This window comes from Galbibacter mesophilus, assembly GCF_023721415.1.
Classification (GTDB): Bacteria; Bacteroidota; Bacteroidia; order Flavobacteriales; family Flavobacteriaceae; genus Galbibacter; species Galbibacter mesophilus.
This window is the reverse complement of record NZ_JAMQVC010000003.1, coordinates 230,687-288,357: the sequence shown is the minus strand read 5'-3', so window position 1 is coordinate 288,357 and position 57,671 is coordinate 230,687. Positions and strand designations below refer to the sequence as shown.

Annotated in this window: 26 protein-coding genes (2 of these 26 running past the window's edge); 8 read left to right on the top strand and 18 right to left on the bottom strand. The window is 38.2% G+C overall.

The window, feature by feature from the left end:
• From NDQ75_RS12955 to NDQ75_RS12915, 9 genes are all read right to left on the bottom strand, one after another.
• Positions 1–3,814, bottom strand: partial view of a LamG-like jellyroll fold domain-containing protein gene (locus NDQ75_RS12955; protein ID WP_202029435.1) — the 5' portion only. 1,352 nt of this gene lie to the left of the window's left edge; the window shows 3,814 of its 5,166 coding nt (coding positions 1–3,814); its start codon is at positions 3,812–3,814; its stop codon lies off the left edge, out of view.
• A gap of 13 nt (positions 3,815–3,827) precedes the next feature.
• On the bottom strand, positions 3,828–5,552 hold the full coding sequence (locus NDQ75_RS12950; protein WP_202029436.1) for a T9SS type A sorting domain-containing protein: 1,725 nt from the start codon (positions 5,550–5,552) through the stop codon (positions 3,828–3,830).
• A 21-nt stretch (positions 5,553–5,573) separates the two neighbouring features.
• Complete coding sequence (locus NDQ75_RS12945) at positions 5,574–7,598, bottom strand: T9SS type A sorting domain-containing protein (RefSeq protein WP_202029437.1); 2,025 nt, start codon at positions 7,596–7,598, stop codon at positions 5,574–5,576.
• A 26-nt stretch (positions 7,599–7,624) separates the two neighbouring features.
• Positions 7,625–10,051 carry a T9SS type A sorting domain-containing protein gene (locus NDQ75_RS12940; protein WP_202029438.1) on the bottom strand — a complete coding sequence of 809 codons (2,427 nt, stop codon included), beginning with the start codon at positions 10,049–10,051 and terminating at the stop codon, positions 7,625–7,627.
• Positions 10,052–10,072: 21 nt separating this feature from the next.
• Positions 10,073–15,922: a LamG-like jellyroll fold domain-containing protein gene (locus NDQ75_RS12935; protein ID WP_202029439.1), complete on the bottom strand. Its 5,850-nt coding sequence runs from the start codon at positions 15,920–15,922 to the stop codon at positions 10,073–10,075.
• Between the two features lie 258 nt (positions 15,923–16,180).
• Positions 16,181–17,761: a RagB/SusD family nutrient uptake outer membrane protein gene (locus tag NDQ75_RS12930; RefSeq protein WP_202029440.1), complete on the bottom strand. Its 1,581-nt coding sequence runs from the start codon at positions 17,759–17,761 to the stop codon at positions 16,181–16,183.
• A 12-nt stretch (positions 17,762–17,773) separates the two neighbouring features.
• Positions 17,774–21,265, bottom strand: a complete 3,492-nt coding sequence (locus NDQ75_RS12925) for a SusC/RagA family TonB-linked outer membrane protein (protein WP_202029441.1) — start codon at positions 21,263–21,265, stop codon at positions 17,774–17,776.
• Positions 21,266–21,374: 109 nt separating this feature from the next.
• A complete protein-coding gene (locus tag NDQ75_RS12920; protein ID WP_202029442.1) occupies positions 21,375–22,376 on the bottom strand; it encodes a FecR family protein in 1,002 nt (333 codons plus the stop codon).
• 140 nt (positions 22,377–22,516) lie between these two features.
• Positions 22,517–23,161: an RNA polymerase sigma-70 factor gene (locus NDQ75_RS12915; RefSeq protein ID WP_202029443.1), complete on the bottom strand. Its 645-nt coding sequence runs from the start codon at positions 23,159–23,161 to the stop codon at positions 22,517–22,519.
• Positions 23,162–23,507: 346 nt separating this feature from the next.
• Here NDQ75_RS12915 and NDQ75_RS12910 point away from each other — a divergent pair, with 346 nt between their 5' ends.
• Genes NDQ75_RS12910 through NDQ75_RS12900 form a run of 3 tightly spaced genes read left to right on the top strand, consistent with a single transcriptional unit; the run spans position 23,508 to position 27,741 of the window.
• On the top strand, positions 23,508–24,944 hold the full coding sequence (locus NDQ75_RS12910; RefSeq protein ID WP_202029444.1) for a sulfatase: 1,437 nt from the start codon (positions 23,508–23,510) through the stop codon (positions 24,942–24,944).
• 29 nt (positions 24,945–24,973) lie between these two features.
• Positions 24,974–25,942, top strand: coding sequence for a nucleoside hydrolase (locus NDQ75_RS12905; RefSeq protein WP_202029445.1), 969 nt, complete (start codon positions 24,974–24,976; stop codon positions 25,940–25,942).
• Positions 25,942–27,741 carry an arylsulfatase gene (locus NDQ75_RS12900; RefSeq protein WP_202029446.1) on the top strand — a complete coding sequence of 600 codons (1,800 nt, stop codon included), beginning with the start codon at positions 25,942–25,944 and terminating at the stop codon, positions 27,739–27,741. Before NDQ75_RS12905 ends, NDQ75_RS12900 begins: the two co-directional genes overlap by 1 nt.
• A 395-nt stretch (positions 27,742–28,136) precedes the next feature.
• Here NDQ75_RS12900 and NDQ75_RS12895 read toward each other — a convergent pair whose 3' ends face one another.
• The 5 genes from NDQ75_RS12895 to NDQ75_RS12875 form a co-directional block, all read right to left on the bottom strand.
• Positions 28,137–29,579, bottom strand: coding sequence for an alpha-amylase family glycosyl hydrolase (locus NDQ75_RS12895; RefSeq protein WP_202029447.1), 1,443 nt, complete (start codon positions 29,577–29,579; stop codon positions 28,137–28,139).
• 44 nt (positions 29,580–29,623) lie between these two features.
• Positions 29,624–32,257: an outer membrane protein assembly factor BamB family protein gene (locus NDQ75_RS12890; RefSeq protein ID WP_202029448.1), complete on the bottom strand. Its 2,634-nt coding sequence runs from the start codon at positions 32,255–32,257 to the stop codon at positions 29,624–29,626.
• A 15-nt stretch (positions 32,258–32,272) separates the two neighbouring features.
• The gene (locus NDQ75_RS12885) at positions 32,273–33,781 is read right to left on the bottom strand and encodes a sulfatase family protein (RefSeq protein WP_202029449.1); all 1,509 of its coding nucleotides are present in this window, start codon (positions 33,779–33,781) and stop codon (positions 32,273–32,275) included.
• A gap of 5 nt (positions 33,782–33,786) precedes the next feature.
• Entirely contained in the window at positions 33,787–35,361 is a 1,575-nt protein-coding gene (locus NDQ75_RS12880; RefSeq protein ID WP_202029450.1) for a sulfatase family protein, read from the bottom strand.
• A 358-nt stretch (positions 35,362–35,719) separates the two neighbouring features.
• Positions 35,720–37,963 (bottom strand): GH92 family glycosyl hydrolase, encoded by a 2,244-nt coding sequence (locus NDQ75_RS12875; protein ID WP_202029451.1) that lies wholly within the window; start codon positions 37,961–37,963, stop codon positions 35,720–35,722.
• A 288-nt stretch (positions 37,964–38,251) separates the two neighbouring features.
• Between NDQ75_RS12875 and NDQ75_RS12870 the strand changes: the two genes are divergently transcribed.
• A complete protein-coding gene (locus NDQ75_RS12870) occupies positions 38,252–39,598 on the top strand; it encodes a family 43 glycosylhydrolase (protein WP_202029452.1) in 1,347 nt (448 codons plus the stop codon).
• A gap of 284 nt (positions 39,599–39,882) precedes the next feature.
• Here the strand turns inward: NDQ75_RS12870 and NDQ75_RS12865 are convergent, their stop codons facing one another.
• From NDQ75_RS12865 to NDQ75_RS12855, 3 genes are read right to left on the bottom strand one after another with little or no spacing between them, the layout of a single operon-like run.
• The gene (locus NDQ75_RS12865; RefSeq protein ID WP_202029453.1) at positions 39,883–41,322 is read right to left on the bottom strand and encodes a sulfatase; all 1,440 of its coding nucleotides are present in this window, start codon (positions 41,320–41,322) and stop codon (positions 39,883–39,885) included.
• A gap of 5 nt (positions 41,323–41,327) precedes the next feature.
• Positions 41,328–43,628: an alpha-L-rhamnosidase-related protein gene (locus NDQ75_RS12860; RefSeq protein WP_202029454.1), complete on the bottom strand. Its 2,301-nt coding sequence runs from the start codon at positions 43,626–43,628 to the stop codon at positions 41,328–41,330.
• Positions 43,621–46,788 (bottom strand): glycoside hydrolase family 2 TIM barrel-domain containing protein, encoded by a 3,168-nt coding sequence (locus NDQ75_RS12855; protein ID WP_202029455.1) that lies wholly within the window; start codon positions 46,786–46,788, stop codon positions 43,621–43,623. The genes NDQ75_RS12860 and NDQ75_RS12855 overlap by 8 nt, the downstream gene beginning before the upstream one ends.
• Before the next feature lie 222 nt (positions 46,789–47,010).
• On the opposite strand from NDQ75_RS12855, the gene NDQ75_RS12850 reads away from it, so the two are divergent.
• From NDQ75_RS12850 to NDQ75_RS12835, 4 genes are all read left to right on the top strand, one after another.
• Positions 47,011–50,319: a SusC/RagA family TonB-linked outer membrane protein gene (locus NDQ75_RS12850; protein ID WP_202029456.1), complete on the top strand. Its 3,309-nt coding sequence runs from the start codon at positions 47,011–47,013 to the stop codon at positions 50,317–50,319.
• A gap of 10 nt (positions 50,320–50,329) precedes the next feature.
• Positions 50,330–51,799, top strand: a complete 1,470-nt coding sequence (locus NDQ75_RS12845) for a RagB/SusD family nutrient uptake outer membrane protein (protein WP_202029457.1) — start codon at positions 50,330–50,332, stop codon at positions 51,797–51,799.
• 98 nt (positions 51,800–51,897) lie between these two features.
• The gene (locus NDQ75_RS12840) at positions 51,898–53,313 is read left to right on the top strand and encodes a sulfatase family protein (protein WP_202029458.1); all 1,416 of its coding nucleotides are present in this window, start codon (positions 51,898–51,900) and stop codon (positions 53,311–53,313) included.
• Positions 53,310–56,156, top strand: coding sequence for an alpha-L-rhamnosidase (locus NDQ75_RS12835; protein ID WP_202029459.1), 2,847 nt, complete (start codon positions 53,310–53,312; stop codon positions 56,154–56,156). Before NDQ75_RS12840 ends, NDQ75_RS12835 begins: the two co-directional genes overlap by 4 nt.
• On the opposite strand, the gene NDQ75_RS12830 is transcribed toward NDQ75_RS12835, so the two are convergent.
• Positions 56,131–57,671: the 3' portion of an OmpA family protein gene (locus NDQ75_RS12830; protein WP_202029460.1), read on the bottom strand. It continues 379 nt past the right edge of the window; only the last 1,541 of its 1,920 coding nucleotides appear in the window; its start codon lies beyond the right edge, outside the window; its stop codon occupies positions 56,131–56,133. The two genes, NDQ75_RS12835 and NDQ75_RS12830, sit on opposite strands and share 26 nt — an antisense overlap.

The window sequence follows — 57,671 nt, the reverse complement described above, 5'->3', positions numbered from 1 at the left end:
ATAGCAGTGTTAATCCATTTTCAGCAAGCTCAAAACTTACACCGCCTTGATCGCCACCTTCTTCAAAAATAACCTGTGAAGATTGGGTATCGTTGGCCTTTATCCAAATTGAATACGAACGAAATTCGAAGCTGCTATTTAACAGACTTCCATTTGCGATAGACACAGCAGGACCATCTGCGAGTACACCATTACCCGTAAATTCAATAGCTGCAGAACCAAATGGCGTATCTGCGGAGAAAGCAGCGAAATTCTCTAAAGAACTGTTTACACCTGCTATTTGATCTTCGGTGGTATCGTCCCATGGAAAATATAAGCTTAATTCAGATGGAGGCAATCTTACTTCCCGAACGGCCAATTCAGCAACCTGTTCTGCGGTAAGAACTCCATTGAACACTTTAAATTCATCTAAGAATCCGTCCAAGTAAAGAGAGCTTCCAGTCGTAGCCGATTGATCATCGCGAATCCCTCCTAAGGAAGGCGGATTGTTATGCTGCGGAATCGTTTCGAAAGATGCAACTCCAGAATTCGCTAGGTTTCCGTTAAGGTAAACACCAATAATTCCATTTTCGAAAGTAACTGCTAAATGGTTCCAATCGATTTCTTCATCATTGGTAAACGGAACTTTTATAGTTTTTACGCCATCTACTGCCGCTGTATTTCTAAAGGACACCGCCAAACTATCATTTTCTATTTCCAAACCTACGCCGGCACCTTCGCCACCTTCTTCAAATAAAATTTGTTTGGCACTTGTATTTCTCGCTTTAAACCAAATAGAATACGATCGTAACCCAAAACTTTGATTCAACAAGCTTCCGTTTGGTATGGCAATAGCCGCATTGGAAGCAACCGTACCATCGGGATTAGAAACCTCAACGCCATTACTGCCTTTAACGGCATCATTAGAGAAAGAAGCGATTTCGCTAAAATTACTTTCCAAATCCCTAATTAAATCGGTTGTTATTCCGTCCCAAGTATAGTGTAATGCTAATGTTGCCTCTGTATCTACATCTCCTTGTAAAATAATATCTCCGTAAGCCTGAGTATTGTTGAAATTAGCTGAACTCCCAGACCAAACTTGTTGACCTTCACGATCATCCCCTCCATTATCATCGTCATCGTTTCCAATATCAAAACCAATGTTTATTCCACTTCCGGGTACTACACCCAATCCGCTCCATGGAATAGCCATTTCTACTACATATCCACCATCCACATTGGTTGTAGCGTGCAGTATTTCACCATTGAAAGTATTTTTCACAAACAATGTTTCATCATTATACCCTTTAATAATTTGATTATCTGGGGCATTTAACGAGCCATCACTGTTATCACCATCGATAAAAATTTCAACGGCATCGTCTTGAAATACCTTATCGGAATCATTAAAAAGGTTATCATCCAAAACTTTAGCAGCTACATATAAATATTGTGCATCCCACTGCAAATCGAAATTCATAGTATTATTGATTTCTCCAGTGGAACGTTTGCTTGCCTCAAAAGTCAACCCCCAGCTTTCTTCATCTAAAATACCATTAACATTGATAGCCGAAGTACGTTTTTTCACTGTTATATCGGTCGTGAAAGTAGCGACAGGAGACCATTCAGAAAACTCATCACCACAGTTGGTACGCACTTCCCACTCGTAATTGGTCGCTTTTTCCAAACTTTCAATTGTAGTAGTTGTGTCTGTAATCTCTGTGATTGTTTCCCAGATATCAATCCCTAATTTTCGGTATCTTACTTCATAGCCATCGGCTGATGGATTTCTAGTTTCCCAGTTAATTGTAGCTGAATTAAGCCTGGTTTGCGCATCTTTGGTAGTTGGCACCAAACAACGTGGTACAGTTGCTCCTACTTTACCAATATATAAAGGTACAACAACAGATCTTCCCCCTCTTGAAGGCAATTCAGACTTTAATAAATCTTGTTTAAGTCCGTCTTGAATTTCAGTAATAATTGGATCTCCCTCTCCGCCTAAAAAATTGTATCCCATAAAAGAAACATTTGAATTTTCATTCAATACAAAAGGATATTCTATAGGTTTATTGGTTTCGTTTCTTAAACCTCCAAAAATCTCTGCATTTCCCCCTTGAGCCACATCAAAGCTACTTTGTTCCCCTTCGGTTTTATAGCCCATTACCCATAAGGATCCTCCACGAACTTTAAAACATGAAGTTAACTTTATCTCATTATTAATACTTCTTCCCCACACTTTCATGGAAGGAGGGCAAAAATCTTCGGTATCACCAAAACTACCTGAACTTTCCAAGAAAAGTTGGGACGGTGCGCTAGATGTATAGCTATATGAATCAAAACTTGCATTTCGAATTAATGTAGGTCTCGGCTGAGTTTGCAATAAAGTAGATCGGTTGATATTGGTATGCTCGAGGTATAACATATCATCAGAAGCTTCGTCAATAACAAATTCTACATTACTTGAAATTCTAGAATACAGAAAATCGATATGCTTTACAGTTGCTGGAATTGTTATTTGACCACTTCCTTTGTATTCAGCTTTGGGAAAATATACAGTTGGAAGACCAGAGTTCAATGCATTCTGAATACGTTCTACATCATTTTCTCCTGGAAATTCGTCCACATTGGCCCATTTGGTAAGATCTTGTTCCCATGGAATAATTGGTGAATCGGCCACTTCCAAATTCAATGTTTTTTTCTCAAACCCTTCAAAGAGTGTATATGCTTTATCTGAAACATATTCATCTATATTTCCCGTGAGCACTGGCTCTCCTTCCTTTAAAACGCTGGCTTGATAACCTGAAACCTGTGTATTTCTTACAAATAATTGAGAAGTTGACGTTTGAAGTTCGATAGCAGAAGTCCCAGAATTACCACCTTCCAGTGTACTTTCTAAAACAATAACATGTGCTTCATCTTGACTGATAATGGCAAAGGGAACCGAATTGATACTATGGGCTTTTCTTATAATTACACTTGCATCGTTTGCCAATATTCCAGCTATATTCTGATTTTTGAGTGTTACATACTCAAAAGTTGGGTTTACTTCCCCGCGTAGAGATCGAATACCATAATCAAATCCTTCTATTACAATATCCCTGTAATATCCTTGTACTGAAAAAAAAGGAAGACTCAGTCCAACTGTACCTTGACCATCTTCAGAAATTATTTTGATATTACTTATTTGTCCGGTATTTGCACTAATATAAGAAGCACCTATGGCTCCAGGGTTTCCACTTCCTATATTAATTGTTAAATTACTCAACTGACTAGCAGCGGGAATATTATTTCCTTCTCTATCGCCTACATTTTCCTTTTGAAAAGAAATTACTTCTTTATCAGCTCCTGCTTCAAAGCCAGGAGAGTTATCTTTCAACTTTATAATCGTATTTTCCCTGTTCTGGCCAACAAAACGAACCCAAGTAATCCCTTCTGTATCTTCCCTACCGTTGCCTGGGTAAAAAATTTGATCCAATCTGTGAAGAATGGTATTGCTCACCAAGTAGGTACCTTCTGGAAAATAAATAATATAAGATGAAGAATTGCCATCCCGCCAACTCGTTTCCTGTAATGTTTCTGCTAAAAAAGTATATGCATCGTTAAGGGCTTCGGTATCATCTGTAATACCATCCCCCGTTGCATTAAAAGGTGGCCGAGTTACATCAATAACCCGCCCACTTCCTTCTATACGATTGCCATCAGCATCAAAAGATGCAAAAGCGGCTTCTGGGTAAATAGTATTTATTCCAGGGTTCCTATCTTGGGAAAATGCCATAAAAGACGTTCCCAAGAGTAGTATCCATAACAAAAAATTGGTGGTTTTGTAAATTTTCATGTTTTGGTTCGTTTTATTTTTTAACAAGTTTGGTTTGTGCAATTTCTTCGCCATTCTGATAGATTTTCACCAAATAAACACCCGGTATTAACCGACTTGCATTGATTGCATCTCCCATTTTAGTTTCTTCGGAAAGCAATAAGTTTCCTGACAAATTGAATACCTCTACAGTTAGCTTAGTACCCGCTTTTGGTCCAGATACAGTAAAACTACTCCCTACTGGATTTGGCGAAATTGAATAAGTACTTTCTGAACTAGTTATTTGTTGGTTGTCTACTGAAAAAGAATTTATTGACTGATTATTAGCAGCTAATTCACCATGAGTCCCAATAATATTTGGGTCATGGGAGCTTAATTTACGCACTTGAAGAACAATTAAATTATCTTTCACATTCAAGTAAACACTGCTCGTATTGTGCTGCGTTTTCATATGATAACTTCCGCCATCAGGATCAGCTTCATTAAAGGGTTGAAGCGCTTTTATTTCATAAATATTCTGACCAAAATCGAAAGTAACACCTGTATTTGAAGGCGTTATTGGTTGATTTGCACTAAAGTCCCAACTGGCTTCATCTTTCCAAACTAAAATATAGTACACTTGAGAAGCTTTCTGCAAAGTAACATATTGAATGTTGGATTTATCTACCGTGAAAGAAAGTGGCGACGGAGTAAAAGAAGGTTTGCTCCAGTTACTGCCGGTTCTTGTAGATTCATTTAGCAGAGAAAACAAGTTTTTAACCGCGTAAAACACGGGCTTCTTTCCTCCATTACCCCACATATACCCTAAATGTTGGAATTTACCATCACTGTTGGAAGTTTGACAAGGTCCGTCTATTTTATCCATAAACACCGATCTGCTAATTACAGGGCGTTCTCCTTTAAACTGCTCCGCCAAAAAGCGCAATTCGTATTTGGCTTGTGTTTCCTTATCTACGTTAAAAGTACCAGGATAGCAATCGAAGCGGTTTCCATAAGCGGCTTCTGTAAATATCCATTCCTTGGAGCCAATTCCTGCTTGATTCAAGTGATCAACAGCTCGATCATAATTACCTTCCGGAGTATATCCATTGGGATAATCATGAACATTCACCCAGTCGCACGCCCATTTGTAACGGTCATCATCCGAGCTTACAAATCGCCATGAAGCTACCGTAGAAAAACCAACAATCTTTTTGTTGGCAATAGCGGAGTTTGGATGATTACGAATCGCATCCCGCCATGCTATTTGGTAGTTAACCGCATTATCTCTGTCGGTTTTTTCTGGAGTTCCGTTACCTCCCGGTTTCCAATGGACTTCGTTTCTACCTTCAAATCTTGCAATCGCATCTTCTGGAAAGTGTGTGGTATAAAATTCTAGGGAAGACGCTGCGTTGGCTGTATTGGTAATATCCCCTACCACTGCAAATTGATACCTAATACCTGCATTTTGATAAAGGTCAAGATGACGATTTATAACCGTTTCATCCCAACTTCCTGGAGCTGGGTTTAAACCAACGTTAAAACCCCTTCGTAATTGACGCACCCCTAATTCAATTAAACCGTTTTTAGCCTCTGTAAATTTTGTATTATATGGGGTGTTTTCGTGATGTATATGCAGCATGGTTTGGAATCTAGCTACAAAATCATCTGCTCTGTATACTGTTTGTGCATTAGTAGTTGCGGATGTAAAAAAGATTGCAACCAGGCCAAACAGCCCGGATGCAATTCTTAGAAACATGGATTTATATGGTTTTTTCATTTTTCTAAAGATTTGGTATTATTATTTTTTAACAAGTTTGGTTTGAACAATCTCTTCGCCATCTTGATAAACTTTAACCAAGTAAACTCCAGGAATCAATCTAGAGACGTCTATCGATTGGCTCGTGTTTGCTATTGTAGACATCACTAAATTTCCGGAAAGATCAAAAAGCTTCAAATTTAAATCTGATGCCTCCGAAGCTCCTTTCAAACTAAAACTGTTATTTACTGGATTTGGAAACACCTGATAAACAGGCTCCTCTTGAGTTTGTAGACTTTGTGTCTGCATAGTGCTGGTGCTGGCAGTTGCACTGGAAACATCAAAAACTTCTGTAAACTTCCATTGTGCACACTCACCATCGGTATTTATAAACTCCACAACGTCTGGTGCTGTGCTGCCGGGATTGTTACACCTATTATTCCTTAAGTACAATCCACTGGCATTGTGCTGAATATTGTAAAAACCTTGAACAGGTGATGGAACTACCAGAAATCTTGTTCTGTCTCCATTCCCCGCCGTCGTTTCAGCCACGGTTACGTCACTAGTTATTTGGGAAATATCACCATCATTTCGCAAGTTTTGCCCACTTCTTCGGTTGGTAATAACCCATGTACCATTGATATTTGTAAAGCGCCACTGACTGCAATGCCCTGTCCCGGAATGTAGATCTACTGGGGTATCTTCAGTTTCACCGCAATCAACCGTATGCATATAAAGTTCGCTATCTCTATTATGAATTGTGTACCACTTATTCGGATCAGGAAAAGACCCAGGTGCCGTGTTTGGAGTAATTTCCACTACAAGAATGTGATCATTAACCTTTACATCAATAGTATTCGTATTCGATTCGCTTTTCAGCACATTGGTTCCATTATTTAAATTGGAAGGGTCACTAGGCTTAAAGGTTCTAATCTGTGCCACTTGCTGATTGAGATTAACAGTAATATTCTTTAGTCCTGGATTTGTTAGATTCCCCGTAGCGTCATCAAAACTATCTACGGGTTGCCAAAGAATTAAAAAGTATCTTCCATCGCTATGTTGCATAACCATTTGTTCCAAATCACTTGCCCCATTTCCACTTAAGGTATAGTTAAGGTTTTGTACCTGGAAGTTACTACTGTTGTCGTCTATAAGTTCAAGAAGATTCTTTAATGATGTAAACTGCGGGGTTTCATTAAGATTTTCATCAATCATTCCCCATGTACGTCCACCTTCAAAATTAGGATCGTCATCCGCAAAACGAAAATTAGCAATGTACCTAAACCCTAATTTGTACAAATACAAATAGCTACGGGTAATGTAAATGGCATCTGCTTCGGGAGAAACGCCACCTTCACTAATTTTATTAGGTGTCCCCATCTCGGTCGCCATCTTGATTTGATTAGGATGCGCCTGTTCAGAATAACTTAACCATTCGTTTAGTCTTGGCTGAAGTTCTGATTGTGGCCAAGTGTAAGGGTGACAATTAGCATAATCCGACCATTGGTCTAGCGTTCCTAACTTTGTAAAACCAAAAGCATGCGCCATCGCTGGTCCAGAAACTTTAACACCGTTTAATGAAGCATCTGCTTTAACGTTGTTCCACAAAGCCTCTTGCCATGCTCGAATTTCATCCTTGTCTGTATTTGGATCTGGTTCGTTAGGCCCTTCAATAACCGCCAAAGAATTACCGTACTGTTTTGCCTTATTCACGCTAGATTGCAGCGTAGTTAAATCTCTAAAGGTTTTGTCTTTCCCCGAAGAAAAAGTAACCTTGAGTCCGTACGGCGCTGGATCCACTCCTAACCATTCACCCGTTCTAAAGAATCGGGCGCCCATATCCCTAGCTTTTCCATAAAAGAAGGCAACATCTGCATTACTGAAATTATTCCAGTTATTGGCTCCGCTAACTCCAACGTTATTCAAGAAATCGTTACACTTTATAACCTCTTGTGCCTGTGTTGCATTTGCAACCAAGCACATACAAAGAACAGCACCTGCCTTTGCAAGAAACCTTGCAAAAGACAGATCTGTTTTTCCATTTTTATGTTGAACTACTTTTTTCATTATAATTATATCTATGTTAAAAGCAATTACTTCTTAACTAATTTTGTTTGCACAATCTCTTCGCCATCCTGATAGATTTTCACCAAGTAAACTCCAGGAATTAATCTAGAGACGTCTATCGCTTGGCTTGTGTTTGCTATTGTGGACATAACTAAATTTCCGGAAAGATCAAAAATCTGCAAATTTAAATCTGATGCCTCTGAAGCTCCTTTCAAGCTGAAACTGTTGTTCACAGGATTCGGGTACACTTGATAAAGCGTTTCGTTGCTGCTTGCGCTCTGCGTGCTGAATGTTTCGCTACCATCGTTGCAACCGGTAACAAAATAGTTGCCCGCAAAAGTCTCCACATTCAGGTCGTCGCAAAGTATTTCGCTGCTGATGCCAAAGATCCTTCCGTAGAAAGCACCGCCCAATTGGAAACGAACTTCCACTTCCGTGCCGGCTTCTACCGTCCATCCGCGTTTGTGGGTAAACCCGTTCTGGTTGATGGCCGTTGCGTAGATAAACTGTCCGTCCTCACTGATGGATGTCGGAACATAGTTCCATCCACGGTATTTTTCAACACCTTTTACATCCGGCAATAAAGTTGTGTTATCGCCCTGTCCAGTTCTTCTGATCGTTTTTACGCTACAGTCGCTGTGGATTTCCCAAGCGCCCGCCTGTCCGTCGGTACGAATTCCAGCCGCTATCCCGATAACGTAAGTACCTTTGTTTCTTTCAAAACTTCTGTAGGTCACCTCGTTGATGGCAACGATTTCCGTAGCTCCCACAAAATCACTGATTTCGAATTCGCAATCGCCAAGGCTCAATCCGCCTTCAACAGTTACCTCAACGGTACTTACCGCTTCTGGGTTAAACTGGGAAGCCACTTCAATAATGGCCGTTCCGCTGGAGATTCCCGTAACCAGACCGTTTTCATCTACCGTTGCTATTTCTGGGTTGTTGGAAGTGAATATTACATTTTCTTTAGAATAAAATGGAATATAAATTGATGTTGGTATTTCAACCATTCCATCTACTTCCACAGAAAGCGTATCAACAGTTCCAACCGACTGAGGCTCATGCGAACTTAATTTACGCACCTGAAGTACAATGAGGTTATCTTTTACGTTTAGGTAAACGCTTCTGGTATTATGCTGTGTTTTCATAAGGTGACTCCCTGCCGTAGGATCAGTTTCGTTAAACGGCTGAAAAGCTTTTACTTCATACATGTCCTCATCAAAATCAAAGGTTACACCCGTGGAAGAGGGGGCAATAGGCTGATTATTGTTAAAATCCCAACTTGCTTCTTCTTTCCATACTAAGATGTAATATACTTGCGAAGCTTTCTGTAAAGTGACATGGCGAATATCTGGCTTATCCACTGTAAATGGTAATGGTGTTGGATTAAAAGCAGGCCTGCTCCAATTGCTTCCACTACGAATAGACTCATTGAGCATGGAAAAAAGATTCTTTACTGCATAAAAAACTGGTTTTTTCTCTCCATCACCCCACATATAACCCAGATGCTGAAATTTCCCGTCGTTACTATCCGTACAGTCACCGACTACTTTGTCCATGAATACCGACCTACTGATTACAGGACGCCCCCCCTTAAATTGCTCTGCTAGAAAACGCAACTCATACTTGGCCTGTGTAGTTTTATCGACATTGAATGAATTAGGATAACAATCGTAACGACTGCCATACGCTGCTTCGGTAAATATCCATTCTTTATCACCTATATCAGCTCGGTTCAAGTGATTGGCCGCACGGGCATATTGCCCCTCTGGGGTATACCCTTTTGGATAATCATGGACATTAACCCAATCGCAGGCCAATTTATAACGATCATCGTTAGAGCTAACAAACAGCCAGGAAGCGACCGTAGAAAAACCCACAATTTTTTTATTAGCTATGTCAGGATTCGGATGGTTACGTATGGCATCTCTCCAAGCAATTTGGTAGTTAACCGCATTATCCCTGTCGGCTTTTTCTGGAGTTCCATCACCTCCCGGTTTCCAATGGACTTCGTTTCTACCTTCAAATCTTGCAATCGCATCTTCTGGAAAGTGTGTGGTATAAAACTCAAGGGAAGCAGCTGCGTTGGCTGTATTGGTAATATCTCCTAGCACTGCAAATTGATACCTAATCCCTGCATTTTGGTAAAGGTCAAGATGCCTGTTTATAACCGTTTCTCCCCAACTTCCTGGAGCCGGATTTAAACCAACGTTAAAGCCTCTTCGTAATTGACGTACCCCTAATTCTATTAGTCCGTTTTTGGCAGCTGTGAATTTAGCATTGTAAGGAGTGTTTTTGTGGTGTATATGTAGCATGGTTTGGAATTTTGCTACAAAATCATCTGCTCTATGTACTGTTTGGGCATAAGTTGTGGCAGTTAAAAAAAAGAATGCAACTAGACCAAAAGGCCTAGATGCAATTCTTAGAAACATGGATTTATATGGTTTTTTCATTTTTTTGAAGATTTGGCATTATTATTTTTTAACAAGCTTCGTTTGAACAATCTCTTCGCTATCCTGATAGATTTTCACCAAGTAAACACCTGGATTTAATCTGGTAGCGTCGATGGACTGGCTTGTGCCCACCAATGTAGAAAGCACCAAGTTTCCGGTAAGGTCGAATACCTGTAAGTTCAGGTTGTTTGCTTCGGAAGTTCCTTTCAGACTAAAACTGTTATTTACTGGATTTGGGTACACTTGATAAAGTGTTTCGTTGCTGCTCGCACTCTGCGTGCTGAACATTTCGCTGCCATCGTTGCAACCGGTAACAAAATAGTTGCCCGCAAAGGTCTCCACATTCAGGTCGTCACAAAGAATTTCACTGCTGATGCCAAAAATCCTTCCGTAGAAAGCACCGCCCAATTGGAAACGAACTTCCACTTCCGTTCCGGCCTCTACCGTCCATCCGCGCTTGTGGGTAAACCCGTTCTGGTTGATGGCCGTTGCGTAGATAAACTGTCCGTCCTCACTGATGGAAGTCGGAACGTAGTTCCAGCCACGGTATTTTTCAACACCTTTTACATCCGGCAATAAAGTTGTGTTATCGCCCTGTCCAGTTCTTCTGATCGTTTTCACGCTACAGTCGCTGTGGATTTCCCAAGCGCCCGCCTGTCCGTCGGTACGGATTCCAGCCGCTATCCCGATAACGTAGGTACCTTTATTTCTTTCAAAACTTCTGTAGGTCACTTCGTTGATGGCAACGATTTCCGTAGCTCCCACAAAATCACTGATTTCGAATTCGCAATCGCCAAGGCTCAATCCGCCTTCAACCGTTACCTCAACGGTACTTTTCGCCTCTGGGTTAAACTGCGAAGCCACTTCAATAATGGCCGTTCCGCTGGAAATTCCGGTAACCAAACCGTTTTCATCTACCGTTGCGATTTCTGGGTTGTTGGAAGTAAACGTAACCGCTGTTTTTGAAAAGTTAGGCACAAAAATCGGCGTAGGAATTGCATTTTGAGCATTCACTTCCACAGAAAGTGTATCTACTGTAGCAATACTTAAAGGCGCCACACGTTCCGCTTCAATTTCAGCTTCCGTTAAGGTAGTGTTGAATAATTTAAATTCATCTACTTTTCCTTTGTAACGATTTCCGTTGAAAGAACCACGAATACTGGCACCAACAGTTAATCGCTGATTTTGGAAAGTAATATTATCTGCTTCAGCTGTATCTGAAGCTACCACTTTACCGTCTACATATAACCTTCTTGAAGTCGCACTTTCCAGCACTAGCGTTATAAAATGCCATCCTCCAGCTATGTTTTCTTCAGAATTTACACGCTTTGGTTTTCCATCGTTATCATCTACTAGGATAAAAGGACGTAAACCTTTGCTGCCATCATCCAAAGTAAGATCTGTAATTCCTATACTTATATGATTTCTATTTGTGGTACTATCTGAAAGCGTCATCACTTGGGAAAATTGCGAATTGGAAGCATTTACCCACATAGAAGCAGACATTGGATAATTGTTGATAAGCTGCTTTTCCAAAACAACTACTTCTCCTTCCGAAGGCGATACAGGATCGAACAAAAATGAAGTCCCAACAATTCCTTCCGAAGTAATATTTTCGGCCGTTCCACCTTGAATAGTACCATCATTCCCTGGTCCCGATACGTTATCTACGACTGTTCCGGTAGTTTCATTGAATGTCCAATGAAGATTAATTCCTGCTTCTTGGAAAAGTTCATCAAATAAAACTTGAATCTCTTCTTCAGTAAGAATACCGTCGTAAACTTTAAATTCATCTAAGAAACCATCATAATAAAAAGTGTTATCATTTGTAGGGGCTTCCACATTTTTGTTTCCTCCCAAAGAAGCGGCATTTCGATGCGCAGGAATACTTCCTACCACAGAAATAGTTTTTCCAGCTTCTTGACCATTGATATAGGCTGTAATTGTTCCGGCAGCATACGTAACTGCTAGATGAGTCCATTCTGCTCCATTTGAATAACTTGGAAGTGGCACTTCAAAAGAAGTAAAATTATTTCCTCCACCGTGACGGAACATCAACATTACATTACCTTCTTGAATTTGAAAAACGGCTCCCCCTTGATCTCCGCCTTCTTCAAAAAGAAGTTGCTGAGCAGTTGTATTTCGAGGTTTAAACCATAGTGAATAGGAACGGAAGGAAAAACTATCATTCAACATGCTACCACCCAAAACTCCCACTGCCGGTGTATCCGCTAAAATATCATTTCCTGTAAATTCCAATCCGGCACTTCCAAATGGACTTTCAGCAGAAAAGGAAACCAGTCCGTCTTGCAATCCGCTTTCTAAGCTAGCTATTTCATCTGCAGTTTTATTATCCCACGTAAAATGAAGACCTAACGTTGCCGATGGAAGTATAACAGGACGATCTGCTAATTCTACAATTTCTTCCGAAGTAAGCACTCCATTGAATACTTTAAACTCATCCAAAGAACCGTTAAAATAGAAGTTATCTCCGTTGGAAGAAGACTCCAATTCGTCAACTCCACCAAGAGAAGTAGCATTATTATGGTTTGGAATTGTAGCAACCGATCCCACTCCGGAGCCTGCCAATTCACCGTTAAGGTAAACACCTATTAAACCTGCTTCAAATGTAACAGCCAAATGGTTCCAATCTATTTCATCGCCGTTTGAAAATGGCACCGAAACGGTAGAAAAATTATCTCCGGTTCCATGTCTAAACAACACGGTAATCATATCATTTTCCAATTCAAAAGCAACACCTGCACCTTCTCCACCTTCTTCCAGTAAAACTTGCTTAGGTTGCGTATCTTTTGCTTTAAACCATAAGGAGTAAGAACGTGCTGTAAAACTTTCATTCAACAAACTTCCTTTCGCTATGGCAACAGCAGGATCTATGGCTACTTGACCTGCTTCATCTAAAATGGAAATACTTCCTGAACCGATAGCAGCATCTGCAGTGAAACTAGCAAATTCGCTTAGCGTACTATTCAAGCCAACTACTTCATCTGTAGTGATTCCATCCCAAGTGAAATGCAGTCCTAAACTTGTTTCTGTGGCTACTCCATTTTTTAAAATCACATCGCCAAACTCGGATGTGTCTCTAAAGTTAGTTCCAATTCCAGACCACAATGCTTGCGCATCTCTATTGTCGCCATCATCGTCGTCGTCGAACCCAACATCGAGTCCGATTGTTTTGTTATTTCCAGGCAAAGTTCCCAGTCCAGACCAAGGAATGGCCATTTCCACTACATAACCTCCATCGATGTTGGTGGTTTTGTGTAAAATTTCACCGTTAAAAGGTTTCAAACTGAATAAGCCTTCGTCATTGTAACCTTTAATTAACTGAAAATCGAATGGACCGTAACTACCACCGTCGTTTTCAGGATCAATGTAAATTTCGACTGCATCATCTTGAAAAACGTCATCAGAGTCGTTTACTAAATTATCATCTAAAACCCTTACTCCAACATATAAATAGTTATTATCCCAAAGCACTCCAAAAACACCCGTGTTATTTCCTTCTCCACTGATTACTTTAGCGATATCCGTGTTTAAATTCCAAACACTTTCATCTAAAATACCATCTATTGTTATAGGAGCATCGATTGCGTTAACCGTTAGGTCGGTTGTAAATAATTCTGGCGCAGAGTATTCGGAGAAATCTTCTCCACATTTTGCTCTTACCTGCCACTCATAATTTACACCTTCTATTAAATTCGTTAAAGTTGCCGTAGTATCATTAGCAACCTCGAATACTTCAAAATCTGTAGCATTAATTGTCTTATATCGTACTTCAAAAGTATCTACCGTTGGGTTCGGACTCGACCAAAAGATAGTCGCACTATCCGTTGAAGTTTCAGAACCTTCACCCAATGGAGGTAAACACGCTGGCGCTTCAGCATCGGTAGTTCCTACATATAAAGGAACCATAACAGCCCCTGAACCACGTGCAGGCAATTGAGTACGTAAAATAGTTTGTTCAATTCCGTCTTGAATTTCAGTAATAATCGGATCTCCTGAACCACTTAAATGATTGTACCCGATAAAGGAAACATTAGAATTATCATTTAACACGAAGGGCTCTTCTGCTTTTTTACCAACTTCATTTCTAAATCCGCCTAAAACTTCGGCGAAACCACCGTCTCTAACTTCAAAAGCAACGGTTTCACTTTCCGTTTTAAAGCCCATTGTCCAAAGTGTTCCTCCAAAAACTTTAAAATTGGAAGTTCCTTTGTTTTCATCGTTTATGGACCTTCCGTAAATGGTAAGTGGCGTTGGACAAAAATCTACCGTAGAACCAAAGCCAGCGGTACTTTCCAAGTACATTGTGCTTGTTCCAGTTCCGGTGTATTTAAAATTATTCCAAGTAACATTTCTCATCACAACTGGACGCGCTGCAGATTGAATTAATTCTGCGGAACCTCTGTTTATGTGATAGATATACAACATATCTGATGAGCTTTCGAAAATATCGAAGTCGGTATTATTACTTGGACGACTATACATAAAATCGATAAATTTTACGGAAGCTGGAATCGTTATTCTCGTATTAATATTGTACTCGTGTTTTGGGAAATAAACCACAGGTTTTCCAGAATTCATCGCATTCTGTACTCTTTCTGCATCGGTTTCCCCTGGATATTCGTCCACATTTGCCCATTGTGAAAGATCGCTCTCCCATTCCATAATGGGTGATTCTGCAATTGGCAGATTGAGTGACTTTTTCTCAAATCCTTCAAATAATGTATAAACATCCGACCAAACATATTCTTCAACGTTTCCTGAAACTACATTTTCGCCTTCTTTTCTTACAGAAGCGCTATAACCAGAAAAGGTTGTATTTCTAATAAAAAGTTGCGATTTTTCATTTTGAAGATCGATAGCAGGAACAGAAGAATTAGTTCCTTCAATTTGGCTATCTATGATAATAATTTGCGACTCATCCTGACTGATGATTACAAATGGAACATCGTTGGTACTTGCCGCTTTACGAAAAATAGGACTTCCATCTTCCGCTAAAACGGCAGCTATATTTTGATTTCTAAAAGTAATGTATTCGTAAGTAGGGTTACTCTCTCCACGCGTGGTAGATGCGATTCCATAATCAAAACCATCGATGGTAATATCACGGTAATGACCTTGAACCGTAAACACAGGCATATCGATACCTGCATATCCTTGACCATCTCCCGATTTAATAAGCACATTGTCCATCTCACCGGTATTGGCGCTCATCCAATAAACACCTATAGCGCCTGGATTTCCACTTCCCGTGTCAATGGTGATATCACTTATTTGGTTGGCCGCAGGAATGTTGTTTCCTTCACGATCCCCTACCCCTTTTTTCTGAAGGGATATTAATTCTTTTTGTGCTCCAGCTCCAAAGCCTGGCGCATTGTCTTGTAGTTTTATAATGGTATTATCGCGGTTTTGTCCGACGAATCGTACCCATGCAACTCCTTCTGGATCGGTTTCTTTACCAGTATAGGTTATGTTTCCTAAATTATGAATAATGGTATTGCTTACTAAATATGTCCCATTTGGAAAATACATTTGGTAAGAACCATTGTTGGAATCGGCAGATTGCCAACCGAATTCCTCCATGCGCTCTGCTACAAAGGTGTAAGCAGCGTTTATAGCTTCGGTATCATCGGTAATACCATCTCCGGCTGCATTAAATGGTGGCCGGGTAACATCGATAATTCTTCCACTAGTTGCCAGACGGTTGGTGTCTGCATCAAAAACTGCGAAAGCAGCTTCAGGGTAAATTACGTTTCTTATTGGTTTTCTGTCTTGAGAAAAAATTACGGAAACGTTTGCGAAAATTAATAATAGTAACAAGATTTTTTGGTGTAGTAGTCTTGTTTTCATTTAATTAGATTTAAAGTGTACAGTTGATTGTAATGCATGAACTAGCTCATCTAGAAATAATTTTATTCTAGACTTACACTAATTTTTAAAAACATTTTATGGGAATGAAGTGTTAGAAGTAAAGGTCATTCCATAAATAAAGGTCCTTTTTTAGTAAGGTATTAGGGGTTAAAAAAAGATTATAAAACCGGTTCCTAACTAAATAGGAACCAGTTTTATTGCTAACTAACTACAATGATTAAAAATAACTGTATGTTTTTAGTATCCTGTGCTTTGCTCTAAAGCGGTGTTTGCATCTAATTCTCTTTGAGGAATTGGCAAATAAGTATCTTTTGCATCGAAAATTATAGGTCCGTTTTGAGTAGTACCATATTTGGCTAATTCTTGTTGAACTATACCCCATCGTTGTAAATCAAACCAACGATGTCCTTCTGCAAAAAGTTCTCGAAATCTTTCTTCCCGAATAGAATCCCTTAACTGTGTACCACCAATTCCCGCAAAATCGACACTTGGGTTTGGCGTATTAGGATTCCCTCCATAAGCCCTTCTTCTTACCTTATTGGCATATTCTGCAGCTACTGCATCATTTCCTTGGGCATTCATAACTTCAGCATATAATAGATAAATATCTGCTAAACGGATCAGGTTAAAATTAGAACCATAATTTCTTCTATTAGGTCCTAAAATTGTTAAATCCAAAGGCACATACTTTCTGAAGGCCCAACCTTTAATTTCTGGATTGTCTGGCCAAAATTTCTCTACTGGCTTATAGCTTCCATTTTTGGCTACAACACTATCAACCCCTGGTTCCAGCATATTTATTCTTAACCTTGGATCGCTGCCGAACCTTTCTATGTTCTTGTCATGTGGATAGTTATTATTCCAACCAGCTCCCTTAGAACCAACGATTAATGCCAAACTTTGTCCAGTACCTCCTTTCCATGTTTCAAAATCTTGATCCATTGAAAAGTTTAATTCAAATAAAGATTCAGAGCTAAATTCATTTTTACCATGAAAAAGATCATCATAATTATCAAAATTGACCAATGAAAAAGGCCCATTAATTACTTCTTCTAAACTTGATTTTGCATTGTCCCATTTTTCTTGGTACACATAAACTTTACCTAGAAGAGCTTTGGCTGCATAAGAATCCACTCGAGCTAAATTTGCTCCTGACCAACTTGGAGGCAAAAGATCTGCTGCTTCCATTAAATCCATTTCCAACTGAGCATAAACTTCCCCTACCGTGGACTTATCTTTATTCATTTCCTCCCTACTTTTCGGTACATTTAAAAATAATGGTACCCCAGGAGCATTAGGATCTACGGCAGGATTTTTCTCGCCCCATAATCTTATTAAATCAAAATAATTAAAGGCTCTATAAAACAATGCCTCTCCACGCATTTGCATAACACGATTTCTATCATCTGTACTGATATCAGGATTTTCAGCAAGAAACCTGTCAGCATTTTCTAAGAAATCATTCGCACGAGATATACCACGATAGTAACCTTTCCAATAACCCTCTGTCAAGGCATTTCTTGGGGTTACTTCATTTAAATATATTTCATTACGATGTATGTCTGATATCCACTCTTGGTCCCCTGTTTTGGGCAGCCCATACATTAAAAAAGGCATCAATTGATAACCATATAGTTCACTCGCTCCTAAAGCTTCGTAAACACCGGTCAATGATAATTCTAGATCACCTACCGTATTAAAGAATGCCTCTCCGTCAATAGCATTTGGATTTGACACATTCAAGTCATCATCCGAGCAGCGCACAAAAAGTAGTGCACACAATGCTACAAAAACTGTTTTATTAAATATTTTTCTCATCTTCCTTTATTTTTAAAATCCTAATTGTAACCCTGTAGAAATTAATCGTGTTTGTGGGTATTTAGATAATCCATCTACATTTTGCAATGTATTTCCGCCATCTCCATTACTAACTTCAGGATCCAAACCATCATAGTTGGTTATTGTCAGAATGTTTTGTGCATTTATAAAAACCCTTGCTTTAGTAAAGCCAAATTTACTTAATACATCTGTAGGTATAGAGTACCCTAACTGTATATTACGAAGCTTTAGGTAAGAACCGTCTTCTACAAAATAAGATGAAGGTTGACTTAAATTACCATTTGGGTCACCTGTCGCTAATCTTGGATGACTGGATGAGGGGTTAGACGGGGTCCATCTATCAAATGCTTGCGTAGAGGAATTATAATCTCCATAAAAACCACGAGCGTATGATCTAGTAAGATTGAAAACATCTACCCCTGAAACACCTTGAAAGAACATGGTTAAGTCTAAACCTTTGTATGCAATTGTTGCATTTAAACCATATGTTAGTTCTGGCCAAGGGTTTCCTAAAACGGTTCTATCTTCTTCTGTTATCTCTCCATCTCCATCAAGATCTTTGTAATAAAAATCACCTGGAGACGTTCCGTTTGACTGATAAACTCCATCTGGAGCCCCCGCATTTAAAGCATCTATAGTGGGTTGATCTTGAAAAACCCCTTCAACTACGTACCCATAAAAAGAACTTATAGGGTTGTTCTCTTCTGTTACAGATATTGTCGCTCCTTGAGGTCCAAAAGCGGGGTTACCACCAGTTCTAAATATTTCTTCATTTGCACCTTCTAAGCTTAATAATAAATTCCTATTCCAAGCTGCATTAGCTAAAATATTGAAATCCCAATTCCCAACAGATTTTGAGAAATCCACAGTAAACTCAATCCCTTCATTTTCCATTTCTCCTAAATTCACTGGAACACTATTTACTCCAGTATTTCCAGCAGAGGCTGAAACACCATAAGAAAGAGGCAGTTGTACAGGTATTAACATATCAGTAGTTTTCTTGATATAATAATCCGCCGTAATATTTAATTGATTTCTAAAGAAACCTATATCCAATCCGAAATCTAATTGTGAAATTTCTTCCCATTTAACAGCTTGGTTCGCAAAACGATCTAAATAATACCCAGTAGACACATTTCCATCATCAACACCGGTAGCATTAAAGATATAGAATGAACTATCGTTAACATATACAGAAGAAAATAAATAGTCATTTATCGCATCAGATCCAAGGGTACCGTAACTAGCTCTTAACTTTAAGTTGGAAATGGCACTAACATCTTGCATAAAGGACTCTTTACTAATATTCCAACCTGCAGAAAATGAAGGGAAGGTACCATATTGATTTGCTGATCCAAAACGAGAAGAACCATCATGACGAATATTTGCCGTTAATAAATATTTTCCAGCAAAACTATAATTTAACCTACCGAAATAAGAATTCAAACGATACTGCTGGTTAATAGAATTCCTACTTGTAACAGTTAATTCTCCAGTTGCTAACCCTAAACTTTCTGAATATGGTACAGGAAAATCCACTCCGTTTGCACCAAAATCAACACCATCATTAGTGAATTTTTCATATCCAGCTAAAGCTTTTACATTATGCTTCCCAAAAGTTCTGTCGAAGGTTAATGTAACATTGGTGTTAAAAGCCTCTGAATTGGCATTATAATAGGAAAGCTCTGATGTTAAATTCGATTGATTTCCATAATCGAAAGCTTCTCTGAAGTTTCTATTTAAATTATCTGATAAATTAAACCCAAAACTTCCTCTTAAGGTCAGTCCTTTTACAGGCTCTAATTCTCCATAAATATTACCATTGATTCGCGTAGTTTTATTCAATGCGTGGTTTTGGTACTGTAACCCTACTGGATTTGGACCTGCATTGTAGCCCGGAGACTGACCCCATCCACCATAAGGGTTTGTTTCATCATATAAAGGATGTGTAGGTACTGCTCGATATAAATACAATAAATCCCTACCGTCATCAGAAGTAGGATTTAACTCCGTTCTGGATACCATTAATGACTCTCCTAATTTTAAAATTTTACCTATTTTAAAATCAGAATTTGCTCTTAAATTGTATTTATCAAATTCATTATTCACCATAATACCTTGCTCACTCTGGTTACCCACCGACACAAAGAAATTGGCATTTTCACCACCTCCGGAAAGAGATAAGTTATTGGTTTGCACAATTCCTGTTCTAAACAAAGCATCTTCCCAATCTGTATCTGGCAATTCCGATGGATTACTCCAAGATGGGTCTGGATTGGTATTTCCATTCTCTCTGGCTTCAGTACTCAACAAAATATATTGATCTCTGTTAAGCATATCCGGAAGCCTAACTGCATCTCTAAATCCAACAGTAGTATCAAAATTCACTTGAACCTTTCCTTCTTTACCTCTCTTCGTTGTAACCAGAATAACCCCGTGAGCTGCACGAGCTCCATAAATAGCAGATGCAGATGCGTCTTTTAGAATCTCAACAGACTCAATATCATTGGGATTGAAATAATTCCCTGGATCCTGAGGCACACCATCAACTACCCATAACGGCCCAGTATTCCCTATGGAACCTGCTCCACGAATGGAAATCTTTGATGAACTCCCTGGTGACCCTTCTCCTCTTTGAATGTTTACACCGGCAGCCCGACCTTGTAAAGCAGCTTCCACAGTAACCTCAGTAACTTTGCTGATTTCTTCAGAGCCTACTGATGAAATTGAACCTGTTAAATCAGATTTTTTCTGCGTACCATATCCTACTACCACTACTTCATCTAATGCACTAACATCTGATTCTAAAGAAACATTTACTACGCTTCTTCCGTTTAGCGGAACTTCAATTTCTTTGAAGCCGATATAGGTAAATACCAAAGTAGCATTTTCATCTGCAACATTGATACTGTAATTACCATCAAAATCAGAAGAGGCACCGTTAGAAGTACCTTTAACCATAATATTAACCCCTGGCAATGGCACTCCATCTTCGGAATTTGTCACCTTACCAGTAACTACATTTTGCATTACACTTGCTGAAGCACCATTAATTGTATTTAATCCTGAATTAGACGAATTCAACTGACTTAAAGCTTTCGCTTTCAACCTTGTTGCTTCAGACCTCTTGTTAGTAGGATAAATTACATAATAATTATTTTCTAAAACCTCATAGGTTAATCCCAGTGGTTTTAGAATTTCTGTTAACGACTTGTTTAGATCATCTCCTAAAGAAGGAAAGCTTGAAACCACTTTCTTACTGATCACTTCATCATTAAAAGCAAATCGTACATTGTACTTTTTTTGAATTTCCACAAGTACATCCTCTAAAGAACTTTGTTTTAGAGATGCACTCTTATGGTAGCTACCCCGAGCAGAGAAATTATTTACAGACGCATAACTTTGCGCGAAAATTTCTGCCGAAGGACTACACAAGATCACTGCCAGCCATGCTTGACTAGCTTTTCTTAGTAATTTTTTCATTGGCTTGATTAAATTAACAGTTAGCTTTTATTAAATAATGATTGATTAAATTAGTGTGTACGTACACACAGTTTTAGAAATAAAATTTCTTTCTTTTTTCATATTGTTGTCACTTGTTGTTTTTAAAAATTATTGTGTCTTCTTGTCTTTTCACTTCTATCCCGAATGATTTTGAAATAGCTTTAAGAAGCACCTCCAAATTGTCGGCTGGCAAGACAGCGGTAAATACTCTATTCTTTAGGTTTTCGCTTTCGAACTCAACTTCGAGTCCGTAATTATCTTCTAATAATTCCCCAACTTTGCTAAGCTCTACTTTTTCAAAGTTAAATTCGCTGTATCGCCAAGAAGTGTACATTTTTGTATCCACTTCCTTTTTTATAATTTTTTTGCTTTGTCTTTCAAATTTTACCGACTCCCCTGGCTTCATTACAATTTCCTCGGGAAGTTCACCCCGTGTCAAGTTTAATTTTACCTTTCCAGAATTTAGCACTACCCTCGTTTCATCCCTTCGGCCATTAACATTAAATTCGGTTCCTAAAACCTCCACTTTTACATCATTGTTAAAAACCAAAAACTTTTGATGAGATTTTGTGTGCTGCACCGAAAAAAACGCTTCTCCATCTAACCAAACCTGGCGAGTATTTTTCTCTCCCCAATGCTTTGGCACCTTCAAATTGGAATTAGCATTTAAAATTACTTTTGAATTATCTGGCAACAGTACAGTCTGCATTTCACCATAACCTGTTTCGTAAATAGTGAAGCCATAAAAATTATCATAATAATAGTACGATGCTCCACCAATTAGTAATAACAACACGACTGCAGCTATGCGCTGGATTGACTTTATAAAATTTCTACGTGATGTACGAACTTTCGGTTCAACGTATATTTTTTCGTAAAGCTCGATTCTCTCTTTTAAAGTCTGAAAGTCTTTTGTCCCTTCAAATTCTAAATCGGCATTTTCAATTTCCCATTCCTCAAGCTTCTTATAGAAATATTCAATATTCCTTTTGTCGCTATTAAGCCATAGCTCAACCTTCCTTTTCTGGCTCGCCGTAGCTTCCCCAGAAAAATAATCGGACAATAATTGATTGCTAATATTATGCTTCATTCTTACGTTGTTATCTATAAGACACAAAAATTTAATCTTACCCTACATCAAAATGCGAGAAAAATATTTTTTTTATGAATAAAATGTGGATTTGCAACGGAAAAGCCTTTAAAAATAAGACTTTCGCAATGTTAAGTTTCTTAACAAAAAAATAATATTAATAAGGACAAGTAATATTTTAGAGAAAATTTCAAGGATTTTAATGCACGGCTCATGTTTGCCTCAACTGCTTTATTGGAGATATTTAGCCTGTCAGCAATTTCCCTGTATTTAAGTCCTTCGTTACGGCTAAGCAAAAATACTTTTTTGCATTGCGGACTTAGCTCGTTGATGGCTGCTTTTATTTTTTCTGAAAGCTCATCATAAATAATACCACCCTCTGGACTCACTTGATTGGAATTTAAGGCAATTACTGGAGAATCTTCCAAACTAGTATATTTACGGTATTCCCTACTTAAATAGTTATAGGCAGTGTTTTTTGCTGAAGTAAAAAAATAGGCCCTTACTGAGCTGTTTATTTTTATCTTCTTACGATTTTTCCAAAATTTAAAAAACAAATCTGAAATCAAATCTTGTGCAATTTCTTTTGATGCTACAAATCTTACCACATAATTGCATAAGATGGGAAAGTAATGATTGTACAGCTCCTCGAAACTTTTTAAGTCATCTTCTTTTACTATCTTTTCAAAAAGAGCGTCCGCATCAACCTCAGAACAAGCAACCTGAACAGGCTCCATATTCTTTGGTTTTTCATTAAGCACAATATTTTCAGTATCTAGCTTCACTTTCGGGAACTTAAGTTAAACAGTACAAAAACAGCTTTTTAACACATAATTAATATGCAAAATTTGGAAATTAGCAATTTTTCACTCGTGTAAAAATAGAAATATTTTTTCAAGAAAAACAAACTAAATCAAGAAAAACGTAAAAATACTGCTCCCGAAGTGTCAAATTAATAAATTTTTGTGTCAAAAATTATCATGCTTGTTTTTGATTTCAAAAAAACATACTTTCGCCTTGCTTTTCTTACTGTTGTCAGCTTGCGACACGTTTTATAAAACCCTCGCACATTATACGTATCTATTAATATAATTTCCTTTAAAAGAGGAAATTCGTTAATTGTCAAAAATCATGAAAAGCACTTACTTTATAACTGTTTCAGCAATAATTGTACTACTTTTTTCTTGCAAAAAGGAAACAAATGAAACTCCGTTAAAAATACAACAAAAACCCAATATTTTGTTTATTATGGTAGACGATCTTCGACCAGACCTGGGCTGTTATGGAGATACACTCGTCCAATCACCTCACCTATATCAATTGGCTTCAGAAGGGGTTTTGTTCAAAAATGCATATTGTAACTTTCCAGTGTGCGGTGCCTCAAGAGCCAGTATTTTAACAGGATTGAGGCCTACGCCAGAACGATTTTTAAAATACAATACTTTCGCGCAGGAAGATGCTCCCGATGCAAAAGTATTGCCAGCGTATTTTAAGGAAAATGGATACACCACCATTTCCAACGGAAAAATTTTTCACAATAAAAACGATCATGAAGATGCTTGGGATGAACTGTGGCGTCCGGACCCAAAGAACTTCAGTAATTTTGATTACCACACAGAGGAAAATTTAAAAATGATTGCTGAAGGAACCCGAGGAAAAGCGTATGAACGTGGCGACGTTCCAGACAGCGCCTACTTTGATGGAAGAATTGCAGCAAAAACAATAGCCGATTTAAAAAAACTGAAGAATTCCAACCAACCTTTCTTCTTAGCCGCTGGTTTTTTAAAACCTCACCTCCCATTCAATGCTCCAGAAAAGTATTGGAAACTATACGACGGTAAAATAAAGCAACCGAATAATAATTTTGTCCCAAAAAATGCTCCCGAAATTTCCATCCATAATTCTGGGGAGTTAAAGCAATACAGGGAAATTCCGAAGAAAACACCTGTGGCAGATTCTACCGCCATTAAATTGATTCACGGTTATTACGCCTGTATTTCTTACGTCGATGCGCAAATCGGACAAGTATTACAAACCTTAAAAGAGTTAGAACTGGATAAGAATACCATTGTGGTATTAATGAGCGACCATGGTTACAACCTGCAGGAACACACCATGTGGTGTAAACATTGTAACTACAAAACCTCTTTGCAATCAACGCTTATGGTTAAAAATCCGTTTACCAATAAAACAGGTGTTGCCGAAACTTTAGTGGAATTTGTAGATGTCTACCCTACTTTATTAGAAGCGGCTGGACTTCCTATGCTAGAACAATTGCAAGGGAAAAGCTTTATGAAAGTTCTTGAAAATCCGAATGCCGAATTTAAAGATTTCATCATCGCAAAATACAATAACGGAATGACCATTAAAACCCATACCGAGGCTTATACTGAATGGATTGGAAAAGATGCTGCACCAAACAATAAAATGTTTTACAACCACATCACAGATCCCAAAGAAAACACCAACACGGTAGCCCATCCAGAAAACAAAAAACTAACAGACTCCTTGAGCAAATTGTTAAAAGAAAACTGGGGAGCCGATTTTAAACTTCCCGACGAGGAATAAAATAAAAAACACTAATGAAATCCGAACACTTGAAAACATTCCTAACGATACTTTTATGTTGCCTTTTAGGCGCTTGCAGTGCGCCTACCCGTGTAATTTTTGATACCGATTTAGACTCCGATGTGGACGATGTGCAGGCATTAGCGATGTTACATGCTTATGAAAAGAAGGGATTAATTGATCTTTCAGCAGTAATTGTAACCAGTAGGGATAAGTATGCTCCTGGCTGTGCAGATGCCATCAATACTTTCTACGGAAATGGGGATACTCCCGTGGGTTTTCTAAATAATGGAAAAAGTTTAAAACATTTCTCCAAATACACCAAAGAAATCTCTGAAGAATTTCCTCACGATTCAGGTTCTGCCGAAAGCATGCCAACTGCTTTAAAAGTGTACCGAAAAACCCTTTCCGAAAGCCCTGACAATAGTGTGGTTTTGGTAACCGTGGGTCATTTATCCAGTTTACAGCAATTCCTGCAATCGCCGCCTGACGATATATCTCCTTTATCCGGAAAGGAATTGGCGGAAAAGAAAATAAAAAAATGGCTCTGCATGGGAGGTACTTTCCCAAAAGGAAAAGAGGCCAATTTTTTTCGCCCCGATCCTGCATCTACGGTGTATTCCTTAGATAATTGGGATAAGGAGGTTGTTTTCTGCGGATGGGAAGTCGGTAAAGAAATCCTTACAGGTGGTGAATATCTTAAAGCCAATCTCGCTAAGGACAATCCTGTGTATCGCGGCTTCGAATTATACAATAATTTCGCTGGGCGCCCTGCATGGGACCAAGTGGCGGTAATGCTTCTTGACGAAAAAGCTTCCTCCAAATATTTTGAAAACGTTTCCGATGGCTATGTAAAAGTTTCTGCTGACGGAAGCAATGAGTGGATTGCTGAGCCACAAGAAAACAAAAAGCATTCTTACGTAAAAATAAAGCCAGAAGTTTCTGGCGATAGCATCGCACGGGAAATGGATGAATTAATTCTAAACCTAACTGAATAATGAATAGATTTTTGATTGTTCTGATAAGTTTCCTTTGTCTTTTCTCTATTGATAAAAACTATGGTTTTCAGAAAAAACAACCTAATATCATACTGGTCATAGTTGATGATGTGGGCTACGGAGATTTAGGTATTAACGGGCATCCTTTTGTTCAAACGCCAGCTATTGACAATCTATTTTCTGAAGGTGTTCAATTTTCTGATTTTCACGTGCAGCCGATGTGTACACCTACTCGTTCGGAATTGCTTACCGGTCGACATTGTTTGGCAAATAAAGCCAATAATGTGAGTAGTGGTCGCGCCTTGATGCGTACCGATCTTCCCACGATTGCTGAAATTTTAAAAGAAAATGGTTACAGCACCGGACTTTTTGGGAAGTGGCACTTAGGGAGCACCTACCCTTATCGCCCACAAGATCGCGGTTTTGAAGAAACCTTATGGTTTCCTTCTTCCCATGTTGGCGCTATTCCAGATGCCTGGAATAACGATTATTTTGATGATACTTACATACAAAACGGAAAAGATACCTCTTTTAATGGTTATTGTACCGATGTTTTTACCGAAGAATCTATTCGTTGGATGCGAAAACAAGCTAAGGACAATAAACCGTTTTTCAGCTACATTGCCTTTAACGCAGCGCATGCCCCCTATTTTATAGATGAAAAATACAGCGCTCCTTATTTAGATAAAATATCGGAGGAAATTCCGCTCAGGGGACGAAAATCAATCGCTAATTTCTTGGGAATGATTTCCAATATTGATGAAAACACTTCAAAATTGCTTTCATTTTTAAAAGAAGAAAACTTGGAAGAGAATACCATTTTTGTTTTCCTATCGGATAACGGCACCGCCAATGGGGAAAAGGTTTTTAATGCTGAAATGAAAGGCAAAAAAAGATCGCTTTACGATGGTGGACACAGAGTACCGTTATCGATTCGTTTTCCTTCAGCTTTGCTTCCAAAGACCATTCAGGAGAGCACCAATGTTTTGGATATCTATCCTACCCTATTGGATCTAGCCGGAATATCTTCCGAAGTAAAATTGGACGGTTTGAGTCTTTTACCGCTGATAAAGGGAGAGAAAAAAGCATTGAACCAATTTAAAAACCGAATGTCGGTCATACAATACAGTCCGTTTATTTGGTACGTCGACCCTAAACATTCCACAACGCCCGTAAAAGGTGATGCTACCGTAATTTGGAACGATTGGCGACTGGTAAATACGGAAGAATTGTACAACGTTACCAACGATCCGCATCAGGATAAAAATGTTGCTGAAAACAACCCCGAAGTAGTGGGTAAAATGATTAAATTTTACAATAATTGGTGGGAAAAAGTTTCTATTCGCAATTCGGATTTTCTTCCTGTCTATATTGGTGGTCCTGAAAATCCCGTGATGCATACGGCCTGCGATTGGATGGATGTTTTTATGGACAAAGGCGTTGACGTAAGAAAAGGCGAGCCTAGAAACGGCGGTTGGAAAGTTAACGTACTTAGCGCTGGAACTTACAAAATCACCTTGCGCAGGTGGCCTAAAAGTGTTGATGCTGCCCTTAACGGTGGATTACCAGCTTATGAAGGGAAATATGGAAGTTATCCCGAAGGTAAAGCGCTTCCCATTCACTTTGGCTCCCTTAAAATTCAAGATTTTCAGCAAACGGAAGAGGTTTCAGAAGATAATGATGAAATTTCTTTTATCGTTCCGCTGAAAAAAGGAATTACTGAAATGACTACAACCTTTTCAAACAAAAATAACGAACCTATTTGCGGCGCCTATTATGTATATGTGGAGAAATTGTAATCTGTAGCCATTAGTATTGAGTAGTTAGAATTAAGTAGTTTTTTACATAGAAACAATTGTATTTCCCGCGAGGTTATCTCTTTTTGCTACTCGTTAATCTTTTACTGCTACTGACTCATATTCCATTGCTACCCATTAAAACTGTATTGCTACTAGTTCATTTCGGGTTGCTACTCATCAATATTGCATTGCTAAAGGCTAATTTTTGGTTGCTACAGGCCCTTTTTGTGTTGCTACCAACCAATAAAATGTTGCTACCGGTTAATCTCGGATTGCTACCCGTACATCTTAGATTGATACACATCCCAAGGTGACATCTCGCTACGCTTGAAGTGAAAAGAATGTCCTATCGAATAAAAAGAGATATCAATTAAACCGCGATTACCCTTAAAATATCATGATTTCTCAATGAAAACCCTGTACCCCCAAGGAGCTACTGTAAACGCAGTAGACTCTACTTTTTTGTCGTTAAAATAATCGATGATTCCTTTTTCTATGCCTACCATATGCATAGGGATGTATTTTGGCTCTCCTCCTAAATTAATGATTACGGTAATCGTCTCTTCATCGTTCCATCTTTTAAAAGCATAAACATTACTAGTACCCGCTATTGGGATTTCTTGGTACCCTCCGCTTACCAATGCTGTATGGTGCATATACAAACGGAACATTTTTTGGTAGAAAGTATCGTATTTGGTTTCGAAAGGAATTTTATCTGGGGTATGGTAAATAACGCCATACTCTTGCCCTGTCCAAATCATAGGCTGCCCAAACGGCAAGGTAGCACATAGAACCATGTAAGATTCCAAAGCTTCCCCGAACTTTTCTTCAATAGGCGTTTTCCTAAACCATGATTTATCGAACACATCTTTATCAAAATACCAAGTCATGCTTGGGTAAGCGTATCCTGTGTATTCTATATCGTGATTGGTAGCGTGACGCAACCTTCTGAAACCTTCAGGATAATGCTCTTGCTCCCATTTCAACACATCAGTAATTACATCTGCATTTCTTCTTCCGTGAACCACCGACCAAAAAGCGGGCGACAAAAACCAATCGTACGTCATGCTATGAGAAGGGTATGCCGCAGGTGCATGTCCCTCGGCTAACATGAATACATCTTTGTGTTTTTTAATTCTAGGTACTACCCAGTTCCAGAACTCCATCGGAAAGCGATCGGTAACATCCGTTCGGAAGCCATCCACATCGAATTCATCAATGTAGTAAACCAGTAGTTTTTCCATGTATTTCCAAAGATCCTTATTGGTATAATCCAATTGTGCCAAACTACGCCACGGACTTGTATAACCTACGGTTCCGTTTTCATTTCTAACATAAAATTCTGGATGTTCTTCAATAAAAACATGGTCCCAACCAGTATGGTTAATCACCACATCTATAATGACATGCATATCATTTTTATGAATGGTTTTGACCAAATTCTTAAAGTCTTTTTCACTCCCGAACTTGTCGTGAATTTCGTAATAATCCCTTCCGTTGTAAGGGCTTGTAGGGTCTGGAATTCGTGCATGTTCCGGCACGGGAATAACCGATCCACCTAGACTATCCACATAATTTTTCTTTACTAAAAAATGACTCCTAGCGGTAATGGGTTGTAGCCAAACTATCCCCACACCCATGTCTTTTAAAACAGTAATATTTTTCTCAAAACCTTTAAAATTCCCTTCTGGAGAGGCTCTTTCGATATTAATTTCGTACAATGGTTGATTATGAGACCATTCAGGTCCTAAAATATTTTCCTGTGGAGGAATGGTTAATTGAGCACTCGCAGAAAAGGTTATTCCGAAAAGTAGAAGCAGTAGTTTTTTTATTTCCATTTTAAATCATATTCAAGGTTAGATATAAATAGCGTGTAAAAATCTTACTCAAACGCATACAAATAGCCATCGTTGGCAAGGATGAAAGCATTATCCCCATAAATTGAGGTACAGGTTTCTTCGGCCCGGCCTCCCATACGGTATTGCCATCTCATGTTTCCTGTAGCGACATCCCAAGCACGCATGTAGGTGTCTGTAGTGGAAGCCGTAAAGAGTAAATCTTGACAAATAACTGCTCCTGTTAGTCCACCCGCAAATGGAATATCATATACTTTCTCTCCAGTTTTGGCATTTAAGCATGTAGTATGCGACGGAAATGGAGCCTGATGCAACCAAGGCAAGTACGTACTGTACAACACAAATTCACCATCGGAAACCGGTGAGGCATTGCACCACTCCCCATCTAATGGATATTTCCAAAGCTCTTCTCCAGTGGTTGCATTTAAGGTATACAAATACTTGCTGAGAAAACCTTGTCCATAAAACTGATTGTTACTTACAATCGTGGAGCCCGAATCGGGATGACCTGCAATATCAGCATTCCAAATAAGTTCACCGGTATTTTTATTAAATGCGTAGTAATTTCCGTTCCAGGAACCGAAAAACACCTTATCACCATCTATAGACGGTGCAGGGTAGGCACCTTCTTTACTTTCGTATTTCCACAAAACTTCCCCAGTTTGCTGATTACAGGCATAGAAATCGCCCTGTACGGTAGCAAAATAGACGTTTGTATCGTCAACATTTGGTGATGCCCACGTCCATTGATACGGCTTCTTCCAAATTAATTTTCCGCTTTTGGCATCAACACAGTAAAATTTATCCGTTCCACCCTGTTGTCCGAAAAACACTTTTCCATTAGCCACGGCTGGTGCCCCACAAATTTGTCCCCGGGTTTCAAACTTCCATACTTCTTCCCCCGTTTTTACATCTACAGCATAAACAAATCTGGGACTCCCAAAATAGGCTATACCATCTACTACAGTTGTTCCCGCTTGATAATCGGGTCCGCCGCCAACCAAATCGGCCAGCACACGCTCTCCGTCTTGATTTGTGGTCGATTCGAAAATACTTTGCTTCCAAAGAACCTCGCCGTTTTCAGGATTAAGTTTATGCAAGTAAAAATCAGAAGATGGCACAAAAACCCCATTTTCGTACACACTTAAGTCGGCATACACGCCATGATTAGAGATGTTGGATTTCCAAGCTATTTTAGGATTTTCAATCGATAAATCAATTCCATACACGGTTCCTTTTACGGTAGCCGCAATCAATTTTCCTTCAGAAATTACAGGAGCAGAACGCACCCAATCATCCGTTTCGATTTCCCACAATAATTTGCCTGTATCTTCCGCTAAGCAAAAAACTTTTTTAGTGGCACTTCCAACATATAATTTTCCTTCATGGGAAACAATCCGACTAAATTGCTGAAATGCTTTCTCCTCTGTTGGTAGTTTTTGTTCCCAAAGTATTTCTCCTTTTTTAGTTTCTACGGAAAAAACACTTCCGTTTTCATTGCCAAAAAAGACATTCTTTCCTTGCACAGATGCTTTGCTATTAATGGGCGCTTTAGTTTCAATAGTGAAATTTACTTCTCCGCTTTTGGCATCGATGGACTTAAAATCACCTTGAAAATTCCCAGCATAAACGCTATTATTCACGAGCAGCGGTTCGCTGTAAAACTCACCCATATAATGTTTCCAAAGGCGTTCTCCCGATTGGGTAGAAACACATACCAAGCTATCAAAAGAAACCGTTTTCACTTCCCCTCCAGTTTGCCCCGCACCAATTTCTTGCAAACTATGCGGAAAAACCAAAAATTCGCTATTTCCATCGAAAGCGCCATAGCCGGCACGGTAATCCACATGTCCAGCGAACACTTCTTTTTCTTCTATCCCTGTATCTTTATTAATGTAAACAAAGTCTTTTGCCGCTCCTTTGTTTCCACCGCTACCAATTTCACGAACAATCAAGTGGTTTCCTGCAATGATTGCCGGAGAAACGTTTCGAGGTGTTTTATATTGATTTTGATTCTCTTTTTGATGTGTTTTCCAAAGATACGCTCCTGTTTCAGCATCCAAACAATAGGCTTCATAAGAAACCCCCGGCGAAGCCATATAAACTTTACCATTTGAAAACGCTGGTTTACTGTACCAAGAATGCCCAGCCGCGAATCTCCATTTCAACGTTCCTTTTTGTGGCCCAGGCTGTTCTGTAAATCCGGTTTGTCCTAAATCTCCTCGAAGGGTGAACCAATCTTCAGTAACAAAATTAGAATCTGCTTCCCGCTCCATTTTTATTAGATGCCGATTAGGATTTTTACCGAAAGCTACTTCAATTTTTTCCAAGCCTCGATACATTGAATCTATCGCAGGGAAATTATCTGGAGTTTTTCCGTTCTGAATGTGTTCGGTGTAATATGCTCGAAGCGGATTTAAATCGGCACCGGCGTAACTTAAATGACGAACCCAAAGTTTTAAGCCGTTTACTCGTTTGGCAAAGTTTGTACTATCTGTAGGTATATCATTTAAAAGTTCGTTTCGAAGGGAATCCAATTCCATCAACCCTGTTTCGACTTCTATTTCTGTCTTCTCTTTTTCTTCCGAAGCACAAGAAAACAATAGAACAACTATTATAACAGATGAAATTACACGAAGTTTTTTAAGCAAATCTTTCATTCTAAATCGGTTACTTTAGGTTGGTTTATGCAATTGCGCTTCTTTAATCTCCTTGCCTTTCTTGGTCATTTTTTCAATATATCTAGCGAAAGCGTCCGGTGTACCTTCCTCAAAAGCTTTTGCAGAAGGATCGTTGGTACGCTTAAGTTCTTCGAGCAACAATGCCTTTAATTTCTTTATTTCTGAAGCATATTCGGGATTATCGATTAAATTTTGGGTACAAGCAGGATCGTCTTTTACGTTATAGAGCTCTTCCGGAGTACGGTAGAAATAAAATTCTCTGAATTCTTCAACATTTTTTTCTTCTGAATTTGCAACTACTTCATACGCTTGTGAATAACGAATTACCGGCTCAATGGATTTCTTCCCGTCCGCCCAAAAATTCACGATATATCTGAAATCCTTTGTCTGAACGCTTCTAGAAGAGTATGGCAACACTTCCCCAGAACGCGCTGTGTGATATTCATATTCAGAAAAAACCGCATTTCTATCCGTTTGCTTTTCTCCGTCAATAATACTTTTAAAACTTTTCCCATCGAACTTTGGGGTTTCTTCCATCCCTAAATATTCCAAAAGCGTAGGAAAGATGTCCAAACTTGTTACCATATGTTCGGTATCGGTCCCCTTTTTTATTTTTTCAGGCCAACGAAGAATTAAAGGAGTGGCATTACTTTCTACATAACAATCGTGTTTTGCCTTTGGAAAAGCTTTCCCATTGTCACTGATGAACACTACAATGGTATTGGAAGAAAGTTTTGCTTCTTCCAAAGCTTCCAGAGCAGCACCCACCATTTCATCTGCTCGGTGAACGGAAGTTTGATACAGCGCTTCATCATACTTTATTGCTGGATGATTGGGTAAAAAAGGCGGCATTTCAACTTCCGAAGAGTCGTACAATTTGGTCACTTCGAACGGTTCTCCGGTTCCGCCTGGATATTTATTTTTATCACGCGTAGCGAAAGGACGATGTGGATCTGCCGTATTTGCTACTAAAATAAATGGCTTCCCTTTTTCCTTTGCTGAAACCATGAATTTCTTGGCATATTTTTTAAAAAGCTTTGGAACTCTAGATCCTTGAATAGAATCGTTGCTAATAACTTCATCCCAAGCAAAACTTTCCATTGGTTGGTAATGAAACTCTTTGTGCATTATCCCGGTTTGATACCCTTTTTCCTTTAAAAATCTCGTAATCGGTACCACATTGGGTTTAATTCCGTTTTCAGCAAAAGAGCCGTGGTTATGCGCGTAGAGTCCGGTTAAAATGGTAGATCTACTTGGGTTACAAATAGAATAATTAACAAACGCATGCTCAAAACGAAAACCTTCCTTTGCCAATTGGTCGATATTTGGTGTTATATTTTCAACCGAATTACCATAAACACCCACCGAAGACTGACTCATATCATCAACCGTAATGAGTAAGATATTAGGTGTTTCGGTATTGTTTTGGTCTTCTTTTTTTTCTTCGGATTTACAACCGATAAAAACGACTGTAAAAAGAAGTGCAACTATAATTCGTGTCATGTTTTTTAATTTAAGCCTGACGCTATTTGTAAAGGCCATTGCTTATTTATTCGTGTGATTCTCTCCCGATCTTTGGATTTTTTATACTGATATTGATAAAACTCCTCGAAAGCTTCAGGTGTTCCTTTTTTCAAATATTTATACGCTGGATCATTTGTTTCCTTTAAATGATCGATCAATTTGTTTTTATAGGAAGCTATTATTTCTTGGTAATTTGGATCGTCAATTAAATTATTCATACAATCTGGATCTTTCTCCAAATCGTAGAACTCTTCTGGTACACGGTGAAAAAAGAAATAATAACGATCTAAACTTTCTTTGTTTCCGTTAAGCATTACATCGGTAACGTAATGACGAAACCAACCGTCTTCTGCCCAAGAGCCTTTATTGGTGCGCTCACCATTCGACCAGAAATTAACTATGTATGAGTATCGCTTACTGTGAATGGCGCGAGTAGGTTTGGTTACATATTCTGGATGCCAATCGTAGCCACCTGTTTCATGAAATTCCGAAAAGGCATATTCACGGGTTTCTTTTTCAGTTCCTTCAACAATATCCCAAAGCGATTTTCCATCAAATTCAACATCGGTTGCTATGCCAGCGACTTCCAAAATAGTTGGTACAATGTCAATTCCCATAACTAAATTATCCTTTTCCACAGAACCTGATTTGATTTTACCATTCCACTTCATGATAAAAGGTACACGTGTACCATTGGGCATACATGTTTCCTTGGCGAACGAAAAAGGCATTCCGTGATCGCTAATAAACAACACCAAAGTATTTTCCTCCAATCCACTTTCTTCTAACGCTTTCATTACAGCACCAACAGACTCATCAGCGCGGTGAACAGAAGTAAAATAACTTGCATATTCCTCTTTTTGACCTGGAACGTCTGGAAAGAAAGGAGGAAGCGTAACCTCATCGGCAGTAATTCTTCTGGAAAAGCCGTTTAAAACTTTTCCTTGCTTAATTTTATGCTGTTCTATTTCACCACCAGCAAAAGGTCGGTGCGGATCGTTGGAATTCGCCATCAGGAAAAATGGCTTTTTTGATTCTTTTGTTTTCTCAAAAAAGGCTTTGGCGTATTTGTAATACATTTGTGGGCTACGGCCTTTGCTAAGTTCTTCGTTGGTTCTGATGTAATAATCCCAATAGAATTTTCCGTGTGGCAAGAGATGATCTTCTTTTCCCATTACACCATTTAAATAGCCATTTTTATGAAGAATTTCGGTTAAAGTGGTCACTTTTGGATCGATAGGCTCAAATCCTTCCGCAGCGTTGTTGTGTGGATAAAGTCCAGTTATCAAGCTCATCCTTGAAGGATTACAAGAAGCCGCCTGAATATACGCCTGATCAAATTTGAGTCCGCCCGCAGCCAACTTATCAATATTCGGGGTAATGCTATCGATGGTATTTCCGTAGCAACCGGGGCTGTCCCAGTTCATATCATCTACGGTAATAAATAAAATATTGGGTTTACTATTTTTGGTGGATTGCGCCTGCGTCTGCTGAAGTGACAACATAGAAAATACAGTTGCCGTAAAGCAAACGCAAGCGTTCTTAAATAATGTTTTCATTTAAATTAATTTAATTTTTCTTGGTTTCAATTTATTTGATGAACCAATAAAATGACGCGTATATTTTTTCAAATTGAATTCGACATAACCAACAATTCAATAGGACGACATACCTGATGTTGTATACTTCTAAATATTTTCATTTTTGTCTTGACACAAAAACGAAACAAAAAAGTCAAGACTGCTTTAAAAAGTATAAAAAAATCTACGGAAACATCCCCCACAGATAAAAAGAACTCGCTACGCTCAAACAGCTTTTTATCTTCTTGCCAACGCCGCTTCCTTGATTTTCAATACTTTTTAAATAGGTCAACTTTTATCGGCATTATTTATATATCCAATTACAGATAAGTAAGTTTTATTCAAAAATCAGTTCGCTTCCGCTGGTGATTTCATTGTGTTGAATATAAGTTCTGTCAAGTTGCTTGCCATTGATTTTCCAAGTGGTTCCTGCATCATTTTTCTGTGAAACTGAAAAGGATTTACCATTGTTCAACTTAACTTTCACCTCATCAAAAAGCGGATAACCCAATTGATATTTTCCATTCGCAGGATTTACTGGATGGAAGCCCATTGAACTCAGCACAAACCAAGCCGACATTTGTCCGCAGTCTTCATTTCCGCTTAAACCATCTGGTTGATCAGTGTACAATTCGTCCATGATTTTTTTTGTCCATTTTCTGGTTTTTTCAGGTTTTCCGATAAAATTGTACAGATAAGCAATATGGTGACTAGGTTCGTTTCCGTGTACATATTGACCGATAAATCCAGACATATCCGAAGGTACATTTTCACCAGTAACATCCGAAGAAACTATAAAAAGAGAGTCTAGTTTTTTCTCAAACGTTTCTTCACCACCCATAAGATCAATCAAAGCGGGAACATCATGTGGCACAAACCAAGTGTACTGCCAAGCATTTCCTTCGATATAATCGGAATAATTATGTGTGGATAATGTTGGATCAAAATCCTTTACCCAATTTCCTTGAGCATCTTTACCACGCATAAACAAAGTTTTCTTATCAAAAATATTCTTGAATGCGTTTGAAGTACGCTTGTATTCTTCAATATCTTCCTCCTTATTCAAGATTTTCGCTGATTGTAGGATACACCAATCGTCATAGGCAAACTCCAAAGCACGGGAAACCGATTTATTGGTGAGTTCACTTGGAATGTAAGCCATCTCCCTAAACAATGGTCTTCCGAAGTCATCGTAATTAGCATTTGCTTTCATTCCTTCATAGGCTTTGTTGAAATCAAAATCGTTTATCCCTTTTTGGTATGCATCCAAAATAACCGGTACAGCGTGGTAACCGATCATGGTAAACGTTTCGCTAGTGGCCAAATGCCATTCTGGCAATAAACCACTTTCATCATAAACCGCCAACATGCTATTAATTAAATCGTTTACCAATTCTGGATGCGTTATGGTAAGCAGTGGATGCAGTGATCTAAAAGTATCCCAAAGTGAAAATAGAGTGTAATTTGTAAAACCTTCCGCAGTATGGATTTCTCCATCGCTTCCAGGGTATCTTCCATCCACATCTTGGTAAAGATAAGGTGCTAAGAAAGAGTGGTACATAGCCGTATAAAAAGCTGTTTTCTTACTTGTATCTGCGTCTGTAATTTCAATTTTTTGAAGGTTCTCCTCCCAAGTTTTATCCGCAGTTTCTTTAACCTGTTCAAAATTCCAATGCGAAAGCTCTGCTTTTAAATTCTTTTTGGCGCCATCGATATCCACCGGAGACAAAGCAACTTTTACCATTAGTGGTTCTTCCAAAGCATCAAAAGTTATTCCGGCTTTGATTTCGGTTCCGTTCCATTCATTTTCAGCAGCTTTATCACCTTTTACTTCTAAAGAACTGAAAGGCTTGGAGAATTCAGCAACAAAGTATATTTTTTGATCGATGAAATGTTTTTCCTTCCCAAATCGCCATCCATGTGTGTGGCGCATTCCCGCGATGGTCGAATCGTTTAAAAGTTTGAATTCCAAAGCCATTACGGTATCATTTGGACGCCCATGTGTTAAGTCTAAAATAACATTGGCTTTTTCCCCTTTTGGATAGTTATACTTATGAAAACCAACACGTTTTGTAGTTGTTAATTCTACATCGATATTATAGTCTTTTAATTTAACTGCATAATATCCTGGCTTGGCAACTTCGTCATCGTGGGAAAATCGGGAACGGTATCCTTCATCTGGGTTTTCTCTCGTGCCAGGTTCGTATTTCAATTCCCCCGTTGTAGGCATCATTAAAATGTCCAACAAATCAGAACGTCCTGTTCCGCTTAAGTGCGTGTGGCTAAAGCCCATTAAAGAACTATCAGAATAGTGGTAACCACTACACCAGTCCCATTCGTCATCGTAGGTATCTGGACTCAACTGAACCATTCCAAAAGGCAAAGCTGCTCCCGGAAATGTATGTCCGTGACCGGAAGTTCCAATAAATGGATCTACAAAACTTGTGTAACGAATAGGCTCTTCTGCTGCGGTTTCAGTATTTTCTGCATTTGATTCTTTACAGGAAGTGGTAATTAAAATAGTAGTAATAATAGGTATAAAAAGAAAATATATTCTTTTTGAGATTAGGTTGATTTTCATTTTAAGGGTTTTATACTTTTATGTATAAATAGGACACCCAAAATAGAAGTTACCCTATATGGGAAAATGTTAAAAAGATCTAGTCATTGGTATCAGTACAGTACAGGATGCTCCTTTTTAGGTGGAACATTAATTTAGTGTTTTTAAAACCATTTCAAAAAACACTTTATGTTTCGTTCGTGTACATGGCTAGCTCTAGCATCTATATTTTTACTTTTTACAAACTGTACTTCTGAAAAAACAACCTCTTCAGATATTACTTATAGCATATCCAATAGTAAACCCAGAATGGATAAAGACAGTGCTATTGTTGATGCTCATGATGGAAGGATTATTCAATTTGAAGGTAAATTTTACTGGTATGGCACATCTTATGGCGAAACAAACGGATTTACTACAGCCAATAAATACTTGTGTTATAGTTCGAAGGACCTGATAAATTGGGAAAAGCAGGGCGCCCTGATACCCAATCAACCAGAAGGTGTTTATTACAGACCTCATGTTATTTACAATAAAAAAACTAAGAAATATGTGCTTTGGTATAATTGGTACCCAAAACTATGGAATGGAAAATTTGGGGTAGCTGTAAGCGATACGCCGCAAGGTCCTTTTAAGATTATTAACGACGATGTACAAATGTCGCGATCCGAGGCAGGACTGGGTGATTTCGGACTATTTGTAGATGACGACGGCACCGCTTACATAAGCTACAACACCATAAATAATCACCAAGTTTCCATTGAAAAATTAGACGATAGCTATACAGGCTCTACTATGGAAAACGGTGGAATTATCGCCCAGCACATGGAAGCAGGTTCTCAATTTAAACACAACAATAAATACTACTTATTAACTGATTACACTTGCTGCTTCTGTAATTATGGCTCTGGTGCTAGGGTTTATGTAAGTAACGACCCACTTACTGGCTATACTTTTACAGGAAACATAAACCGTTATCCTGGCAAAAAAGCCTTAATGCTGAGCGATAGTGTTTCCAGAGGTACGCAATATGAAACGTTAGAAAAAAGACCTTCTGGCTACGATGGCATCGAACTTCAACTTGAAAAGCACAGCTCTGTAAACGAAATTGAAATAAGCCTGTTTACAGGAAACCGTCCAGAAAACTGCGGAAATGTTGAAAATCCTAGAGTTCATCCTGAAATCAACATTCCTGAATTCGATTTCTTTACTTGGCAATTTGATGGTTGGAAACCGCTTAAGGCAGACCTTTTAACCAGAGAATCTTCCGCACTTAACGAATCCATGCGTTTTACCGTAAATATTGAAGCAGACCGAATTAAGGTTGTACCAAAGGATTCCTCCGCAACTACAGCCCTTTACATCAACGAGATTACTTTATTCAATAACCAACAAAAACTTCCGTTTAACGGTTATATCTCCCATAAAAGTATTCCACAAAAACCAATTATTCCAGCGCAACAAACCTACGTAATGAAACTAAACACAAATGCTGGGGAAAAATTTATTTGGATGGGCGATTTATGGGGTTCTGCTTCGGATAACATAAAAGGGCACGATTACCAATACTGGAGCGCTCCTTTGAATTTTAAGGAAGATGGTACCATTTATCCATTGCAATGGACGGATTCATGGGATTACCAACCTAATAAGTAGATTTTATAAACGTATTAGTTTTTTGGCCTGCAATATGCTTTAAATGTATGGCAATGCCCGTTCGGTGTATTGCAAGGCCACTAATTGCACTGCAATATCCTCTAATTGTCCTGCAACACCCTCTAATTACGCTGCAAGCCCCGCTAATTGCACAGCAATATCCGCTCGTTGTATTGCAAGGCCCGCTCATTTCACTGCATAAACTGTTAAAATTTCTTCGCTACAGCATTAAAAAACCCCGTGGCTGTTGCCAACGGGGTATAATAATATTGTATTTTGTGAAACTACTCTGCCGAAGGATTGTATTTGGCATTTGGTTTAGGAAACTTAGCACCTAATCTTTTTAGTTCAGCTTGCATTTCATTATACATAGCTTCAGCCTTTTCTTTATTTTCTTCGGAAAGATCTTTGGTTTCCCCAAAGTCCTCTTTCAAGTTATACAGCTCGTATTTTTCATTTTCATAAAAATAAACAAGCTTCCAATCCCCTTTTCTGTAGGCTGTCGCTGGCTTCCCGTGTTGCGGACTGTAATGTGGTAAATGCCAAAGCAGTCCTCGCTCTTTGTTTTCAAGGTTGAAAATATCTATTCCTTCAGCAGGAAAATCAGTACAACCGGTTAATTTAGATAAGCTGTACACCAAATCTTGCGCTACTACAGGAGTTTCAATTTCTTTTGAAGCAAATTTTCCAGGCCAAGAAACTATTAAAGGCTCTCTAATACCGCCTTCATATAGATACCCTTTTCCGGCTCGCAATGGTCCGTTATCTGTTGGGGGTGTGTGCTTGGCAAAAGCGGGTACTTCCCTTACTGAAAGTCCGCCGTTATCAGAAGTAAAAGCAATCAATGTTTTCTTATCCAAATTTTGGTCTTCAAGCATTTTAATAACTCTTCCCACATTGATATCAATACTTTCCACCATAGCGGCATAATGAATGTTCGGAAGAATTGCTTCGGAAGTGTCCCCTCGTTTTTCAGTATACTTTTTCACCAAAGAATCTTTAGCCTCGATTGGCACATGTGGAGCATAATAATTCAAACTGATAAAAAAAGTACTGTCTTTTTGTTTGGTGATGTAATCAAGCACTTGGTCGGTGAGCACATCTGTTAAGTAATCTCCGTCGTCACTATTATTTTGCAATGCAGGCTTCTCTCCCATTCTAAAAAATGGAAAAAAGAAAGAAGAAGGTAGTCCGTTATAACTTCCCCCAACATTAACATCAAACCCTTGATGCTGAGGCTCAAATTTTCCACCACCAAGATGCCATTTCCCAAAAAAACCGGTGCTATAACCCTTTTCCTTCAATGCTTCTGCCAGCGTTTTATAATCTAAATCCAATTGCTGACTTACAGGAGGTGTTTCCAACATCTGCTTGGGTCCGGCAGGTCTATTTCCATGAATATGCTCTGTAATATTCACCGTTATTGGGTGAAGTCCTGTCATTAAAGAAGCCCTAGAAGGACTACAGAGTGGTGCTGCAGCGTAGGCATCAGTAAATTTTAATCCATTAGCAGCCAAACGGTCTAAGTTGGGTGTTTCAATGAAAGTATTTCCATAAGTCCCAAGATCGTGCCAACCCATATCATCGGCTACTATCATAATAATATTAGGTTTACTCTCTTGAATTTCTTCAATTGAAGATTCCCCTTTTGGAGTTTCTTTACAGGAAAGAAGCAACAGTGTTGCTGATAAGCAATAAAAAATTGGATGTTTCAAGTAATTCATAGTAATTATTTTGCAATTATTGTATGGTTACCACTTTCTAACCACAGCTCTTGGCTATCAGCAGTTATCTCTTTATTATCTAAAAAAGTTGGTGTCCATTCCTTCGGAAGAACAACTTTGGTGCGACTTCCTTCGGGAACATTAACGGATAGTTGAAGATTTTCAGTTCTTTTAATTTCAACATCAATCTGTCCTTGAACGCTTGCTACACTTGCCGACACCTCTTTTAATTCTCCCAAATGAGGCTTCACCATAAAAGTTTTATATCCCGGAGTTATTGGACTTATCCCAGCCACATATTGAGAAAGTAGTGTGAGTCCGCCCCCACTCCATGCATGATTTATGGTTCCTCCACCAAAACCTTCTTTTCCAATGCCCCAACCTTCCCAAAGCGTAGTGATGGTTGGGTGATTCACCATTTTTCCAAATCGTTCTTTTAGTCTTTTTAAGGCAAAACTATCTTTCCCCATCAAGAATAACGATTCGGCAACGTACTTTTCCATGTACGGACTCGCATGTTTTTCAGCTTTTAAAACCTTGTAGATTGCATCAAATTTATCGGTATCTGCCAAACCAGAAACTACTGCCAACGTCTGGGAACGGTCGTCGGTTAAGCCTTTGTAATCTCGGGAACGGTATGCCTCTCCATTCCAGAAAGCATCGTTAAAACTCTTTTTAAACACCTTCATTTTAGCAGCAATTTTTTGAGCTTCTTCATCTTTTTTCAGTGTTTCTGCTAGCAAATGCAATCCCTTTAAAGCGAGGTAATATTGAGTATTCATTAATAAGGGAATGTCTTTATTGCTACCCCAATCTCCCCAAATCCATCCACCTTGTCTAACTTGTATCGTACCATCATCCTTTAATTTGTACAACGACAAGTATTTTTTTATGGGCTCATACACTTGTTGGATGGTAGCCGTGTCTCCAGTATGAAGAAAATAATTATAAACTCCATAATACCCAACACTGGCGAGCATTTGCCCAGGCAATTCTTTATCCCAATTACCGGCCGGAACTGGAGAAAAAATAGTACTGTCTTTTCGTTGCCAGTTTAGCAGTTCCAAAATTCCCTTTTGGGTAAGTGCATCTGCTTTTCTATCCAATGCATAAAAAGATTCTCCGCTTTCCAATACAACATCTCCCCACCATTGAGCTCGTTCCCTATCGGGGCAGTCCATATAAGTATCCCGCATAGTAATGTATAAAGTACGCCTTGCTTTTTTCCAAAGCTCATTAAAAAAAGGATCTTCACAAGAAAAGGCACCTGCAAACTCAGTATCATACCCTGTCTCCCTGTATTTTAAATCCAAAACCTCAATCCCCTTAGGAATATAATAATGTACGTTATGTCCGTTAATCCAACCAGTAATTTCAAATTCTTGAACGCCTGGCTTGCTAATATAAACCGCCCTAATATTGGGGGTTCCGCCTCCTCGGTAATTATCGGTTTGAATGTGGATGGTATCTTGCTGCGTGGCTTTTATTTTTAAATACGGACTCACTTGTGCATTGTAAGGCAGCTTCATTTTTAAAGTATCCCCTACACTTTTAAACGGATATGAAAGTCGATTTTCATATTCTTTCAAGCCAAAGTCTTTCCAGAATGGAATAGGTCTTTTTACTAATTTATTCCAAGGCGCATCCCCATATTTACCTATAATTTTTGCTGATTGATAGGAAGAGGTATCAAAATTCTCGTTTACAAAAGAAAAATCACCTTTATTGGCATCAAATAGAATATTACTTTCTGCAAGTCTGTAATTAGGATGCGGACCACTGGTCATTCCAAATGAAGGATGTTTCCAAGCTTTCCAATTTTCATCAGAAGAAATATCCAATTCATTCCATTTCAAGTCAAAAATAAGGCCTTGTTTACCGCTGTTATTATGACTAAAACCATGCTTACCAAAGAATTGAGTTAAAATAGCGATTACATTTTTTCCTTTCTTTAAGTACGGTTTTAAATCCAAGCTGTCGTAATAAGTGTCGTTTGGATTCGGACCGCGTTTTAATCCGCCCATTCTTACCACCATTTTTCCATTTACCCAAAGCCAGTACTTAGAATCTACTGCTAAATTTGCCAAGGCGCTTTCAGGTATTTCTTTATCTATAACAAATTCCCGTCTGTAAACAGCCCATTGGTTTATAGTATCTTTTGCACTGTTTGGCGCAATCCATGAAGCCGTTTCCCAAGAATCTTTTGTTTCCGAAGCTTTATTTGCTACTTTTCCCTCCTTGGTTTGGCACGCGAATGTTGAAAACAGCGCACAGAAAACAATTATATATGTAAAAAATCTATTCATTGGTATTGGCTTTTAAAATAAATTCATAATGATAAACATCTGCAGGCAAGCGAAAAGGTTCATGTGGACGGGCGTCCATACTCCAACTATTATCTCCCCCAACTCCCATTTGCTTATAATCAATATTTAAAACATTAAAATTGTTCAACGGTAAATCTTCAATACGGGTAGCTTCCTCCAGTTGATTTTGCGTGTAAGGCCAAACACTAAAATTTATTGCATTATTGAACGCTTCAACTTGTAATAATGTGTTTTTTCCGTCGCTAAGTTTCGCCCAGTAAACATCTGTTTTATTGCTGCTCTCTTGCGGACGAACATAATAGACGAAATCTGAAACGTTTTCTTTATAACGGCCAATAAAAGACCCCGATTTTTTATCAGCATACGTTTCATAAGGTCCTCTACCAAACCATTCTAAATCACTTAAGCTTTTAGCAACCGGTACTTGCATTCCCACTCGTGGCAAATTAGGCAAATCTGGTGAAGGTTGCATCGTAAAAGACACTTTTAACGCTCCTGAACCATTAAGATGATACTTAATTTCCAAACTCATTTTTTTATCAGGAGAAACATGTGTAGTTTCTACGACAGTACCCTTTTCTGAAGAATAATTAGTAAATCTTTCAAGCGATAAGCTATCTACCATGGTTTTCCAAACACCCATGCGTTTAGGAACTGAAGCCGCTAAATCGTTATCAGTTGGTGCTCTCCAAAAATTAGGTTTTAATGCTCCTTTCAGCAGTTCTTTTCCTTTTTTCTCCCACCCGCTCAAAAAGCCTGTTTTAGTGTTAAAGGCAAATTTTAATTTATTTTGTTTAATAAAAAGGGTGTCGCCAAGTTGAGAAATTTCTGTTTCAGATTCCGTCTCGTCATTTTTCAACAAAGGCTTATAAACAAGTGGAAATTGTTCTTTGGCAATTTCAAATCCTTTTTCAGCCCATAACTCATCCTTTTTAAGCACGTAATAAATATTGAAAAAATAGCGTTTGCCCTCTTTATAATTTACGGAAGGCATGGAAATCTTTAATTTACCTTTCTTGCCTGGAGCAATACTCGGTGCGTTCATCGTACCGTTTTCAACAGGCGTTCCATCTTCTGTAATTTCCCATTTAATACCATACGTATCCAAATTAGTACGGGAATGCCGATTTGTTACTGTAAAAATTCCTTTATGTAAACTATCTGCCTCTGTGTGTATTCTTTGCCATACATATTTAGCTTGCCACCCACCTGATTTAATTTTTCCATCTGCGGAAATAAGTCCTTTTTGAATGGGCAACAAATCATCGAGTTCTTGGTTAAAATCTTTGCCATACTTCCAAAGTTCTTTATCACCTTCACTTGGTTTTGAGATTAATTGATCTCTCCAATCCCATACAAAACCACCAACTAATCGCTTGTATTTATAGATGGCATCCCAATATCCTTGCATATTACCTGTGGAATTCCCTTGAGAATGAGCATACTCACACCAAATAACGGGTCGGGTATCATTGGGTTGCGTGGCGAGGTCAATCATATCATCTGTTAAACGGTACATCCTGCTTATAATATCCGTGTAGATTCTATCTCTTGGTTCTGGCTTAGGCCAATTATAACCATAAATATTTTGAGCCCCTTCAGCATGAATAGGTCGGGTTGGATCAAACTCTTTTATCCATGCAGAAAGTGCCGCATGATTTGGACCAAACCCAGCTTCATTACCCAATGACCAACTTATAATGCTAGGATGGTTTTTGTCTCTTTCCACCATATTAATCCCTCTTTCCAAAAAAGCAGTATGGAATGCTGGTGTATTACTTGGTAAAGACCCCAAAGCGTGGCTTTCTATATTGGCTTCGTCCATCACATAAATACCATATTGATTGCACAATTCGTACCAATAAGGAGGATTTGGATAATGGGAAGAACGAGACGCATTTACATTGAGCTGTTTCATCAACTTAACATCCCTCTCCATCGCTTCTTTAGTCACCGCCTTTCCAGTGGTTGCATCCCAATCGTGACGGTTTACCCCGTATAACAATACGGGAACTCCATTCACTTTAAACTGTCCATCGGAAATATCTATTTCCCTGAAGCCAATCTTTTGGCTACGTGCTTCTATCAATTTTCCCTTTTCATCCTTTAGTTCCAATATGAGGGTATAGAGATAAGGGTGTTCAGCAGACCATTTTTTTGGAGAAGGAATGGTTCTCTTCATTAAATTATTAAAAGGACGGTTCCCAATTTGTGGGTAATGCTCGTTCAATATTTTTTTCACTGAAACTTGAAAAACACTATCCAAAACAGGCTCGTTATCCTCATCATATAACAAAGCTTCTAAATTCCATCCATCTACATCTGATTGTTCATACTGCTTAATTTCTGGACGTATCTGTAATTCAGCATTGGTATAACTTTCGTCAAAATCGGTTCTAACTTCAAAATCGTATAATTGAACCATAGGTGAGGCATCCAAGTAAACATCACGGGTAATGCCACTCATTCGCCAATGATCCTGATCTTCTATGTAGCTACCATCGCTCCATTGGGAAACCTGAAAAGCAATTAAATTTTTTCCTGATTTTAGTTTTTTGGTAATATCGAATTCTGCAGGCAATCTATTATCTTCACTATAACCTACATATTCTCCGTTGACCCAAACAGATAAAGATGAAGAAGCTGCACCTACATGTAAAGTAATCTGCATTCCGTCCCAATCTTTCGGCAAAGTGACCCATTTTCGGTATAGGCCTGTCGGGTTGTAATCTGTTGGAATATTTGGAAAAGGAACATTTTTATCTTCCCATATTTGCGGAGTAAGACGTTGCCAAGGTTTACCATACCCGTGCAATTCCCAGTTTGATGGCACCGGTAAAGTTGCCCAATTTTCATCTGAAGTTTCCAATTCAAAAAAATTGGAAGGCACATCGCTTGGAGAATTTTTAAAAAGAAATTTCCAGTCTCCGTTTATACTTTTTCTTCTTGAAGACTCCTCTCGATTTGCTTTTAAAGCTTGATTTAAAGTGGAGTATGAAACCGAGGTCGCTTTGGCCGGAAGTTTATTAATTTTTGTGACATTTGGATTCTGCCAAGGAACTTCGGATTGGCAAATCCCAATAAATTGAACAAAACCAAACACATAAAGAGACAGGTGTATTTTAAAATTCTTCATCATTATGCAATCTTAAGACGATATTTTAAAAAATGTATCCTGTACTGTGCTGAAAACCCATCCCATCTGTTAAATCCCATAATTATACAGTACAGTACAGGATGGTTTTAATTCAAGTTCCCATTATTATTGTCATCGATACTAACAAATTTTTAAAAAATTCACTTCTATTTTACGAATGCTAACAAAAATTGTATGATTTTTTAAACAAAAACAAGCTAAAAAATGTTCAAACTATTTAACAAACTAAAAAATGACATTCCAAAACCATTCAAAATTGTTCTTTTTATGGTTTTTGGATTGCAAACGTATGGACTTTACGCGCAAACTTCTATTAGCGGCCAGGTAAAAGACCCCGGAGGGGTGCCGCTACCAGGAGTGAATATTCTCGTGAAAGGCACCACAAACGGATCTCAAACTGATTTTGATGGAAACTATTCTATCGACATTCAGGAAGCGGAGGGGACTTTGGTTTTTTCCTACGTAGGTTTTTCTACACAAGAAGTAGCTGTTAATGGTAGGAGTACCATTAACGTGACCATGAAAGAAGATGTTACTGCATTAGAAGATGTGGTAGTTATAGGTTATGGCACACAAAACAAAAGAGATCTTGTAGGTTCTGTAACCCAGCTTGGGGCCAAAGACATTGAAGATTTACCTTTAACTTCAGTAGATCAAGCTCTTGTAGCCCAAGTTCCTGGAGTACAATTTAGACAAACCGGTAATCCTGGTGCAGGACCTCAAATACTTATTAGAGGTATTAGTTCATTGGGTAACAATGCTCCTTTGTATGTAATTGATGGAATTCCATTGACAAACGTTACCAATAGTAGTGACAACTTTCTATTAAACTATGTGAATCCAGAAGATATTGAAAATATTTCAATCCTTAGAGATGCCAATGCTAAAGCAATCTACGGAAATAGAGGATCCAATGGAGTAGTAATAATTACAACCAAGCAAGGAGAAAAAGGTAAAACAACGTTTAACTTTAATAGCTATACTTCCTTGGATTGGGTTCAAGATTTTGATAAACCCAATAACCTGAATGCTTTAGAATTGGCTACTTTCCAAAAGGAAAGATTAGATGATAGATATATTTTCAATGGTGGCTGGGGTGGCTTAGAGCAAGCTCACTATACCAGGTTGCAAGATTTCATATCTAAGGCACAAAACGACACCGACCTTGCCAAGGGAACTAACTGGTTCGATGAAATTACACGAACTGCTGTCACACAGGATTATTATTTATCTGCTCAAGGGGGCTCTGAAAAAATAGTATATAGCCTATCTGGTGGTTTCAGGGAGCAGGAAGGTGTTGTAGTTGGAACAAAATTAAAACGTATTACACTAAGAGCAAACGTAGAATCAGATGTAACAGACTGGCTTAAGGTAGGGATGAACATTGCGCCTAGCTTTGTAACCAACCAAAGCGCAGACACCGATCCAAATTCTGGAGGCTACAGTGCTTATTCCGCAGTAAATGCAAGTATGTGGGTAGATCCAACGGCTTCCGTGTACGATGAGAATGGAAACATTAATCCCTCTACTTTTGGGATTCTATCACGACAAGACTTCGATGGAAATCCAGTTCCTTTTGGTTCAGGATTATTTTGGGCAAGATCTCCATTGGCTTCTATACGCTTTAGAGATCAAGAAAGTAAAACTAACACTTTCAATATTGCATCTTTTATTGAAATAAAGCCAATGGAAAATTTAGTCTTCAAGACGTCGGGGTACCTTAATTACCGATACAGAAGAACATTTAACTACACTCCTAAAGAACTACCGCCAGATGGCTTAACACCACCTGTGACAGGTAGAGAAAACAGTTCATCAAGTGTGGGAATGGAAGAAACATCAAATTTTATTTTTGATAATCAGTTAACCTATACAAATACCTTTGCTGAAAAACATGACTTAGAAGCCACATTAGTATCCTCTATTGAAAGACGTTCGGGTGAATTTTCTTCTTTAAATGCAGTAGACTTTATAGATGAAGAGTTTATATACCCCAATTTTGGCAACACAGATCCTGGAAATGTTAGTAACTTTACTGGAGGTTATGGTGACAGTGAACTAAATAGGTTAAGCTTTTTAGGACGGGTTTCATACGACTACGACAACAAATATTATATTGGAGGCAGTTATAGGCTGGATGCATCATCCCGATTTAGTTCTGAAAACAGATGGGGTGATTTTTATGCCTTTAATCTTGCGTGGAGAATCTCCGAAGAGGCTTTTTGGGATCCTATTAAAAACACCATCTCTAACTTAAGAATTGAAGGAGGTTATGGTATATCCGGTAATGACGCCAATGTTAAAAACTTCCAATACCAAGGTAATATTGGAAGTCAGAATTACATTTTTGGAGGAGCATTATTCCCAGGTTATGGATTAAACGCCTTACCAAACACGGCGCTTACTTGGGAACAAAGTGAGGAATTAAACTTAGGTCTTAATATTGGATTGTTTAATAAGTTTAATCTTGAACTTAATTATTACGATATCTCTTCAGTTGGTTTTCTTGGAAATACACCCATTCCTACTTCTACCGGTCTAGGAGGGATCATTGATAATGTTGGTAGCATTTCAAATAAAGGTTTTGAATTGGCACTGAGCACTGTTAATTTAGTAAATACTGAAAGTGGATTTAGCTATAACTTTAACGTAAATGTTAGTACCAACAAAAACGAGGCTATAGACTTGCCAGATGATGAAATTTTCATTGGTACCGCAGGAAATGGAACAAGTTTTGCCGTGATTAGGGAAGGAGATCCTATTGGAATTTTTAGAGGTTATAATGTTACTGGATTTTATTCCCAAGAAGACCTTGACAATCCAGATGTTCCAAAGTACCCAGAAGCTGTTGTGGGAGCTCCTAAAATTCAAGATGGCGATGGTGATGGTATCATCGAATTTAGCCAAGAGGATTATGTAGATCTTGGCGATCCCAATCCCGAATTTACTTACGGTATGCGTCACAATTTTGCATACAAAAATTTCGATCTTTCTATTTTGCTAAATGGTGCAACGGGTTTCCAAATTTACGATCAAAGAAGTCAGCAAATGCATAATCTAGACGGACAGTTTAATGTAGATCGGGCTGTACTGACAGATAGGTATAGACCAGGAGTTGAACAAGATATCGTTATCCCTGCTACACCAAATTTACCAAACGGGGCTGTCATAGAAGCAAGACCAGAAACCCCTTTAAATAGTATTTCCATCCCTACAACAAAACAAAATACTACAAAGTATTGGAGATCACCAAATTCTTACCACATAAAAGACGCAGATTATTTGTGGGTAAAGAACATTACCTTAGGGTATAATATTTCTGGAGATGTCTTTAATGAATTTATCTCAAGAGCAAGAATATACACAAGTATTCAAAATCCTTTTGTATTTTCTAAATATGACTTTGGAAGCCCAGAAGTCCAAAAAACATCAGACAACTTGGTTAGAGGTGTAAATGAAGGAAGCTACCCGAATTCGGTAACACTTACTGTTGGATTGAATTTAACATTTTAAAAGAAATACTATGAAAAAAAGTATAATATATACAGTTTTAACTTTAGGTATTTTAACTTCGAGTTGTAATACAGACGATTTTTTAACCTTGGAACCTTCTAATTCCAATACTGCTTTAAGTTTTTTCAATACTGAAAAACAAATTAATGAAGGTGTAACCGCTATCTATACTTCCCACCGTGGAATTTACTCAAACCAATGGAAGTTTGGAGAGTTCCGTTCTGATAATACATCGTACCAAAGGAATGAGGCCGACCGCGGGGGAGCACGGTTGGAAGAAAACGATGAGTTTACAATGAGTGCTGACAATGGTAATATTTCCCAGCTATGGAATGGTTGGTATGGCGTTGTGTTAGATGCAAATAATATCATAAACAACATTCCCGAGGTAGATTTTAATGATTCTGCTTTAAAAGATGCAAGGCTTGGAGAAGCCTTATTCTTTAGAACATGGGCCTATTTTAACCTAACCCGTAATTTTGGCGCGGTTCCATTTGTTACTTCAGTAGCTTCTTCGCCAGAAAACGCCGTGAATGATGAATTTACCACCCGTGTGGATAAAGCCGAAATACACGCAGCAATTATGGAAGATCTTGAAAGAGCCATAAGTTTTTTACCTAAATCATGGTCTCCTTCAGATGAAGGTCGTGTAACACAGGGCACTGCTTTAATGTTAAAAGCTAAGATTTTGATGGAGGATCAGCAGTTTTCTGAAGCAATTGCGCCACTTAGGCAAATGGAAACATTAGGATATCAAATTTTAGCTGATTACAAACAAAATTTTGACCCATCCAATAAGAATAGTGCTGAGTCTGTTTTTGAACTTCAATATTCTTTTGATCAAGGGCAACCATCTAACTTCTTAACTTCTTTCGTGCCGTTTAACTCCGGTAGCGATTTGGTTATATTTGGTACTGCAAGTGGTAGAGCAGGTTTAAATCAACCAACACAGGATTTAATAAATCTATATTCAGAAGAAGATGCTAGGTTTAGTGTAAACATTGCTTTCTATGGTGAAGGTGATGCGAGCGAACCTTATATTAACAAATATTATTATTTACCATTAGCTCCAGGGCAACAAGATATTAACTATCCTGTATTTCGCTATGCCGATGCTAGATTAATGTTAGCAGAATGTTTAGTGGAAACTGGCGACATTACTAGTGGTTTAAACATCGTTAACAATGAGATTAGACCTCGCACAGGTCTTACGGAGACGGTTGATGCTACTTCCAAAGAAGAAGCTTTAGAGAAAATTGCTATTGAAAGACGTCTTGAGCTGGCCTTTGAAAATCATCGATGGTTTGATTTGGTTAGAACTGGAAAGGCCGTTGAAACTATGAAGGCTCATGGAGACGATCTTTTGGCTCTAAAACCGCATTTAACGCAAGGATTGGAATACGAAAATATACGAACATTATTGGCTATCCCTTTCAACCAAGTACAACAATTTGGATATGAGCAAAATGCTGGGTGGTAAATATCCCTATAAACTGAAATAACTTAAAGGGGATGTTGGCAAAGCAGCAACTAATAATGATGCTGGATTTTTTGACATCCCCTTTTAATTTTCATATTATGAAAAAAACTCAAAAATTATTTTTATTAATTTTAGCTATTGCATTTATTTCTTGTTCAAGGTCTCCAAAAAAAGAACAATCTTTAGAAGTAAAAAAAAGACCTAACATTATTTTTTTACTTTCTGATGATCAACGGGCAGATGCTATTGGTTTTGCTGAAAACGAAGATGTCCAAACACCTAACATTGACAGGTTGGCCAAGGAGGGAACCTACTTTAAGAATGCCTATGTAACCACTTCTATATGTGCAGTAAGCAGAGCCAGTATCTTAACAGGACAATATGCTAGAAAGCATAAAATTTGGGGGTTTCAAAAGAATTTTTCAAAAGAACAGCTTGAGAACACCTATCCGCTAATTTTACGTCAAAATGGTTATACTACCGGATTTATTGGTAAATATGGTGTTGGACATGCACTACCAAAAGAAGAGTTTGATTATTGGAAAGGGTTTGCCGGGCAGGGATCATTTAAACAAATCAATGAAAAAGGTGATTCAATCCATTTAACAAAAAAAATAGAAGGGCAAGCCATAACTTTTTTAAATTCTCAAATAGGTTCAAACAAACCATTCTGTCTATCTGTTAGTTTTAAAGCTCCACATGTAGAGGGAGACCCAGGGTACTTTCTTCCAGACGAGTCATATACTAACCTATTCAAAGATGCTAAATTAGCGGTTCCAGAAACATCAAAACAGGAATTTTTCAATCACTTTCCAGATAACTTCACAAAAAACAATGTAGCCAGAAACCGCTGGGAGGACCGTTTCAAAACGGCTGAAATGCAGCAGGAAAACATAAAAAAATATTATGAGTTAATTTATGGCATAGACACGGCAATTGGAAACATCCTGAAATCACTTAAAGAAAATGGACAAGATAAAAATACCATTATAATTTTTTCCAGTGATAACGGCTTCTACCTTGGGGAATATGGCTTTGCTGGAAAATGGTACGGCAGCGATCCTTCCATACGAGTCCCACTAATAATATATCATCCAGAAAACCAAAATTTTAGGAGTAAAATTATTAGTAAAATGGCCCTAAACATAGATATCGCTCCTACCATCCTTGGATTTGCAGGAATTGAAGCCCCAAAAGATATGCAGGGTAAAGACCTACGAGAGCTCATTGAAAATCCTAATATTTCCTGGCGAAAAGAATTCTTTTATGAGCACCTATGGCAATCTTCGCCCGCATACTATATTCCAAGCACAGAAGGTATAGTGGATGGCAATACTAAATATATGCTCTATTTCAAAAATCGTGATACAGCCTCTGTCGTTTTCGAAGAACTTTATAAATTAAATGAAGATCCGAACGAAACTAACAACCTTGCCAATAACAATAAATTCATCGATTTAAAAAGGAAACTAAAGCGCAAAATGGCAAAACTAAAAATCAATGCTTCAAAATGAGATTATGCATTATTTTACTCATGCTCCTATATATTGGTTGCTCTTATAACGAGCAAACCATTAAGATTTATGATTTAACAACAGAGTATCTTAAAAATCCAATAGGTATTGATAAACCACAGCCAAAATTTAGTTGGAAATTAAAAGCTTCAGAAAACAATACTTATCAATATGCTTATCAAATTCTTGTGAGCACAAATTCTCTGAATTGGAAAAACTCTTTAGTTTGGGATAGTGGAAAAAAAACTTCTTCCAATACCTTAAACGTCAAATATCAAGGAAAACCACTTAAATCCAATGAAAAATATTATTGGAAAGTCAAAGTATGGAGGAATAAAAAGGAAGCTGCAATCTTCAGTAAGACCTCCTTTTTTCAAACTGGAATGTTATCTGAAGACGACTGGAAAGGGAATTGGATTTCGAACAAATTTTGTAATGTTTCCAATAAAAGAGAGCCATTTTCCAAATATGACGATAGCAGACCATTTACATCAGAAGATACTTCTGCCGTTTATCTTCAAAAAGAATTTGTTACAAGGCAAATAAAAAAAGCTACAGCCTATATTTCTGGATTGGGATATTATGAAATGTTTCTCAATGGTGCACGTATTGAAAATCATGTTTTGAATCCTGTTTTCACGGATTATCAAAAAAAAATAAAATACAATGCATTCGATGTTACCCACTCTATTAAAATTAACAAAAATATTATTGGAGTTATTCTTGGAAATGGATTTTACAACCATCAAGAGCGAGATCTTTTTCAAATGGAAAAATCCAACTGGAAAACACCACCAAAATTACTTTTTGAATTGCATTTAGAATACAACGATGGCTCCATTAAAAAAATAGTATCTGATGAGTCATGGAAATGGAGTTATGGTCCAATAGTTTACAATAGTATTCGTGGCGGAGAAACTATTGACGCTAGAATTGATTTTAGCAATTGGACTATGAACGACTTTAACACCAAAAATTGGGCTCATGTAAAAACGGTTCCGTCTCCTATTGGTAAAATTACGTATCAATATATGCCACCACTGCGGGAAACAAAACGCTTCTCTCCAATTAATTCTTGGCAAGTAGGAAAAGACACAACAATATTTGATTTTGGTGAAAATATCACGGGATATGCCAAAATTAAAATTTCTGGTTCCAAGGGGAAGCTCGTTAACATTCAGTTTAATGAAATACTCCGCAAAGATAGCACTTTGAACATTAAAAACAGTTCCGGACATACTTGGGGCAGGTTTCAACATGGCAAATTAATCTTAAGCGGAAAGAAATCAGATATTTTTAAACCTAGATTTACCTACCACGGTTTTCGGTATGTCCAAATAACTGGAGCACCCAAGGACAGTATTAAAAATATAGAAGCTCTTTCCGTCCACACAGATCTAAAAAGTATTGGAACATTTGAGTCATCCAATGAACGGTTAAATGAGTTGAATTCCGCCGTTCGCAGAACTTTACTAAACAGTGTACATAGTATGCCAGGTGAAGAACCTACCCGTGAAAAGATGGGTTGGACCTTTGACGCCGGAATGGTAACAATGGAGTCCTACCTTATGAATTTTAATGCTATTAATACTTATAAAAAATATCTACAAGATTTGATAGATTCCCAAGAAGAAAATGGGCATATTCCTCCTATTGTACCCACCAATGGCTGGGGACTTTTAGAGAAAACCGAAAAAGGCAATGACACCATAATTCGCTATGACGATCCGTGGTGGGGAGGAACAATCGCATTTGTAGCTGAAGAACTATTTCGATTCACTGGAGACACTACGATAATAGAAAACAGTTTTGAAGCTATAAAAAAATACTCTGATTTCGTGCGCTCTACAGCAAAAAATGATATCGTATATTGGTCTTTAGGTGATTGGTTGGACCTAAAACATAATCAAAAAGGGTGGGGTCCTGGATTAACTCCTGTAGAGCAAACTTCTACCGCAGCCTCATTTTACTTATGCAATATAGTTGCAAAACATGCTGAGATTTTAGGAAAGCCGGAAATCTACAATAGCTATAAAAATCATGCTAATAGAATAAAAAATTCTTTCAATAAAAACTTTTTAGATCAAAAAACAGGTTGGTATGCCAAAAATAGTCAAACTGCACAGGCACTTCCTTTATTTCTGGACCTTGTTCCAAAGAATGTAGAAAATCAGGTTGAGAAAAGACTATTGGAAGCCATAGAATCAAACGATTATCATACTTCTGTTGGTTTTGTAGGAGTTATTCCACTTCTAAAATATTTATCTGAAAATGGTCATCGAGATATAATCTATAAAATGCTAATACAGGAAAAAAGTCCAGGATGGCTTCATTTCGTACATGATGACAAAAGTACAATGGGAGAGAACCTAAATTCTGAAGGTTACGGCACTTCCCATCATCCATTTGCCAGTAATATTGGATTCTATTTGTACTATTATTTAGGAGGAATTTCACCCCATTTTACCACGAAAACAGATTTCAATATTACTCCTGGTCTCGATACTGAATTACAATGGGCAAAAACTTCATATAAATCTCTAAAAGGTACTGTTTCTGTTCATTGGGAAAAAAGTGGTAATGCAACAGACCTCACTATTACAATTCCCACTAATTGTAAAGCAAAAGTAAAACTTCCCAAAAGTTTTAAAATCATAAAACCACTTCTCCCTTCATCAATAGAGTGTGAAAATTGGAACGAAGTAATATTGACTTCTGGTTTTCATGAAATAGCATTACAAAAACAAAAAGGAGTGATTAAATTTCAATCTACAAACAAGAAAATGGATACATTTGTAAAGTACAAATTATGTACCCCTACTCCCCCAACTGGTTTACAATAAATTCACTTCGGCGGTTGAGTTGATGCTGATCGGCGGAACAATTGCTGTTATTCCCGCAATTATTTAAAAGTTCGGTTTCGCCGTATCCCCTCCCCGACACACGATTGGCGGATATTCCTTTTTCAATGATATATTTTTTAGTAGCTTCAGCACGTCTGTTGGAAAGTTCTTTGTTGTAACCATCGTTCCCACGACTATCGGTATGCGAACGCACATCTATCGTTAACCTTGGATATTTATTCAATACCGTTACGATTTTCTGCAATTCTACCTCAGCATCAGGTCGGATTTTAGATTCATCAAAATCAAAATAAATAGTTTCAATGCCTAGCATTTTTGCAAGATCATCGCCTGGCAATACATCAAAAGCATTTCGTTCTAGGTAGAAATCATTGGTAACCTTTGTCCCTAGATTTTCTACTATTGCTTCTTCGGTATCATAATTTTCTTTACTTGCCCTTATGGTATTTGCCAAACGGTTATCTATTTCCATCGTATATTCCCCATTGGCGTCGGTCGTCACTTGTTTTTGTACATTCAAATCGGTATCCAAAACACTTACTGTAGCTCCCCCTATAGTTTCTCCGGTGGCCTTATCATACACTGTTCCTGAAGCTTCAATTATAAATAATTCTAAAATATCTTTATTCTCCACGAAAGAGTAAATGTCGTCGTAGCCTTTTCCACCAGGTCTATTGGAACTAAAATATCCTTTTTTGGTATCTGTGTTTATAAAAAAGGCAAAATCATCGGTTTCAGAATTTACCGGCTTGCCTACATTGATAAGCGGTAAAAATCCGTTTGAAGTAATTTTTGAATAAAAAACATCGTAGCCGCCCAAACCAAAATGACCATCGGAAGAAAAATAGAGTTCATTTCTTTCTGACACAAAAGGAAAAGACTCCCTTCCTTTGGTATTTATCGTTGCTCCAAGATTCTCTACTCTACCCATACTTCCGTCCGGATTAATGGCAGCCATAAAAATATCGGTGGCGCCTATGGATTCCGGTCGGTTGGACGTAAAATATAATTTATCTTCCGACGGACTCAAAGCCGGATGGGCCGTTGAGAAATTTTCCCCATTGATAGAAAGATCTTCAATTTCTTTCCATTCGCCATCTATATTCTTTGCCCTGTAAATCTTTAGTTGCTGCAATTCATCCTTGCCTTTTTTTCTATCTTTCTTCTTATCGGTACGGGTGAAATACATCGTTTTGCCATCCTTGGTAATTACTGCTGAATTTTCATGCAAACTGCTATTAACTTCTCCCTGAATTTTTTCGATTTTTCCTTCTGAAATGGAAGCCGAGTATATATCCAAAAATGGCAGTCCGTCCCAACTATTCGTCTTCTTCAAAACCGTCCCTGTATCCCTAGTGGAAGCAAAATATAATTTTCCATCATGAACCGAACTTCCAAAATCGATACCTTTAGAATTACCGCTCCAAGATTCCATGGTATACCTTCCTGAATTTTCTTCGATAATAGCTCTATAATCGGCTGCTGTTTTAATTT

What these genes read in the sequence shown, in the direction of transcription:
- NDQ75_RS12950 (WP_202029436.1), bottom strand. Translation starts at nt 5,552, where the DNA reads ATGAAAAAACCATATAAATCCATGTTTCTAAGAATTGCATCCGGGCTG.
- NDQ75_RS12945 (WP_202029437.1), bottom strand. Translation starts at nt 7,598, where the DNA reads ATGAAAAAAGTAGTTCAACATAAAAATGGAAAAACAGATCTGTCTTTT.
- NDQ75_RS12940 (WP_202029438.1), bottom strand. Translation starts at nt 10,051, where the DNA reads ATGAAAAAACCATATAAATCCATGTTTCTAAGAATTGCATCTAGGCCT.
- NDQ75_RS12935 (WP_202029439.1), bottom strand. Translation starts at nt 15,922, where the DNA reads ATGAAAACAAGACTACTACACCAAAAAATCTTGTTACTATTATTAATT.
- NDQ75_RS12930 (WP_202029440.1), bottom strand. Translation starts at nt 17,761, where the DNA reads ATGAGAAAAATATTTAATAAAACAGTTTTTGTAGCATTGTGTGCACTA.
- NDQ75_RS12925 (WP_202029441.1), bottom strand. Translation starts at nt 21,265, where the DNA reads ATGAAAAAATTACTAAGAAAAGCTAGTCAAGCATGGCTGGCAGTGATC.
- NDQ75_RS12920 (WP_202029442.1), bottom strand. Translation starts at nt 22,376, where the DNA reads ATGAAGCATAATATTAGCAATCAATTATTGTCCGATTATTTTTCTGGG.
- NDQ75_RS12910 (WP_202029444.1), top strand. Translation starts at nt 23,508, where the DNA reads ATGAAAAGCACTTACTTTATAACTGTTTCAGCAATAATTGTACTACTT.
- NDQ75_RS12900 (WP_202029446.1), top strand. Translation starts at nt 25,942, where the DNA reads ATGAATAGATTTTTGATTGTTCTGATAAGTTTCCTTTGTCTTTTCTCT.
- NDQ75_RS12895 (WP_202029447.1), bottom strand. Translation starts at nt 29,579, where the DNA reads ATGGAAATAAAAAAACTACTGCTTCTACTTTTCGGAATAACCTTTTCT.
- NDQ75_RS12890 (WP_202029448.1), bottom strand. Translation starts at nt 32,257, where the DNA reads ATGAAAGATTTGCTTAAAAAACTTCGTGTAATTTCATCTGTTATAATA.
- NDQ75_RS12885 (WP_202029449.1), bottom strand. Translation starts at nt 33,781, where the DNA reads ATGACACGAATTATAGTTGCACTTCTTTTTACAGTCGTTTTTATCGGT.
- NDQ75_RS12880 (WP_202029450.1), bottom strand. Translation starts at nt 35,361, where the DNA reads ATGAAAACATTATTTAAGAACGCTTGCGTTTGCTTTACGGCAACTGTA.
- NDQ75_RS12875 (WP_202029451.1), bottom strand. Translation starts at nt 37,963, where the DNA reads ATGAAAATCAACCTAATCTCAAAAAGAATATATTTTCTTTTTATACCT.
- NDQ75_RS12870 (WP_202029452.1), top strand. Translation starts at nt 38,252, where the DNA reads ATGGATAAAGACAGTGCTATTGTTGATGCTCATGATGGAAGGATTATT.
- NDQ75_RS12865 (WP_202029453.1), bottom strand. Translation starts at nt 41,322, where the DNA reads ATGAATTACTTGAAACATCCAATTTTTTATTGCTTATCAGCAACACTG.
- NDQ75_RS12860 (WP_202029454.1), bottom strand. Translation starts at nt 43,628, where the DNA reads ATGAATAGATTTTTTACATATATAATTGTTTTCTGTGCGCTGTTTTCA.
- NDQ75_RS12855 (WP_202029455.1), bottom strand. Translation starts at nt 46,788, where the DNA reads ATGATGAAGAATTTTAAAATACACCTGTCTCTTTATGTGTTTGGTTTT.
- NDQ75_RS12850 (WP_202029456.1), top strand. Translation starts at nt 47,011, where the DNA reads ATGTTCAAACTATTTAACAAACTAAAAAATGACATTCCAAAACCATTC.
- NDQ75_RS12845 (WP_202029457.1), top strand. Translation starts at nt 50,330, where the DNA reads ATGAAAAAAAGTATAATATATACAGTTTTAACTTTAGGTATTTTAACT.
- NDQ75_RS12840 (WP_202029458.1), top strand. Translation starts at nt 51,898, where the DNA reads ATGAAAAAAACTCAAAAATTATTTTTATTAATTTTAGCTATTGCATTT.
- NDQ75_RS12835 (WP_202029459.1), top strand. Translation starts at nt 53,310, where the DNA reads ATGAGATTATGCATTATTTTACTCATGCTCCTATATATTGGTTGCTCT.